General features: G+C 73.9%; 49 protein-coding genes and 1 pseudogene (2 of these 50 cut by a window edge). 21 read left to right on the top strand and 29 right to left on the bottom strand.

Going from position 1 to position 57,671, the window contains the following annotated elements; genetic code table 11:
• Positions 1-6: the 5' end (the start) of a glycoside hydrolase family 3 protein gene (locus A949_RS0112435; protein ID WP_019356339.1), read on the bottom strand. 2,604 nt of this gene lie to the left of the window's left edge; 6 of the gene's 2,610 nt are visible here — the first part of the coding sequence; the start codon lies at positions 4-6; its stop codon lies off the left edge, out of view.
• Between the two features lie 358 nt (positions 7-364).
• On the opposite strand from A949_RS0112435, the gene A949_RS0112430 reads away from it, so the two are divergent.
• A complete protein-coding gene (locus A949_RS0112430) occupies positions 365-1,414 on the top strand; it encodes a cation diffusion facilitator family transporter (protein WP_019356338.1) in 1,050 nt (349 codons plus the stop codon).
• Positions 1,415-1,638: 224 nt separating this feature from the next.
• Here A949_RS0112430 and A949_RS0112425 read toward each other — a convergent pair whose 3' ends face one another.
• From A949_RS0112425 to A949_RS0112350, 16 genes are all read right to left on the bottom strand, one after another.
• Positions 1,639-2,931: a lytic transglycosylase domain-containing protein gene (locus A949_RS0112425; protein ID WP_019356337.1), complete on the bottom strand. Its 1,293-nt coding sequence runs from the start codon at positions 2,929-2,931 to the stop codon at positions 1,639-1,641.
• A gap of 72 nt (positions 2,932-3,003) precedes the next feature.
• A complete protein-coding gene (locus A949_RS0112420) occupies positions 3,004-4,116 on the bottom strand; it encodes a hypothetical protein (RefSeq protein WP_019356336.1) in 1,113 nt (370 codons plus the stop codon).
• A 21-nt stretch (positions 4,117-4,137) separates the two neighbouring features.
• On the bottom strand, positions 4,138-4,722 hold the full coding sequence (locus tag A949_RS0112415) for a hypothetical protein (protein WP_019356335.1): 585 nt from the start codon (positions 4,720-4,722) through the stop codon (positions 4,138-4,140).
• A 67-nt stretch (positions 4,723-4,789) separates the two neighbouring features.
• Complete coding sequence (locus tag A949_RS0112410) at positions 4,790-5,380, bottom strand: hypothetical protein (RefSeq protein ID WP_237735810.1); 591 nt, start codon at positions 5,378-5,380, stop codon at positions 4,790-4,792.
• 1 nt (position 5,381) lies between these two features.
• On the bottom strand, positions 5,382-6,182 hold the full coding sequence (locus A949_RS39615; RefSeq protein WP_019356333.1) for a hypothetical protein: 801 nt from the start codon (positions 6,180-6,182) through the stop codon (positions 5,382-5,384).
• Positions 6,179-7,411, bottom strand: a complete 1,233-nt coding sequence (locus tag A949_RS0112400) for an MCE family protein (RefSeq protein ID WP_019356332.1) — start codon at positions 7,409-7,411, stop codon at positions 6,179-6,181. The genes A949_RS39615 and A949_RS0112400 overlap by 4 nt, the downstream gene beginning before the upstream one ends.
• Positions 7,411-8,604, bottom strand: a complete 1,194-nt coding sequence (locus A949_RS0112395) for an MCE family protein (RefSeq protein WP_019356331.1) — start codon at positions 8,602-8,604, stop codon at positions 7,411-7,413. The genes A949_RS0112400 and A949_RS0112395 overlap by 1 nt, the downstream gene beginning before the upstream one ends.
• Positions 8,601-9,764 carry an MCE family protein gene (locus tag A949_RS0112390; protein WP_019356330.1) on the bottom strand — a complete coding sequence of 388 codons (1,164 nt, stop codon included), beginning with the start codon at positions 9,762-9,764 and terminating at the stop codon, positions 8,601-8,603. Before A949_RS0112390 ends, A949_RS0112395 begins: the two co-directional genes overlap by 4 nt.
• The gene (locus tag A949_RS0112385) at positions 9,764-10,810 is read right to left on the bottom strand and encodes an MCE family protein (protein WP_019356329.1); all 1,047 of its coding nucleotides are present in this window, start codon (positions 10,808-10,810) and stop codon (positions 9,764-9,766) included. Before A949_RS0112385 ends, A949_RS0112390 begins: the two co-directional genes overlap by 1 nt.
• Positions 10,807-11,838 carry an MCE family protein gene (locus tag A949_RS0112380; protein ID WP_019356328.1) on the bottom strand — a complete coding sequence of 344 codons (1,032 nt, stop codon included), beginning with the start codon at positions 11,836-11,838 and terminating at the stop codon, positions 10,807-10,809. Before A949_RS0112380 ends, A949_RS0112385 begins: the two co-directional genes overlap by 4 nt.
• Positions 11,835-13,103 (bottom strand): MCE family protein, encoded by a 1,269-nt coding sequence (locus A949_RS0112375; protein WP_019356327.1) that lies wholly within the window; start codon positions 13,101-13,103, stop codon positions 11,835-11,837. The genes A949_RS0112380 and A949_RS0112375 overlap by 4 nt, the downstream gene beginning before the upstream one ends.
• On the bottom strand, positions 13,100-13,921 hold the full coding sequence (locus A949_RS0112370) for an MlaE family ABC transporter permease (protein ID WP_019356326.1): 822 nt from the start codon (positions 13,919-13,921) through the stop codon (positions 13,100-13,102). Before A949_RS0112370 ends, A949_RS0112375 begins: the two co-directional genes overlap by 4 nt.
• A gap of 3 nt (positions 13,922-13,924) precedes the next feature.
• Positions 13,925-14,779, bottom strand: coding sequence for an MlaE family ABC transporter permease (locus A949_RS0112365; RefSeq protein WP_019356325.1), 855 nt, complete (start codon positions 14,777-14,779; stop codon positions 13,925-13,927).
• Positions 14,776-15,870, bottom strand: a complete 1,095-nt coding sequence (locus A949_RS33220; protein ID WP_019356324.1) for an ABC transporter ATP-binding protein — start codon at positions 15,868-15,870, stop codon at positions 14,776-14,778. The genes A949_RS0112365 and A949_RS33220 overlap by 4 nt, the downstream gene beginning before the upstream one ends.
• Before the next feature lie 37 nt (positions 15,871-15,907).
• Positions 15,908-17,461, bottom strand: a complete 1,554-nt coding sequence (locus A949_RS0112355; protein ID WP_019356323.1) for a DUF6801 domain-containing protein — start codon at positions 17,459-17,461, stop codon at positions 15,908-15,910.
• Positions 17,462-17,524: 63 nt separating this feature from the next.
• Positions 17,525-18,142, bottom strand: coding sequence for a hypothetical protein (locus A949_RS0112350; protein ID WP_026004584.1), 618 nt, complete (start codon positions 18,140-18,142; stop codon positions 17,525-17,527).
• 586 nt (positions 18,143-18,728) lie between these two features.
• Here A949_RS0112350 and A949_RS0112345 point away from each other — a divergent pair.
• Positions 18,729-20,084, top strand: coding sequence for a PucR family transcriptional regulator (locus A949_RS0112345; protein ID WP_026004583.1), 1,356 nt, complete (start codon positions 18,729-18,731; stop codon positions 20,082-20,084).
• Between the two features lie 45 nt (positions 20,085-20,129).
• On the opposite strand, the gene A949_RS0112340 is transcribed toward A949_RS0112345, so the two are convergent.
• Entirely contained in the window at positions 20,130-20,804 is a 675-nt protein-coding gene (locus A949_RS0112340) for a hypothetical protein (protein ID WP_019356320.1), read from the bottom strand.
• Between the two features lie 457 nt (positions 20,805-21,261).
• Here A949_RS0112340 and A949_RS0112335 point away from each other — a divergent pair, with 457 nt between their 5' ends.
• Complete coding sequence (locus A949_RS0112335) at positions 21,262-23,208, top strand: AMP-dependent synthetase/ligase (RefSeq protein ID WP_019356319.1); 1,947 nt, start codon at positions 21,262-21,264, stop codon at positions 23,206-23,208.
• Positions 23,209-23,376: 168 nt separating this feature from the next.
• Here A949_RS0112335 and A949_RS0112330 read toward each other — a convergent pair whose 3' ends face one another.
• Positions 23,377-24,564 (bottom strand): acyl-CoA dehydrogenase family protein, encoded by a 1,188-nt coding sequence (locus tag A949_RS0112330; protein WP_019356318.1) that lies wholly within the window; start codon positions 24,562-24,564, stop codon positions 23,377-23,379.
• A gap of 94 nt (positions 24,565-24,658) precedes the next feature.
• The gene (locus A949_RS0112325; protein ID WP_019356317.1) at positions 24,659-26,143 is read right to left on the bottom strand and encodes a 3-hydroxyacyl-CoA dehydrogenase; all 1,485 of its coding nucleotides are present in this window, start codon (positions 26,141-26,143) and stop codon (positions 24,659-24,661) included.
• Between the two features lie 193 nt (positions 26,144-26,336).
• Between A949_RS0112325 and A949_RS0112320 the strand changes: the two genes are divergently transcribed.
• Positions 26,337-27,263, top strand: a complete 927-nt coding sequence (locus tag A949_RS0112320; protein ID WP_019356316.1) for a LysR family transcriptional regulator — start codon at positions 26,337-26,339, stop codon at positions 27,261-27,263.
• 65 nt (positions 27,264-27,328) lie between these two features.
• The gene (locus A949_RS0112315; protein WP_019356315.1) at positions 27,329-28,561 is read left to right on the top strand and encodes an acetyl-CoA C-acetyltransferase; all 1,233 of its coding nucleotides are present in this window, start codon (positions 27,329-27,331) and stop codon (positions 28,559-28,561) included.
• A gap of 89 nt (positions 28,562-28,650) precedes the next feature.
• Here A949_RS0112315 and A949_RS0112310 read toward each other — a convergent pair whose 3' ends face one another.
• On the bottom strand, positions 28,651-29,532 hold the full coding sequence (locus A949_RS0112310) for a Scr1 family TA system antitoxin-like transcriptional regulator (protein ID WP_019356314.1): 882 nt from the start codon (positions 29,530-29,532) through the stop codon (positions 28,651-28,653).
• A 380-nt stretch (positions 29,533-29,912) separates the two neighbouring features.
• Here A949_RS0112310 and A949_RS0112305 point away from each other — a divergent pair, with 380 nt between their 5' ends.
• On the top strand, positions 29,913-31,370 hold the full coding sequence (locus A949_RS0112305) for a glutamine synthetase family protein (RefSeq protein ID WP_078565404.1): 1,458 nt from the start codon (positions 29,913-29,915) through the stop codon (positions 31,368-31,370).
• Entirely contained in the window at positions 31,371-32,546 is a 1,176-nt protein-coding gene (locus A949_RS0112300; protein WP_019356312.1) for an amidohydrolase family protein, read from the top strand.
• A gap of 136 nt (positions 32,547-32,682) precedes the next feature.
• Here A949_RS0112300 and A949_RS0112295 read toward each other — a convergent pair whose 3' ends face one another.
• Both A949_RS0112295 and A949_RS0112290 read right to left on the bottom strand, forming a co-directional pair.
• Positions 32,683-33,198 (bottom strand): lytic polysaccharide monooxygenase auxiliary activity family 9 protein, encoded by a 516-nt coding sequence (locus A949_RS0112295; protein ID WP_019356311.1) that lies wholly within the window; start codon positions 33,196-33,198, stop codon positions 32,683-32,685.
• A 198-nt stretch (positions 33,199-33,396) separates the two neighbouring features.
• Positions 33,397-34,437, bottom strand: a complete 1,041-nt coding sequence (locus tag A949_RS0112290) for a PP2C family protein-serine/threonine phosphatase (protein ID WP_237735809.1) — start codon at positions 34,435-34,437, stop codon at positions 33,397-33,399.
• Positions 34,438-34,904: 467 nt separating this feature from the next.
• Between A949_RS0112290 and A949_RS0112285 the strand changes: the two genes are divergently transcribed.
• The 11 genes from A949_RS0112285 to A949_RS0112235 all read left to right on the top strand — a co-directional run bounded on the left by A949_RS0112285 (position 34,905) and on the right by A949_RS0112235 (position 47,178).
• On the top strand, positions 34,905-36,635 hold the full coding sequence (locus A949_RS0112285) for an AMP-binding protein (protein ID WP_019356309.1): 1,731 nt from the start codon (positions 34,905-34,907) through the stop codon (positions 36,633-36,635).
• Positions 36,636-36,658: 23 nt separating this feature from the next.
• Entirely contained in the window at positions 36,659-37,627 is a 969-nt protein-coding gene (locus A949_RS0112280; protein WP_237735808.1) for a LuxR C-terminal-related transcriptional regulator, read from the top strand.
• Between the two features lie 237 nt (positions 37,628-37,864).
• Positions 37,865-38,470, top strand: coding sequence for a helix-turn-helix transcriptional regulator (locus tag A949_RS33215; protein WP_051019475.1), 606 nt, complete (start codon positions 37,865-37,867; stop codon positions 38,468-38,470).
• An 81-nt stretch (positions 38,471-38,551) separates the two neighbouring features.
• A complete protein-coding gene (locus tag A949_RS0112270; protein ID WP_019356307.1) occupies positions 38,552-39,181 on the top strand; it encodes a hydrogenase maturation protease in 630 nt (209 codons plus the stop codon).
• A gap of 65 nt (positions 39,182-39,246) precedes the next feature.
• The gene (hypA, locus tag A949_RS0112265) at positions 39,247-39,627 is read left to right on the top strand and encodes a hydrogenase maturation nickel metallochaperone HypA (RefSeq protein ID WP_019356306.1); all 381 of its coding nucleotides are present in this window, start codon (positions 39,247-39,249) and stop codon (positions 39,625-39,627) included.
• Positions 39,628-39,631: 4 nt separating this feature from the next.
• The gene (hypB, locus tag A949_RS0112260) at positions 39,632-40,381 is read left to right on the top strand and encodes a hydrogenase nickel incorporation protein HypB (RefSeq protein ID WP_019356305.1); all 750 of its coding nucleotides are present in this window, start codon (positions 39,632-39,634) and stop codon (positions 40,379-40,381) included.
• Complete coding sequence (gene hypF, locus A949_RS0112255) at positions 40,368-42,782, top strand: carbamoyltransferase HypF (RefSeq protein WP_019356304.1); 2,415 nt, start codon at positions 40,368-40,370, stop codon at positions 42,780-42,782. Before hypB ends, hypF begins: the two co-directional genes overlap by 14 nt.
• A gap of 23 nt (positions 42,783-42,805) precedes the next feature.
• Positions 42,806-43,159, top strand: coding sequence for a HypC/HybG/HupF family hydrogenase formation chaperone (locus tag A949_RS33210; protein WP_019356303.1), 354 nt, complete (start codon positions 42,806-42,808; stop codon positions 43,157-43,159).
• Positions 43,156-44,283, top strand: coding sequence for a hydrogenase formation protein HypD (gene hypD, locus A949_RS0112245; RefSeq protein ID WP_019356302.1), 1,128 nt, complete (start codon positions 43,156-43,158; stop codon positions 44,281-44,283). Before A949_RS33210 ends, hypD begins: the two co-directional genes overlap by 4 nt.
• A gap of 121 nt (positions 44,284-44,404) precedes the next feature.
• Positions 44,405-45,394, top strand: coding sequence for a hydrogenase expression/formation protein HypE (gene hypE / locus A949_RS0112240; protein WP_078565409.1), 990 nt, complete (start codon positions 44,405-44,407; stop codon positions 45,392-45,394).
• Between the two features lie 101 nt (positions 45,395-45,495).
• On the top strand, positions 45,496-47,178 hold the full coding sequence (locus A949_RS0112235; protein WP_019356300.1) for an enoyl-CoA hydratase-related protein: 1,683 nt from the start codon (positions 45,496-45,498) through the stop codon (positions 47,176-47,178).
• Positions 47,179-47,307: 129 nt separating this feature from the next.
• Here A949_RS0112235 and A949_RS0112230 read toward each other — a convergent pair whose 3' ends face one another.
• The gene (locus A949_RS0112230) at positions 47,308-47,544 is read right to left on the bottom strand and encodes a chaplin (protein ID WP_019356299.1); all 237 of its coding nucleotides are present in this window, start codon (positions 47,542-47,544) and stop codon (positions 47,308-47,310) included.
• A gap of 769 nt (positions 47,545-48,313) precedes the next feature.
• On the opposite strand from A949_RS0112230, the gene A949_RS0112225 reads away from it, so the two are divergent.
• Together A949_RS0112225 and A949_RS0112220 are read left to right on the top strand one after the other, a co-directional pair.
• Entirely contained in the window at positions 48,314-50,182 is a 1,869-nt protein-coding gene (locus A949_RS0112225; RefSeq protein ID WP_037706206.1) for an ABC transporter ATP-binding protein, read from the top strand.
• Positions 50,183-50,517: 335 nt separating this feature from the next.
• Positions 50,518-50,733, top strand: a complete 216-nt coding sequence (locus tag A949_RS0112220; protein ID WP_026004579.1) for a hypothetical protein — start codon at positions 50,518-50,520, stop codon at positions 50,731-50,733.
• A gap of 114 nt (positions 50,734-50,847) precedes the next feature.
• Here the strand turns inward: A949_RS0112220 and egtD are convergent, their stop codons facing one another.
• From egtD to egtA, 4 genes and pseudogenes are all read right to left on the bottom strand, one after another.
• Positions 50,848-51,846 (bottom strand): L-histidine N(alpha)-methyltransferase, encoded by a 999-nt coding sequence (gene egtD, locus A949_RS0112215; protein WP_019356296.1) that lies wholly within the window; start codon positions 51,844-51,846, stop codon positions 50,848-50,850.
• Complete coding sequence (gene egtC, locus A949_RS0112210; RefSeq protein WP_019356295.1) at positions 51,843-52,598, bottom strand: ergothioneine biosynthesis protein EgtC; 756 nt, start codon at positions 52,596-52,598, stop codon at positions 51,843-51,845. Before egtC ends, egtD begins: the two co-directional genes overlap by 4 nt.
• 40 nt (positions 52,599-52,638) lie before the next feature.
• Positions 52,639-53,973 (bottom strand): ergothioneine biosynthesis protein EgtB, encoded by a 1,335-nt coding sequence (gene egtB / locus A949_RS0112205; RefSeq protein WP_019356294.1) that lies wholly within the window; start codon positions 53,971-53,973, stop codon positions 52,639-52,641.
• Positions 53,967-55,489 (bottom strand): annotated as a pseudogene (gene egtA / locus A949_RS33205) (ergothioneine biosynthesis glutamate--cysteine ligase EgtA). The gene egtB and the pseudogene egtA overlap by 7 nt, the downstream one beginning before the upstream one ends.
• Before the next feature lie 715 nt (positions 55,490-56,204).
• Here egtA and trxA point away from each other — a divergent pair.
• Complete coding sequence (gene trxA / locus A949_RS0112190; protein WP_019356292.1) at positions 56,205-56,597, top strand: thioredoxin; 393 nt, start codon at positions 56,205-56,207, stop codon at positions 56,595-56,597.
• Positions 56,598-56,725: 128 nt separating this feature from the next.
• Here the strand turns inward: trxA and A949_RS0112185 are convergent, their stop codons facing one another.
• A protein-coding gene (locus A949_RS0112185; RefSeq protein WP_019356291.1) for a carboxypeptidase regulatory-like domain-containing protein crosses the window boundary here: on the bottom strand, positions 56,726-57,671 show its 3' portion. Its footprint extends 437 nt past the window's final position; 946 of the gene's 1,383 nt are visible here — the last part of the coding sequence; its start codon lies off the right edge, out of view; its stop codon occupies positions 56,726-56,728.

Genomic DNA, 57,671 nt, shown 5'->3' with positions numbered 1-57,671 from the left:
GTCCATCTACGACTCACACCGCCCATATCGCTCTTTGTCGATCGCCGGTTGCGGCCAGCTTCTCAGATCCGGCGGCACACGGACGCGGGAATCCGGGTGAAGTCATCACGATGCAGGACGGGCCGCCGAGCGCCCGCGGTCCATGGCCCGCGCTCGGCCCCGGGTCGGAGCGACAACGGAATTCATGAAGAAGTCGCAGGTCACAGCGGTGTTATCGGTATTGACAACGGTCACCGGTGCAGTCTTTGCAGCCACACCACGGGGTGGGTTTCACTGCCTGTGGACCCGGGGGCGCGACGGCGCCGGCCGACGGTGCGCGCAGCACGTCCGCGGGTCGCCGAGGGCAGCGATGGGGAGGACCGACGTGGGCGCGAGAGACGAGCACGGACACGGGAAGCCCGGCCACGGGCACGAGCGGGAACCGGGTCAGGGACCCGGGCGGGGAAACGGACCGGAGCACGGCCACGCGGGGCACACACACGGGGTCTCGGCCGGGGCCGACCGGCGCTGGCTCTCGGCGGCGCTGGCGCTGATCATCTTCTTCATCGTCGTCGAGACGGCCGTCGCGGTGCTGGCGGGCTCGCTGGCCCTGCTGTCGGACGCGGCGCACATGCTGACCGACGCGTTCTCGATCGTGCTGGCACTGGTGGCGATGCGGCTGTCGGCGCGGCCCGCCCGCGGTGGCTTCACCTTCGGACTCAAGCGCGCGGAGATCCTCTCGGCCCACGCCAACGGGCTCACGCTGATACTGGCCGCCCTCTGGCTCGGATACGAGGCCGTACGCAGGCTGATCGATCCGCCCGAGGTGACGGGCTGGATGGTGCTGAGCACGGCACTGGTGGGCATCGCGGTCAATCTGCTGGCCACCTGGTGCCTGTCCCGGGCGAACCGCTCCTCGCTCAACATCGAGGGCGCCTACCAGCACATCCTCAACGACCTGTTCGCCTTCATCGGCACCGCCGTGGCCGGTCTGGTCGTCCTGACCACCGGGTTCGCACGAGCCGACGCGCTGGCCACGCTGCTGGTCACCGGATTGATGCTGAAGGCGGGCTGGGGACTGCTGCGCGACTCCGGCCGCATCTTCCTCGAAGCCGCGCCGGTCGGGCTCGACCCGGACGAGGTCGGTGCCGAACTGGCCGCGACCGACGCGGTCACCGAGGTGCACGACCTGCACATCTGGACGATCACCTCGGGCGAACCCGCGCTGTCGGCCCACGTCCTGGTGGAGCCGGGCGGCGACTGCCACCGCGTCCGCCGCGCCCTGGACCGGATGCTGGCCGACCGGCACGGACTGACCCACACCACGCTGCAGATCGACCACGCGGACCGGTCGGCCGAGAGCGGCGGCCGCACCCCGGCGGGGTCGGCTGCGGGCCACTGCGAGACCCCGCACGGCCCGGTGCACCTCGGCTGAGGGCACCCGGCGGACCGGGAGGGGCCGTTCGGCCCTGCCGGGCAGTGCAGGGGCAGGGCACTCCGGAGGAAGTCCCGGGCGTCGTCCCGTCCGACGCCCGGGCCGCACCACCGCTGGTCAGCCGCCCGCGGCCGGTGGAGGGCCCGCGGGCGGCATCAGCGTCCGGAGCCCCGGGGAAGCGCTCCGGTCAGCGGGTCCCCCGCTCTCCCGCGGAACTCCCCGGGTCAGCCGCCCGCTCCGCTCCCACAGGGCGCGCCGGTACCGGTCGGAGTCGGTGTGGGCGACGGTGACGGGGACTTCGTCGGGCCGGGCGGCGGCGATCCGGAATCCTGCGGGCAGCCCGGCGACTCGCCGGAACCACCCCCCGGAGTCCCGGAGTCGTCCGGGTCGGGGGAGCCGGAAGCGGAACCGGTGGGGCGAGGGCTCGGTCCGCCGCCGGGTTCCGCACCGCCACCGCCGCCGGGGGTCCCGGAGCCGGGGTTCCCGCGGCCCGGCGTGGCGCCGCCCCTGCCCTTCTCCTTGTTCTTGTCGTTCTTGTCGTTCTTGTCGCTCCTGTTGCTCTTGTGCCTCCTGTCCTTCCCACCGCTCCCGTCCTTCGCCCTGTCCGCGCCGCCCGCGCCCGGACTGGTCGGCAGCACGCCCTCGCCGTCCGGCACGGCGTGGGCGCCCTTGCGGTAGAAGTCGAACCAGGCGAGCACGGTGCGCAGATAGGCGTCCGAGTGGTTGTAGCTCAGGACGGCCGCGCGCAGTTGGGCGGAGCCGGTCAGGTCCCGGTCCCCGGCGCACAGGTAGCGGCCCGCGGCCAGCGCCGCGTCGTGGATGTTGTGCGGGTCCTTCCTGCCGTCGCCGTTGCCGTCCGCGCCCCAGCTGCGCCAGGTCCCGGGGATGAACTGCATCGGGCCGACCGCCCGGTCGAACCGCGTGTCACCGTCCCAGGCACCGCCGTCGGTGTCCGTGATGCGCGCGAACCCGTCGCCGTCCAGCACCGGGCCCAGGATCGGCCGGCGGGTGGTGCCGTCGGACCGCAGATCGCCGCCCCGCGCCTGCCCGGACTCCACCTTCCCCAGCGCCGCCAGCAGTTCCCAGCGCAGTCCGCATCCGGGGGCCTGGACGCGCAGCCGCCGCTCGGCGTTCCGGTAGGCGCGCAGCACCGTCGCCGGTATGCCGGATTCGGCCTCGGCCCTGGACCGCAGGCCGGGGGTGCGGGCGGACCCGACGCCGTCGGGACGCGCCAGGGGCGGGAGTTCGACATGGTACGAGCCGTCGTCGGCGGCGCCCTCCGGATACGGGGTGCCCGTGCGCACCGGCTTCCACGGTTCCCGGGCCTCCGGGGGGCCGACAGCGCCGGGTGCCTGGGAGGCCGTCAGCGCGGCGACCGCCAGCGCGGCGAGCGCGGTGCCCGCCGCGCGACGGCGCAGCCGGACGCGCCTGCCGCCGCCGGTGTCCGGAGCGCTCCGGACACCGGCGGCGGTGTGACGGCCGCCCCGGCGGGCGCGGATTCCCTCCTGCTGCGTCATCTGCTCGCTCTCCTCCCGGTGCGTGCCGGCCGATGCCGGGCGGGTCCGGTGCGGGCCCGGAGCCCGAGCCGGTCAGTCGAGGGTGTCGATCGCGGCGATCCGCCACGCGCCGTCCTCGCGCACGGCGTTGACGGCGAGCATCGCCCCCGCGTAGGTGGCGTTCCCGTCCTCGGCCTTGTCCTTGTCCTGGGCCTTGGCCCCGTCCTTGGCCTTGTCCCCGTCCTTGGACTTGTCCTGGGCCCCGGCCCCGTCCTTGGACTTCGATTCGCCTCCGGACGTGCCTTTCGAACCGTCCGCCGAGCCGGCCTTCCCCGCGGTGCGGGCGCTGTGCTGGTCGGCGAAGAGGAGCACCCGGGCGCGGTCGCCCTCCAGCTCGGTGACCGCGCTGTCGGTGACCGTCGTCGTCAGGACCAGCTTCTGCGCCCGGTCCTGTGCCCGGACACGGGCCAGGAGCGCACGGTGCTGTTCGACAGCGCGTCCGGTCAGCAGCCGGTCGGCCGCGCGCTCGTTCTTCTCCGGATGCGCGTGGTCGTAGGAGAAGAGCGCGTTGACCGCGCTGGTGACCTCGCCCTTGACCTCGCTGGTGCGGGCCGCGTCGGCGAGTGCGGAGTTGCGGGCCGAGGCGGTGTCCCGCAGTTCGCGGGCCTCGCTCGCCGCCCAGCCGGCGAAGCCGCCGAAGACCAGGGTCAACACCGCGCAGACCGCCGGAAGCGTACGGGGAGCCCGCGCGAGCCGCGAGAGGATGGCAGCGGGAAACCGGCCACGCGGGGTGCGCTTGCGCTCCGCGTCCTCGGCGGCGGCCGCGGCGCCGGACGGCCCGGTCCGCGCCCTGCGCCCCGGCCGGACGGAAACGCGGGCGACGGAGCTGCTTCCGGCCCCGGCACCGGACGGCTTCCGGCCGGACTTCGCACCGGACCGGGCACCGGACTTGGCGCCGGCCCCGGAGGCGGTCCGGGCGCCGTTCCCGGCGTCGGTGCGGGCGGATCCGGAGCCGGGCTCCGGGACCGGCTGCTGTTCTTCCCCCGCGGCGGGCCCGGGGCCGGGCTGCGCGCCGCCGGCGTCGCGGTCCGGCGCGTCCGGCGTTCCGGCGCGTCCGGCTGCCGCGGGGGCGGAGCGCTCCGCCTCGGGGCGCGGCCGGGCCTCGATGCGGCGTCTGCGGTTGACGAGGTGGCGGGTGGTCGACATGGGATTCCTCCGGCTCTGCGGTCAGTCGCTCTCGTCCGGTTCGGCGGCGGTGTAGCCGACCGGCACCTGTTCGAGGGCGCTGAGCTTCCACCCCTCGCCGGTGCGGGTGAGCTCGCCCCGCATCCGGGTCTGCTTGATGGCCGGCTTCTCGTCGGGTGCCTTGACCGTGGTGCGGACGGCGATCAGCATTCCGGCCCGTCCCGCGCGCTCGTCCAGCTCCGCCACGGCGCTGGAGAGGATGCGGGCCGAGGTGACGGTCCTGGCCTCGCGGATCTGCTTCTCGAACTCCTCGCGGCCCTTCTTGAGCTGGCCACGCAGCTCGCCGGTGGTCGACTGCTCCCAGGAGTCGAGCCCGCTCTCCAGCTTGCGGTGGTCGAGCGTGTTGAGGTTCTGCACCGCCTGTTCGCCCGCAGCGCGCACCTCGTCGCGCGTGGCGGCGTAGTCGAGCGTGTCGTCGTGCGCGGCGCCGTACCAGGAGAAGCCCGTCCAGGCCGCACAGCACAGTGCCACCACCATCAGGGCCACGGCCGCCACCCGCACCGGACCGCCCGCCGGGGACCACCGGGTGCGCCGCCCCTCCCCCTCCGCCCGTGTCGCCTCTGCCACGTCTCGCCTCTCTTCCCTCTTCCCGTTTCCCTGCTGCCGGGGTGCTGCGTGATCCCGCGGTCCGGTCTCAGCGCGCCGTGATGCCGACGATCCGCCAGTCGCCGTGCTGCCGCCGGGCCGAGACGGAGAGCTGGGCGCCGGCGTGCGCCGGGTCACGGCCCGCGCGGTGGGTGGTCTGGTCGAGGAAGACGAGGAGGTGGGCGCGGTCACCGTGCAGCCGGGTCACCCCCACGCTCACCACCCGGGTGGCGAGGGTCAGCTTCTGCTTTCCCGCGCGCTTTCTGACCTGGCCGAACAGCGACTCGTACTGTCGCGCCGCCTTCCCCGCCAGCACCTGGTCGGCCGCCTTCTCCGTCCCTGACAGGTCCTCGGGGGTGTAGGAGAAGATCCGGGCGAGCGCGTCCTGAACCTCGCCGGAGACCCTGCTGGTCGCCGCCCGGTCGGTGAGGGCCGCGTTCCGTGCCGCCGGACCGCCCGTCAGCTCGGCCGCCCGCACCAGGAGTCCGGTCCCGGCGGCGAGTGCCGCGACGAGCACCACCACCGCGCACCAGCGGGCCCGGCGCCGGGTCAACAGGTCCGGCAGCCAGGCGACCGCCCGGAGCGCGGATGCCCGGCGCCCTGTCCCGGGGCTCTCCCCCGCCCCACGTCTCCAGCGCACCTCAGCTCTCCTCCCCGACCGCGACCGGCGTCACCGAGGTGAGCTTCCAGCCCTGTTCGGTCCGTTCGAGCCCCGCCCGCATCCGTTTGCGGTCCGTCGCGGGGGTGCCGGAGCGGGTGGCCGTGCGGATCCGCAGGGTCGCGATGAGCGTCGCGGTGCCCGCCGTGTCGTCCAGACCGGTCAGAGCCGCGTCGGTGACCTCGGCCCGGGCCGTGCTGCCGCGCTCCCGCAGGCTCTTCGCGCTCTTCTTCTCCGAACGGCGGAGCTCGTCCTGCAGGGGGCCGGTGACGGCCCGGCGCCACTCGCGCAGATCGGCCTCGATGTGCGCGGCGTCGACCGAGTTGAGGGTGGCCAGATGGGCGCGTCCGGCCGCCAGGGCCCGATCGCGGGCACGGGAGTAGGCGAGGTCGTCGTCGGTGTGCGCCCGCCAGTGGATCCACCCGGAGAACGCGCAGAAGAGCAGCGCCGCGACCAGCAGCGCGGCCAGCCAGACCGGTCCCTGACCGGTGGGGCCGACCGGACGGGCCGCTTCGCCGGTCCCGTCCCCGACTGCGTCCTCGGCCTTGTCCGGTGGCGTCTCCGAAGCCTCGTCCGAGGGCGTGTCCGCTGCCTTGTCCGGGGCCGCGTCCGAGGCCGCGCACGCGCCGCGGCTGGACTCCTCCCCGGTGCTGCGCGCCATCTCGGCGACGGGCTTCTCCCCGGGCCCGGTCCGGACCTCTGCGGCGGGCTCGCCGCCGGGCTCCTCCCGGGGGCCCGGTTCCGTACCGGAGACGGGCCCCCCTCCGCTCACCTCGGTCGTCATCGCTCCTCCTTCAGCCCGAGCAGTCCGGCCATGTCGCGGGGGCCCGCGTCGCCGTCGCCGAAGGGAGCGGTGGCGGCGCCGGCGGCGTAGGCACCCGGCCGGGCCGGTTCGGGCAGCGGCCCCCCGGTGGGTGCGTTGGCCGAGCCCCGGACGTTCTTGCCGCTGGAGGGCGGGGAGGCGCAGTGGGCACGGTCGTTGAGGGGCGGTGCCTTCCCCGTCTCCAGCCCGCTCCGGTAGGGGGTGTCGCCGTAGCCCGCCGTGCACGGCAGCGGGTCGAAGAAGGCCAGGGCCATGCTGAAGGACGCGCCGTCGCGGGTGACGGCCGTGGAACCGGCGGCCGCCACCCGGGGCAGCTTGACGAGCAGTTCCTCCAGGCCACGCGCCCGGGTGACGGTCAGTTCGGCGGTGGTGGTGAGGTTGGCGAGCAGCACGCTGAGGCTGGGGTCGAGGTCCCGCAGCAGGCCGGTCACCTGGGTGGCGGCACCCGGCGTCGCGGTGATGAGGCGGCGCAGGTCGGGGTCGGACTTCTTGAGCTGTCCGAGCAGTTCCTCGGCGCCGTCGGCGAAGTCGCGCAGGGCGCGGCCCTCCTCGCGCTGGGTGCGCAGCACGGTCGCGGAGTCGACGATGAGTCCGGTGGTCTCGGGCGCCGCGGCGTCGGCGGCGTCCAGGAACTCGCTGCCGGTGTCGAGCAGGACCTCCAGGTCGTCGCCCCGCCCCTCGAAGGTCTCGCCCAGTTCGTCGACGACGGTGCGCAGGGAGCTGCGCGGCAGGGCGGCGACCAGGTTGTCCACGCTGGCCAGCACCTTGGTGGGCGGTGCCGGCACGGTCGTGTCGGGCTGCGGGATGACCGATCCCTCGTGCAGGAACGGGCCCTTGCCGGTGTCGGGCCGCAGGTCGAGGTACTGCTCTCCGACCGCGGAGAGGTTGGCGACATGCGCCGTGAGTCCGGCGGGGATCCTCGGTGCCGAGTTCCTGATCCTCAGCTCGGCGGAGACCCCGCCGTCGGTCAGGTCGAGGTCGCCCACCCGGCCTACGGAGACCCCGCGGTAGGTGACGTCGGCGTGCTCGTAGAGACCGCCGGTGCGAGCCAGTTCGACGCGGACGGTGAAGTAGTCGCGCAGGCCCACGTACCGGCCCACGTCCGCGTAGCGCACTCCGATGACGCCGAGGACGAGCGCGGCGAGCGCCAGGAAGGCGATGTTCTTCAGGACGGTGGCGCGGGTCAGCATCAGCCCTCGCCTCCGGTGGCGTCGACGGCGGGGAGCGGGAGCGGAGCCGCACCGCCGCTCCCGGCTGCGCCCGGATCCTGCGGAATCGGCTCCTCCTCCAGCGGCGGGGTCAGCGTGGTGCCGGGCGGCGCCGCCACGTTCAGGTACAGGTTGAGGTAGTCGCCCTTGACGCCGCGCAGCACCTCGTCGGTGAACGGATACGTGAACAGCACCTGGAGGGAGTCGGGCAGGTCCTGGCCGGAGTCGGCGAGCCGCCGCAGAGTGGGCGCGAGGGCCTTGAGGTCGGCGACGATGTCGTCCTTGCTGCGGTCGACGGTGTCCACGGCGACCTCGGAGAGGGTGTCGAGGGAGCGGAGCATCGTCATGAGCTGGCCCCGCTGGTCCTCCAGGGTGGTCAGTCCCGGGCTGACGTCGGTCAGCACGGTGCCGATGCTCTTCTTCCGGGCGGCGAGGGTCGCGGAGAGCCGGTTGACGCCGTCCAGGGCCCGGGTGATGTCGCCCTTGTGCCGGTCGAGGTTCCCCACCAGCTTGTCGACGCGGCCGAGCACGGATCTGACCTCCTCCTCGTTGCCGTCCAGGGCCTTGTTCAGCTCGGTGGTGATGGTCTTGAGCTGGTTGACGCCGCCGCCGTTGAGCAGCATCGACAGCGCGCCGAGCACCTCTTCGACCTCGGGGTTGCGGTTGGTGCGGGAGAGCGGGATGCGGGTGTCCCGGCCGGGGCCGTGCGCCACGGCCGGGCGGGCCGCCGAGGGGGACGCGGTGTCCTTCTCCTTCTCCTCCGGCGGGGCGAGGAGCTGTACGTACTTCTCGCCGAGCAGGCTGGACTGCTCGATGCGCGCGTAGGGCTTGCGGGGGAGCTGGACGTCGCCGTTGACCCGCATGGTGACCTCGGCCGTCCAGCCCTTTCCGGAGAGGGAGATGTCGGTGACCTTCCCTACGGTGACGTCGTTGACCTTCACCGCGGACTGCGGGACCAGGCTGAGCACGTCGCCGAACTCGGCGGTCACCTCGTAGGGGTGGTCGCCCAGGTCGGCGCCGCCGGGCAGCGGCAGGTCCTCGATCCCGGTGAAGCGCGGCAGGTCGGCCCCGCCGCCCAGCAGCATGAGGCCGAGGGCTGCGGCGACGGCGGCCGCGGTGACGCCGGTGCCGACGCGTGCGGCCCGGGACCCGGGCCCGCCGCGGACAGGGCTCATTCGTCGGCCTCCTCACCGGCGGCGTCCCGCCGTTCGCCGTCCGGGGTGCCGTAGACGGTGCCGGTCGGTGGCAGTGGCACGGCGGGCAATGCCTTGCGCTCCTCGGGAGTGACGGGCACCAGTCCGGCGGTGCCGCCGGAGGCCGCACCGCCGGTCGGGGTGAGGGGGCCGCCGGTGCTGATCTCGTTGATGTCGGCGCGGTTGTCGAGGGTGCCCCGGCGCGGGTTGTAGGCCCGCAGGAAGTTGTCGGCGGCCAGCGGCGCGGTGTCGAGGGCCTCGGCGAGGGAGGCGCGCTGCTCGACGAGGGTGCGGGTGATCGGCGCGAGCTTCTTGACGTTCTTCTTCAGGTCGCCGCGGTTGTCCTTGATGAACTTCTTCACCTTGCCCAGTGCCGTGCCGAGTTGGGACAGCGCCTGGGCGAGGTTCTCCTTGTCCTCGGCCAGGAAGGTGGTGACGTCGCCCAGCTGGCGCTCGGCCTCGCGCACGCGTTTGTCGTTGCGCTTGAGCATGGAGGTGAAGGACTTCAGGTAGCTGACGGTGCTGAAGAGGTCGCCGCTGTTCCCGTTGAGCGTCTTGGCGGCCTTGCCGAACTCCTCGACGGACTTGCCGAGCGCCTTTCCGTTGCCGTCCAGGTTCTCCGCGCCCACGGTGAGGAGATCGGAGAGGGCGCCGTCGGAGTTGGCGCCGTCGGGCCCGAGCGCGTCGCTGAGTTCGGTGATGCTCGCGTACAGCTCGTCGACCTCCAGCGGTACGGAGTTGCGGCCCGAGGGCAGGACCGCGGCGTCCGCGAGCCGGGGTCCCTTCGTGTAGGCGGGGGTGAGCTGCACATAGCGGTCGGAGACCAGGCTGGGTGCGATGACGACGGCGCGCGCGTCGGCGGGCAGCCGCACGCCCTCGTCCACCAGGAGGGTGACCTCCACTCGCTTTCCGTGCGGCTCGACCGCCTCCACCCGGCCGACGCGCACGCCCAGCACCCGCAGGTCGGACCCCTCGTAGACGCCCACGGCCCGGTCGAACCAGGCGGTGACGCGCATGCCGTGCGAACCGCCGAGCACGGTCGCTCCGCCGGCCCCGGCGCCGAGCAGCAGGGTCAGGACGGTGGCCAGCACGAGTGTGCGGGCCCGCAGCGGCCTGCGGCCGCCGGTGGTGATCGCGCGCATCAGCTCTTGCCTCCCGGTTTCGGCGGCCGGCAGTCGTTCTCGGGCGGGGTGCCGGGAGGCAGGTACCGAGCGGGTACGAGACCGCACAGATAGCTGTCGAACCAGTGGCCGTTGCCGAGTGTGTTGCCGATGAGGCGGTAGTAGGGGCCCGCGACCTTCAGCGCCGCGTCGAGCCGGTTGCGGTTCTTGTGCAGGACGTCGGTGACCCGGTCCAGGGCGCGCAGGGTGGGGCCCAGCTGCTTGTTGTTGTCGTCGACCAGTCCGGTCAGTTCGGTTCCCAGGTCGCGGGTTCCGGTGAAGAGCCGGTGGATGGCGGCGCGGCGGGCGCGGACCTCGGCCAGCAGCTGGTTGCCGTCCCGCAGCAGCGTGCTGAAGTCCGCGCGGCGCTCCTTGAGGGTGCGGGTCAGCTTCTTGCTGCCGCGCAGCAGTTGGGCCAGTTCCGTGTCCCGCGACGAGATGGTGCGGGAGAGCGCGGACAGTCCCTCGGCGGCTCCGCGTACGTCCTCGGGGGTGTTCTCGAAGGTGTCGGAGACGGCCTGGAAGCTCTTGGCCAGCTTCTCGGAGTCGATCTCCTCGAAGGTGCGGCCGAGCCCGGTGAACGCCTGGGTGACGTCGTAGGGAGAGGTGGTGCGGCTGGCGGGGATGCGCCGGCCGGGATCCTGGCGGCCGGTGCCGAGCGGATCGAGGGCCAGGAACTTCTCCCCGAGCAGGGTGCGGATGCTGATGGCGGCGCGGCTGGCGTTGCCCACCCAGGTGTCCTCGACCTCGAATTCGACGGCGACCTTGGCGCCGTCGAGCGCGACGGCGGAGACCTCGCCGACCTTCACGCCCGCGACCCGTACCTCGTTCCCGGCCCGCAGCCCGGCCGCCTCGGTGAACTCGGCCGTGTAGGTGGTGCCGCCGCCGATGAGCGGCAGGTCGTCGACGCGGTAGACGGCGGTGCCCAGCAGGGCGAGGAAGAGGAACCCGACCAGGCAGACGGCGATCGGGTTGCGCTGCGACATCGGCTTGAGGCGGGGCAGCCGGCGTCCCGTGCGGCCGCTCATGACCGGCACCTCGACTGGGTGACGGCGATGCCGGTGGGTGGTTCGCTGCCGTCGGCCATGGTCAGTCCGCTCGTCCTCGCTTCGCACAGGTAGGTGTTGAACCAGGAGCCGTAGGACGCGAGCCGCGCGAGCGTCCTCATCTTCTCCGGCGACGTGCGCAGGAATGTCTCGAACTGCGGTGTGCCCTTGTCGAGTTGTCGGGAGAGCCGGCCCAACTGGCGGATGTCCTTCTTCAGCGGCGCCCGGCCTTCCTCCAGCAGTCCGGCCGTGGTGGTGGCCAGCCCGCCCATGGCGGTGACCGCGTCGCCCAGCGGCTCGCGGTCCTCGGCGAAGCCGGACACCAGGTCGCGCAGGCTGGTGATGAGCTCGTTGAAGCCCTTCTCCCTGGTGTTGACCGTCTTGAGCACCGAGTTCAGGTTCTTGATCAGTGAGCCGATGACCTTGTCGCGCCGGGCGAGGGTGGTGGTCAGCGAGCTGATGTGGCCGACCAGCGAGGTGACGGTGCCGCCCTCGCCCTGGAGGACGCTGATGATCTCTCCGGCGAGCTGGTTGGTGTCCTCGGGCGAGAGCCCCTGGAAGAGCGGTTTGAAACCGTTGAAGAGCTGGGTGAGGTCGAGCGCCGGTGTGGTGCGGCTCAGCGGAATGGTGCCGCCCGTGGCCAGGGTGCGCCCGACGGGTCCGCTGCCGCGCTTCAGGTCCACATACCGTTGCCCCACCATGTTGAGGTACTTCACGGAGGCGTGTGCCGAGGCGGGCACGGCGCGGCCCTTCTCCACGGAGAACCGCACTTCGGCGATCCGGTGGTCGACGACGCCGATCTCCTCGACCTTGCCGACCCGCACCCCGGCGATCCGTACGCTGTCGCCCTCCACCAGACCGGTCACATCGGTGAACCGGGCACGGTAGGAGTCGGTCTCGCCCACCCCCGTGTCGGAGATGCTGAGCGCGAGCACGGCGGTGGCGAGGGAGGTCACCAGGATGAAGACGAGCGACTTGACGAGCGGCCCGGCGAGGGAGGCGCGTTTCACTTGAGTCTCACCTCCGTGCCGCGCAGGGTCGGCCCGACCAGGACGCTGCTCCAGTCCGGCAGGTTCTTCGACGGCGCCAGCACCTCGTTGATGAGCTGGTTCTCCTGTGGCGAGTTGGGCATCCCGGCACCGCCCCGTGCATCGGCGATGGTGGCGCCCTCACCGGCCGGTTCGGTGCGCTTCTCCCCGGCGGCGGTGCCGTCCGCCGGACCGAGGTAGGGGGCCGAGTAGCAGCGGGGGCCCTGGCCGGCCTCCCCGCCGTAGGCGGGGGTGTCCTCGCCGGGGCGGTAGGCGCCGCGGGAGCGGGTGACCTCCAGGTCGACGTGCAGCCCCGGGCGGTCGCTGCCCTTGCCCAGCGCCTGGTCCATCACGGGCACGAAGTTGGCGAGGGTGCGCAGCGTGCAGGGGAAGGACGGGGACCGGGCGGCCAGGATCCGCAGCGTGGGGCGGCTCGCTCCGGCCAGCCGGATGATGTTCTCCCGGTTCGCCCGCAGGAACCCGGTCAGTTCGCGGGCGGTACCGGTGGTGGTGCCGTAGGCGGTGGCCAGGTCGTCGGCCTTCTCCACCAGGGTGCTGCTGGTGGTGGCGAAGTCGGAGAGCGCGTCGAGCACCCCGGGCGCGGTGTCGGCGTACAGGTGGCTGACCTTCACCAGCTCCTTGATGTCCTGGTTGAGGGCCGGGAGGTGGGGGTTGAGCTTCTTCAGATAGCGGTCCAGCGCGACGAGGTTGTCCCCGAGCCTGCTGCCGCGGCCCTCCAGCGCCTGGGAGACGGCGGTCAGGGTGGCCGCGAGCTTCTGCGGCTGCACGGCGGTGAGGGTGGGCAGCAGGTGGTCCAGGACCTGCTCCAGTTCGATGGCGTTGCGGCTGCGGTCCTGCGGGACGGTGGCCCCGGCCTCGATCGGCCGGGGCGCCGGGTTCCGGGGCGGGACGAGGGCGACGTAGCGCTGCCCGAAGACGGTGGTGGGCAGCATCTGGGCGCGCACGTCGGCGGGGATGTGCGCGAGCTTGTCGGGCTGCAGCGCTACCCGCAGCCGGGCGCCCTTGCCGTCCGAGGTGATCTCCCGTACCTGTCCGACCACCACGCCGCGCAGCTTCACATCGGTGTTGACGTGCATCTCGTGCCCCGCCTGCGAGGTCTCCACGGTGATCTCGGCCGCGTCCGTGAACTGCTTGTCGTAGACGGCCACCGAGAGCCAGATCAGCAGCGCGGGGACGAGCAGCAGGGCCACCCCTGCCAGTCTGCGGCGCGGTGCGGCGGCGCTCATCCGGCCACCTTCACGGTGGTGGTGGCGCCCCACAGGGCGAGGCTGAGGAAGAAGTCGGTGACGCTGATCAGCACGATCGCGTTGCGCACCGAGCGGCCCACCGCGATGCCGACACCCGCGGGACCGCCGGTGGCGCGGTAGCCGTAGTAGCAGTGGGTGAGGATCACCATGACGCTGAAGACGAAGACCTTCAGGAACGAGAGCAGCACGTCGGTCGGGGAGAGGAACAGCCCGAAGTAGTGGTCGTAGGTGCCCGCCGACTGGCCGTTGTAGAAGACGGTGATGAACCTGGAGGAGAGATAGGAGCTGAGCAGGCCGATGCCGTAGAGCGGGATGATGCCGACGACTCCGGCGATGATGCGGGTGGTGACGAGGTAGGGCATGGAGCGGATGCCCATGCTGTCGAGTGCGTCGATCTCCTCGTTGATCCGCATGGCGCCCAGTTGCGCGGTGAACCCGGCTCCCAGGGTGGCCGACAGCGCCAGGCCCGCGACCAGGGGCGCGATCTCCCGGGTGTTGAAGTAGGCGGAGATGAAGCCGGTGAAGGCTTCGGTGCCGATCTGGTTGAGTGCCGCGTAGCCCTGCAGGCCGACCACGGTGCCGGTGAAGAGGGTCATCGCGATCATCACGCCGACGGTGCCGCCGATCACGCCCAGCCCTCCGCTGCCGAACGCCACCTGGGCGAGCAGGCGCTGGACCTCGCGCAGATACCGCAGGAGGGTCTTGGGGACCCACAGCAGCGCGCGGAGGTAGAAGAGCAGTTGGTCGCCGGGCTCGTCGAGCCAGCCGAAGAGGCGTCCGGTGACGGTGCGGGCCATGGCTCACACCCCCTTCGGCGGGACGAGCTGGAGGTAGATGCCGGTGAGAACCATGTTGACGAAGAAGAGGAGGAGGAAGGTGATGACGACGGACTGGTTGACGGCGTCCCCCACTCCCTTGGGCCCGCCGCGCGGGTTGAGCCCTCGGTAGGAGGCGACGATCCCGGCGATGAACCCGAAGACCAGGGCCTTGATCTCGCTGATGTAGAGATCCGGCAGCTGGGCGAGCGCCGAGAAGCTGGCGAGGTAGGCGCCCGGAGTGCCGTCCTGGAGGACGACGTTGAAGAAGTAGCCGCCGAGGGTGCCGACCACCGAGACCATGCCGTTGAGCAGGACCGCCACGCAGACGGTGGCCAGCACGCGGGGCACCACCAGCCGCTGGATGGGCGAGACGCCCATCACCTCCATCGCGTCCAGTTCCTCGCGGATGGTGCGGGAGCCGAGGTCGGCGCAGATCGCCGAGCCGGCCGCCCCGGAGATCAGCAGGGCGACGATCAGCGGGCTGGCCTGCTGGATGTTGACGAGCACGCTGGCCGCGCCGGTGAAGGACTGCGCGCTGATCTGACTGGTCAGCGAGCCGACCTGGAGGGCGATGACGGCGCCGAACGGGATCGAGACCAGTGCGGCGGGCAGAATGGTGACGCTCGCGATGAACCAGAACTGCTCGACGAACTCCCGGAACTGGAAGGGCCGCCGGAAGACCGCGCGAAGCACCGTGAGCGACAGCGCGAACAGCTTGCCCGGCTCCCGCAGGAATCCGAGGCCCGGCGCGGGTGTCCCGGCAGCGGGCGGAGCCGCGGACGGCGGCTCCCCGGGTCTCTCGCCGGGGGGCTGCGGAGTGTGCTCGGTCGCCGTCATGACCGCTCCTTCGGCTCCGGCTCGGCCCCCGCCGGATGCGCCAGGCCGGCGGAAAGGGTCGGCGCGTGCGGATCGGCGGCGTCCCGGCGCACGGTGCTGGTGCGCTGCGGCAGCGGCGCCAGGTCCTGCGCCAGGTCGGCCTCGATCGCGTGGCGCGCGGCCGGCGGCAGTTCGTCGAGCAGGTCCCGCACCCGCTCCCGGCGGCGCCGCACGGCCTGCCGCTCGGGCAGCCCGGGGGTGGGTTCGAGCTGCGGGACGAGCTTCCGCGGCACTGCGTTCAGCGGTCCGGGGGCCGGCGCGTCGGCCTCCCGGGCGAGGGCGGCCGCGTCCTTCTCCTCGGACATCCCGATGGGGCCGCTCCGGCTGCCGCTGAGGAACTGCGCGACGACCGGTTCCTCGCTGGTCAGCAACACCTCCCGGGGTCCGAAGGTGACCAGGCGGCGGCGGAAGAGCATCCCCATGTTGTCGGGGACCGTCGCCGCGATGTCGAGGTTGTGGGTGACGATCAGCATCGTCGCGTCGATCTGCGCGTTGAGGTCGATCAGCAGCTGCGAGGTGAAGGCGGTGCGCACGGGGTCGAGCCCGGAATCGGGCTCGTCGCACAGGATGATCTGCGGGTCGAGCACCAGGGCCCGGGCGAGACCGGCGCGTTTGCGCATCCCGCCGGATATCTCGCCGGGCAGCTTGCCCTCGTCGCCGATCAGCCCCACCATGTCCAGCCGCTCCATGACGATGCGGCGGATCTCGGACTCCTTCTTCCTGGTGTGCTCGCGCAGCGGGAAGGCGATGTTGTCGAACAGGTTCATCGAGCCGAACAGCGCCCCGTCCTGGAACATCAGCCCGAATGTCTTGCGCGCCTCGTACACATCGCGCTCCCGGCTGCGCACCATGTCGACGCCGTCGACCAGTACGCTGCCCTGCTCGGGTTCCACCAGTCCGATCAGCGACTTGAGGAAGACGGTCTTGCCCGTGCCGGAGGGCCCCAGCATGACGCTGACCTCCCCGGCGGGCAGGGTCAGCGTGATGTCCTGCCAGATGTTCTTGGTGCCGTAGGACTTGGTCAGCCCCCGGACGGCTACTTCGATGCCCATCCCCGTGCCCCCTCCCGGTGCGGTGTTCTGCGCGGCGTCACTTCGGCAGCTCCGGGACCTTGGGCGGGGCGACACAGCCCAGGCCGCCGGGCCGCATCAGGCAGGGGGGTCCCTGGACCAGCTTGAGATAGTTGCCGCCGCCGGAGAGGGAGGCGGTGAAGAGCGGATCGAGGTCCTCGCCGCCGGTTCCGCAGCCGGTGAAGGGCGGGATCTCGAACTTCGCCCGCAGGATGCCGCCCTTGAGCACCTCGTACTCGGGCTGCTTGCCCTTGAGTTCCAGCTCGACGGGCCGGGCGGTGCGGCAGCGCGGCCCCACGTCCAGCGGCACCCCGTTGACCTTCACGTCGTGCATCCGCAGGGTCTGGCTCAGGTAGATGGTGGCGTAGTTCGGCGCGGAGGAGCCGCGCTGCACCGTGACGATGGTCATCGGCGAGCTGGTGAACTCGATCCCGGCGGAAACCGGCATGAAGTCGAAGTCCAGGAAGGTCGCCCTGGCGTCCGGCAGGTCGAGCTCGCCCAGGTGGCGTAGCTGGTTGTAGCCCGGACCGACCGCCCACTCCTTCTGGATGAGCAGGTTCGCCGTGGTCGCACCGTCCCGCGGGTCGTTGATCACCATGGCGCCCCGCAGTTTGTACACGTTGGACACGGCCACCGGGACGGCACACCAATGGATTCCTCCGATCGGACTCTCCCGTACGGGGATGCCGGGGGGAGGCTCCGGCAGCTTGGAGCGGTCCAGTTCGCCGGCCGGCCGCTCCTGTTCACAGGGCTTGGCGGGCGGGAGCTGCGCCGTGCCGACGTCGAGGCCGTTTCCGCGGCGCGCGGTGTCCTGCTCGTCCTCGGGCCGCTCGTGCGAGGCGGAGGGGTCGGGCGACTCCGACGGGGCGGGCGGCGCCGAGGTGTCGGCCCCGTCGGTCGGACCGCCGATCCGCACCGCGGCCAGCAGCAGTTCCTGCCCCTCGGCGGGGCGGCAGCCGATCCGCACCGGCGCGGTGGCCGGCGGCGTGGTGGCGGGCTTCTCCCCGGGACCGTCCCCGGTCTTCTCCCCGGTGGGCTGCTCGCCGTCGGGCTGCTGCGCGGCGGGCGTGACGTCGAGCGCGAGGGCTCCGGCGGTGAAGCCGAGTTCTCCCCCGCGGGCCGCCGTCACCGGCGGCACGGTGCCGCGGTGGGCGAGGGTGAGGTCCTGCCCGGCGGGGACGGGGGTGGTGTCGGCCCGCAGCGCGTCCCACCGCGCGTCGGCGGAACGGCCGCCCTGCGCCACCTGCACGGTCAGCTCCGCCTCCGAGGTCACCGACTCGGTCCCGGCGGGCAGCAGCTTCTCCAGGGCCTGCCGCGGAAGGACGACATCGGCGTGGAACTCACCGATCCGGACGGGCTGCCCGGCGGTGGCCGATGCGGGGAACCGCCCGGAGAGTTCGACCTCGATCTGCCGGGTGCCGGAGGGAAAGGCGCATGCGTAGTCTGCCGTGAGCCGCGTCCGCTGTTCCTGCGCCTGCGATCCGGCACCGGGCAGCACCCCGGCGACCAGCGCGAGGGCCCCCACGGCTGAGGCCCGCACGGTGCGGCGGCGGGATGTCGCGCTGGGCTTCACGGGACTCCTCGGAGAGGGCAGCACCCGCCCCTTGCCGGGGCGGGTGCGGCGGACGGCGAGCGGTCAGTCGGCGGTGATCGTCTGCGCCGGGTCGGTGTCGTAGGCGGCGTTGAAGGTGGCGGAGTCGCCGGTGTTGATCAGTCCGAGGCAGTTGGCACTGGTGGCCTCGAGGTTGCCGCCGTTGATCACGAGTTGGTGTGTGGAGTTGTCGAAGTAGCCGGTCACGGTCGCGTCGGCGCCGCCCGGGCCCGCGAAGGAGGCGGTGCACAGCCCGTCCGGGTCCGAGATGGAGGCGGTGATGCCCGAGATCGAGCCGACCACCCGGTCCGGGTCGGCGGAGTCGACGGACTCCGCGTTGATGCTCAGCGGGCTGGAGACGGTGACGTCGAAGCTGATACCGGCCAGGGAGCAGCCGGAGAAGGTCAGCGAGTCGATGCTGCCGAGTCCGGCGCCGGCGTTGCCGGATCCGGTCTTCAGGCTCCCCGACGCGTCGGACGAGTCGCAGAAGAGGTCGGCGTTGGGTACGGACAGGGTGGGGTTGGCGGCGTTCGCCGAGAACGACCCGCCCGGTGTCACCGTCCAGGTCGCCGCGGATGTGGCGGCGGCGGAGGCGGCGGAGAATCCGAGGGCGGCGGTTGCGGCGACGGCCGCCACCGCTACTCGTCTGGTGAATTTGCGCACGTGACATTCCCTCCGTTGGATATGGGATTCTGAAGAGCTGTACTCCCGCACCGGGGCGACATTCTCAGCACAGCAATTACTCATCGCACGTAGCGCTGCGCCCGCCAATTCCGTATGCCCTGCTGGGCGGCGGCAGAACAGGACGTTACGCACTGGTAACGCGGCGGTGCAATAGTTCGGTCCAAGATGCGGCAGGGCGATTTCCGGCCGCTGGTTTTCTTGTCAACAACAGAGCATCCGGGCCGTTGCGGATGCCCGGGATTCATCAACAGGTGCGCGTCGTCGGCCCCGGCCGGTGACGCGCGCCCCGCACGGTGGCAGCGTGGTGACGCCCGCGTGCACCCCGCGATCTTCCCCGTTGCGAGGGGGCTGCGCCCACGCGTCGGCTGGTCTATGGTCTGCGGTGCGCGAGCGCCGATGCCGTACCCCCCACCGGCTCGGGTCACGGCCCGCGCGGCTCCGGAAGGCGGTACGCATCCCGTCGGAGCGCCCGCCGGCCGCACCGGCCGTGTGCACACCCGGACTCGCCCCACCTTGGCCGGTTGGCTTTCGTCCCGCTCCGAGGCCGACAGTGGAAGGTACGTCCATGGTGCAGTCAGCAGCAGCCTCTCGGGCCCGCACGCAGGCGCCGGGAGCGCTCCCCCAGGAACTGGCCTCCGTGATGTGGCCCGAACTCCCCGTCGTGGCCGAGGAGATGATGCAGGAGATCGGCCGCGCCGTACCCGAGTACCGGCCGCTGCTGGAGGGTTCGTACCGGACGGTGCTGCTGCACTGCGTGCGGCAGAACCTCACCAGCTTCGTCGAGCTGGTCGCCGACCCGACGGCCTCCACCGCCGAGCGGGACCAGCTCTGCCGCAGATTAGGCGCGTTCGAGGCACACGAGGGCCGGGGGCTGCACTGCCTCCAGTCGGCGCTGCGGATCGGGGCCCGGGTGGGGCTGCGCCGCGCGACGACCGTGGGGACCCGCTACAACCTGCCCGCATCCCTGATCGTCGCCTTCGCCGACGCGGTGTTCGCCTACACGGACGTGATCGAGTCGCTGTGCCGCGAGGGCTATGTGGCCGCGAAGGGCGGCGGGGAGGATGCGTGGGAGTCGCAGCGGGGCCGGCTGCTGCGGCTGATCCTGGCCGGGGTCGCCGATGCCGTCGGCACCCGCCGCGGCTCCGGGCCCGCCGACGGGCAGCGCGCTCCGGCCGATTCGGGTCCCGCGCCGCCCTCCCCGCTGGCCGAACTGGCCCGCCGGGTCGGCTGGCGCATTCCGGAGCGGGTGACCCTGGTGGCGCTGAGCCCGGATGCCGGACGCAACGGGTTACGGCTGCCGGGGCGGCTGGACGAGGACGTACTGGCCGAACTGGGCGACCAGCGGCCGCACCTGCTGGTGCCCGGCGAGATCGACGGGCCGCGCACGGCCATGCTGGAGACCGCACTGGCGGGCCGCCGCGCGGTGCTCGGGGTGACGGTGGAGCTGGGCGGCGCGGCCGACTCGCTGCGCTGGGCGCGGCAGGCGCTCTCCCTCGTGGAGTCGGGTGCCCTTCCGCAGGCGGGGCTGACCCGGTGCGAGGACCATCTGGTGACGCTGTGGCTGATGGGCGACCCGGCGCTGGCCGAGCGGCTGGCCGTACGGCAGTTGGCTCCGCTCTCCGGGCTGACCCCGGGGCAGCGGGAGCGGCTGGTCGACACGTTGCGCACCTGGCTGACGACGCGGGGGACGGCGGCTCAGATGGCGGAGATCCTGCATGTGCACCCGCAGACGGTGCGCTACCGGATGCGGGCGCTCAAGCGCGTCATGGGCGCCCAGCTCGGCGATCCCGACCAGCGGTTCGCGACCGAACTGGCGCTGCGTGCCCAGCATCTGCGGCGCCGGGCGGGCACGCGGCCCCCGGGGGCCGTGCACGCACAGGGCCGGGAGCCGGAACTGCCCCGGGGGCACGAGGGCGGCTGACGCCCCGGGGCAGCGGCGGACGCGGATCCCGCGCGAGGCGTGGGATCAGGAGGTGGCGGGGTCGGTGGGCGCGGACGCCTGGTCCAGGTCGAGCGTGAGGGTGTTGCCGTCGCCCGGCACCATGCTGTTGATGACCGGGGTGGCCAGCAGGCAGTGCTCGAACTTGGGGATGGTGTAGGTCCCGCTCAGCTTGCCGCCCTTGAAGACGTTGAATCCGGGCTCGGAGTCCAGGTCGATGACCGCCGGGGTCTTCGTCTTGCAGTACGGCCCGACCGGGGTGGGGATGCCGCCGATCTTGAGGTGCTTCAGCCGGAGGGTGAGATGCGAGGTGGTGCTGACCTCGCCGGTCCGCACGTCCAGCGTTCCGGTGGTGGGCTCCTCCTCGATGAACTCGGTGGTGACGGTGACCGGGATGCCCAGCGCCTTGAAGGAACCGGGCGCGTCCGGGAGCAGGGTCTGCGCGGTGAGCGCGCCGGTGGTCAGGTTCGTCGAGGTCTTCAGGGTGCCGGGGCCCAGGGCAAGGTCGCTGTCGGTGCCGGCGAGATGGGTGGTGCCGGTGATCGGGTAGTCGAGGCGGACGGGTGCCGCGGCGGCTCCGGACTCCGCGTGCGCGGCACCGGCGGCCAGGACCGGGGCGACACAGCCGAGGACGGCCGCGACGGCCACGGTCGCGCGGCGCGCGGCCGGGCGGCGGGAGGATCCGGACAGCGTGCGTCTCATATCAGCTCCTGAAGGTCGAGGAACGCACTTACGCGCATGGGTGGACCCCGTGGCCGACTCGGGACGGACCACGGGGTCCGGGCCGCGGAATGCGGCCGAATATGACTCGCGAGCCATGGCGCCGACGGAATGGCGGCGCCCCGGTGGAATTGAACGTTACGAGCGGGTAACTGAGCATGCAACAGCCATTCCTTGATTTCTTTCGAAGCCGGGCGGCAAGGGACGTTTCTTGTCTGTGCCGACGCAATGCTGCGACGGCCTTCATCGGTGACTGAGCAGCGGGACGGCCCGACGTCCGGTCCGCGGCACCCTGACGGCCGGGCGCTCGCGGACCGGGCGGGGGCTCGGGGTGTCCGGGGCATTGCATTCTCCTTACGCATGAGTAAGTTGACAGTCCTGTCACCAAGCGCGCACCGGCCCAGGCACCACCCCGCCCCCGCGAACAGGAGCCGAACAGATGGGCGTCCGGAAGAACCTCAAGGCCGCGAAACGCCGCAGCGACCTGGCAAACCGCGGCCCCGTGGAGGTGATCGAGGAGGACGGCCGGATCCGGTCGGCCCGGGCCGAGGCGCTGGCCCCGCCACCGGCCACCGGCAGCCTCGCCGACCTGCCTTTCACCAACGCCGCCGAGGCGCCCGACGCGACCGTCATACGCCGCAGGACCGCGGACGGGTGGCTGCCCGTCTCCGCGGCCGCCTTCGCACGTGAGGTCACCGACGCGGCCAGGGGTCTGGTCGCGGCGGGACTGGAGCCCGGGGCGCGGGTGGGCGTGATGTGCCGCACCCGCTACGAGTGGTGCGTCCTGGACTTCGCCGTCTGGGCCGCCGGCGGCCAGACCGTCCCCGTCTACCCCACCTCCTCCGCCGAGCAGGTCGAGTGGATCCTGCGCGACTCGGGCGCGGCCCACCTGTTCGTCGAGACCGCCGACCACGCGGCCACGGTCGCCCCCGCGCTCGCCGCACAGGAATCCCCGCCCCGGCTGTGGCGGATCGACCCGGCGGCGGACGGCCGCCCGGCGCTGGACCTGCTCGCCGAGCTCGGCCGCCGGACCCCCGACGAGGAACTCACCCGCCGCCGCGCCGCGCTCGGCCCCGGCACCGTCGCGACCCTCTGCTACACCTCGGGCACCACCGGCAGGCCCAAGGGCTGCATGCTCAGCCACGGCAACCTGCACGCCGAGGCGGCCAACACCGTCGAACTGCTGCACCCGATCTTCAAGGAGGTCACCGGGCAGACCGCGGCCACCCTGCTCTTCCTGCCCCTCGCCCACATCCTCGGCCGGACCCTGCAGATCGCGTGCCTGACCGCACGGATCGAGTTCGGGCACTGGCCCAGCATCAAGCCCGCGGAGCTGCGCCCCGAGATGCGCTCCTTCCGCCCGACGTTCATCGTCGGCGTGCCCTACCTCTTCGAGAAGATCCACGACACCGGGCGCGAGACGGCCGAGCGGCTGGGCCGCGGTTCCTCCTTCGAGCGCGCGGACCGGATCGCGGTGCGCTTCGGCGAGGCGGACCTGGCCCGCTTCCTGGGCACCGGCAGCGGCCCGGGACCGGGCCTGCGGCTGGCCCGGGGCGTGTACGACCTGCTGGTCTACCGGCGGATCCGCAAGGAGCTGGGCGGCAGGCTCCGGCACGCCATCAGCGGCGGCTCCCCCCTGGACCGCCGGCTGAACCTGTTCTTCCGGGCCGCCGGCATCACCGTCTACGAGGGATACGGACTCACGGAGACCTCGGCGGCCGCCACCCTCACCCCGCCGCTCGCCCCGCGTCCCGGGACCGTCGGCCGCCCGGTGCCCGGCACCGCCGTGCGCATCGCGGACGACGGAGAGATCCTCGTCAAGGGCGGCATCGTCTTCGGCGGGTACCGCAACCGCCCCCGGGAGACCGCCGAGGTGCTCGACGACGGCTGGTTCGCCACCGGCGACCTGGGAACCCTGGACGCGGAGGGCTATCTGACCATCGTCGGCCGCAAGAAGGACATCCTCATCACCAGCGGCGGCAAGAACGTCTCCCCCGCTCCGCTGGAGGACCGGCTGCGCAGCCGGCCGCCGGTCGCGCAGTGCATGGTCGTCGGCGACGGCCGCCGCTACGTGGGGGCGCTGGTCACCCTCGACCCGGAAGCGGTCGCCCACTGGCTCCGGGTGCGCAAGCGGCCGTCCGGCACTCCGCTCGCCGCACTGCGCGAGGATCCCGAACTGGTCGCCGCCGTGCAGCGGGCCGTCGACCACGCGAACGAAGCCGTCTCGACGGCCGAGTCCATCCGCCGGTTCCGGATCGTCGAGGGCGAGTTCACCGAGGAGAACGGCCTGTTGACCCCGTCGCTGAAGGTCAAGCGCGCCGCCGTGGCCGAGGCGTACGCGGCCGACATCGAAGCCCTCTACGCCCAGGACGGTCCGGGCCGCTGACGGCGGACAGCTGAGGTCAACCGCGCCCGGAGCGGCCCCCCCCGGGGGGGCACCGGCGGCCCGGCCCCGGTCGGCCCCCGGACCACCCGGGGCCCCGGCTGCCCGGCTGCCCGGCTGCCCGGCTGCCCGGCTGCCCGGCTGCCCGGCTGCCCGGCTGCCCGGCACACGTCACACCATGGCGTCGATCCCGGTCAACGCGCGGCCGATGAGCAGCTTCTGCACCTGGCTGGTGCCCTCGTACAGCGTGAGCACCCGGGCGTCCCGCAGATATCTGCCGGCGGGGTACTCGTCGATGAAGCCGTAACCGCCGAAGGTCTGCAGGCAGTCGCCGCTGACCCGCACGGCCGTCTCGGAGGCGTGGTACTTGGCCACCGACGCCTCGGTCGCGTACTGCTTGGGCGTGGCGCCCGCGTCCGCCATCTGCGCCACCTGCCGGGTGAGCAACCGGGCGGCACGGACCGCCACCTCCGAATCGGCCAGCAGCTCCTGCACCAGTTGGAAGGCGGCGACCGGCCTGCCGAACTGCTCCCGCTCGGTGGCGTAACCGACGGCCGCGTCCAGCGCTCCCTGCGCCAGGCCGACCGCACCGGCCGCCACCGAGATCCGCCCCCGGGAGAGCGCGCCGAGCGCGATACCGAGCCCCCTGCCGACCCCGCCCAGGCGCGCGGAGTCCGGCACCCGCACCCCCTCGTAGGAGAGTTCGGCCGTGGCCTGGCCCCGCAGGCCGAGCTTGCCGTGGACCGCGGTCGCGGAGAAGCCCGCCGCGTCGGTGGGGACGAGGAAGGCGGTGATGCCGTCCTCGGCGGTCCGCGCGAAGGTGAGGGCCACGTCGGCGACGGTGCCGTTGGTGATGAACATCTTGGCGCCGTCGATGATCCAGTCGCCGCCCTGCCCGGTACCGGCCGGGCCGCCGGGGGCCCGCCGGGCGCGGGTGCGCAGCGACCCGGCGTCCGAGCCGGTCTCCGGCTCGGTGAGTCCGAAGCAGCCGAGCGCCGTCCCGGCGGCCAGCCGCGGCAGCCACTCCTGCTTCTGCTCCTCGCTGCCGTGGGCGGCGATCGTCTTGGCGACGAGGCCGAGCGAGACGGAGACGATGCCGCGCACCGAGGAGTCACCGCGGCCCAGTTCCTCGGTCACCACCGTGTAGGACAGCATGTCGGCCGGCACTCCGCCGTACGCCTCGGGCAGGGTGAGGCCGAGGAATCCGAGTTCGCCCAGCCGCCGCGGTATGCCGGGGTCCACCGCCTCCGCCCGGTCCCACTCCCGTGCGTGCGGTACGACCTCCCGGTCGACGAAGTCACGTGCCAGTGCGCGGAAGTCCCGCTGCTCCGCGCTCAGCCCGAAGTCCCGCTGGTCCATGCTCTCCCTCTCTGCTGCGAACACCGCTGCGAACCGGTTCCCCGAAGCGCCCGGCCGGTCCGGCCCGCCCGCGACCCCGCCCACCGTGGGCCGGTCATTCCGGCAGATCCGGCATCGGGGTGCGCAGCGGCAGCCCCAGGTTCGCCCGGTGGGTGAGCCAGGGGGTGGGGCGGTAGCGGGGGTCGCCGGTCTCCTGCGCCAGCGCCCGGAGCAGGGAGAGGATCCGCGCCGAGCCCACGGTGTCGGCCCAGGCCAACGGCCCGTGCGGATAGCCGAGCCCGAGGGTGACGGCGGTGTCGATGTCGTCCGGGGCGGCGATGCCGCGCTCGGCGATCCCGGTGGCGACGTTCACGATCGAGGCGAACAGCCGCTGCGCGACCGAGCCGGCGGTGTCCCGTACGACGCTCACCGCGTGCCCGTCCCGGGCCAGTACGGCCACCGCGTCGCGTACCGCCTGGCCGTCGGTCGCGGGCGTCACGGCCAGCACCCGGCGCGGGGTGCCCAGCGAGAGCGGGTCGACGCCCAGGGTGCGCCCGGCGGGCAGTCCGTCGGCGGCGACCGCGGCCGACACCGAGGTGCCCCAGGTCGGCACCAGCACCAGCGCGTCGGCCGCGGGTTCCCGCGGCGTGCCCAGTCCGGCGAGTCCGTCCCCGACCAGCCGTACGGCCCGCGCGGGGTCGCCGCCCCCGATCCGGGGCTCGGGCAGTCCGGGCCCGGGATCGCCCTCGCCGTAGGAGTAGAAGCCCCGCGCCGACTTGCGCCCGTGGAGCCCGGCGGCGACCCGGTTGGCCGGGAGGTAGGAGGGCCGCAGCCGGTCGGCGTGCCGGAAGCCGTCCCAGACGGTGTCCATCACCGCGGCGGTGACGTCCAGCCCCGTCAGATCCATGAGTTCGAACGGGCCCATCCGCAGTCCGAGCACGTCGCGGGCGATGCGGTCGATCGCCGGATGGCCCGCGACGGACTCCTCCAGCAGCGCGAACGCCTCGGTCACCAGCCCCCGCCCGGCGTGGTTGACCAGGAAGCCCGGGGTGTCGGCCACGGTCACCGGGTGGTGCCCGGACTCGGCCACCAGTGCCGCGAGGAACTCCGGCACCTCCTCGCGGGTGGCGGCCCCGGGCACCACCTCGACGAGCCGCATCAGCGGGACCGGGTTGAAGAAGTGCAGCCCGGCGAGCCGGCCCGGGTCGCCGAGCCGCGCACCGATCCGGGTGACGGAGAGCGAGGAGGTGTTGGTGGCGAAGACCGTCGCGGCGGGCAGCGCCCGCTCCAGTCCGGTGAACAGCTCGGCCTTGGTGTCGAGGTCCTCCAGCACCGCCTCGATCACCAGCCCCGGAGCCTCGGCGCCGCCCGCCGCGTACGGCGACTCCAGTTCGACCAGGGCGGCCGCGGCGCGGTCGGCGTCCGCGCGGCCCATCCGCCCCTTCTCGGCGGCGCGCTCCAGCATGGCGCGGACGAAGGACACCGCCTCGGGCACCGCCTCGGGCCGCGCGTCGGCCAGTTCGACGGTGTGGCCGGCCATGACGGCCCACTGGGCGATCCCCCGCCCCATGGTGCCGGCTCCCACAATCCTGATCCGCATGAACGCTCCCTCTGCGCACCTCGCGGGGCTACGCTGTCAGCGACCATTGATCCGAGTCCAATACCAAATTAGAGTCTTTTTAAGACGAGCAACAGATCAGTGGCCCCGCCACGGGGCCGATCCGACCCCGCCCGGCGGGCTCTCCGACGCCGCACCTCGGAACTCCCGCCGGTCTACCGGAAGTGAGCCCGCCGTGGAACTGCGGTACCTCGCCGCGTTCGTGGCCGTGGCCGAGGAACTGCACTTCGGCCGGGCGGCCAAGCGGCTGCACATGGCCCAGCCGCCGCTGAGCCAGCAGATCCGCCAGTTGGAGCGGGAACTCGGAGTGCGGCTGTTCGAGCGCAGCACCCGGTCGGTGCGGCTGACCGGCGCGGGCGAGTCCTTCCTGGAGCCGGTCCGCGGGGTGCTGGCCGATCTGGAGGCCGCCACCCGCTTCGCCCGGGCCGCCGGGCGCGGTGAACACGGCCGGGTGAGCGTGGGGTTCGCGGGCGCTTCCAGCCACACCGCACTGCCCCTGCTCACCCGCGGGGTCCGCACCGCGCACCCCGGTATCGAGCTGGTGATGCAGGGGCAGAACTACGCGAACCGGGCTCTCGCCCGGGTCGCCGAGGGCTCCCTCGACCTCGGCTTCGTACGGCTGCCCGTGGACCGGCCCGGCGTGGAGACCCGGATGATCGCCGAGGAGGAGCTGGTGTGCGCCCTCGCCTCGGACCATCCGCTGGCACGCCGGGAGCGGGTCGACGTCGCGGAGCTGGCCGGGGAACCGTTCGTCAGCTTTCCCGCCGACACCGGCTCCAGCCTCCGCGACGCCACGTTCCGGACCTGCGAGCGAGCGGGCCACATCCCCCGCGTCGTCCAGGAGGCCCCGGACTCGTACACGATCCTCGCGCTGGTGGCGATGGGTGTCGGGGTCACCCTCACGCTCACCTCCTGCACCCACATCCAGCAGACCGGACTGGTCTACCGCCCGCTCGACGGACCGCCGGTGGTGCTCCGCTCGGCGCTCGCCTGGCGTGCGGACAACCCCTCCCCGGCCCTGCGCAGCGTGCTGGAGGTGGCCCGCGAGGTGCTGCCCGCCCCGCCGCCGGACCCCGCACCGGGGACCGAGCGACCGATGTGACCGAGACCGGCACCCGAGACGCCCAGACCGCCCCTCGACCGGACCGCTCCTGGAAAGGCCACCGCATGTCCGAGCGCACCGACATCGTCATCTGCGAACCCCTGCGCACCCCGATCGGCCGGTTCGGCGGGGCACTGGCCGGGCAGCGGCCCCAGTCACTGGCCGCGCTGCTGATCTCGGAGATCGTGTCGCGCACCGGTGTCGCCCCGGAGCGGATCGACGAGGTGATCCTCGGACAGGCCTACCCCAGTGCGGAGGCGCCGGCGCTGGGACGGGTCGCCGCACTGGACGCGGGGCTGCCCGCCTCGGTGACCGGCACCCAGATCGACCGGCGCTGCGGCTCGGGCCTGCAGGCGGTGCTGGACGCCGCGATGCAGATCCGGGCCGGGTTCAGCCAGGTCGTGCTCGCGGGCGGGGCCGAGGTGATGAGCGCCGCGCCGCACTACACCCACGAGGGCCGCTGGGGCATCAAGGGGCCGGGCCTGACCCTGCACGACGCCCTGGCCCGCGGCCGGGTCACGGCGGGCGGCGCCCGCCACCCGGTGCCCGGCGGGATGATCGAGACGGCCGAGAACCTGCGCCGTGAGTACGCCGTCAGCCGGGCGGACCAGGACGCGCTGGCGCTGCGCTCCCAGCAGCGCGCCGGAGCGGCCCTGGCCGAGGGCCGGTTCGCGGCCGAGACGGTGCCGGTGACGGTGCGCACCCGCAAGGGCGAGACCGAGATCGGCACCGACGAGCACCCCCGCCCCGAGACCACCGCCGACCAGCTCGCCGCGCTGCGGCCGGTGCGGCTCGCGGAGGACCCGGCGGCGACGGTGACGGCGGGCAACGCCAGCGGGCAGAACGACGCGGCGGCGGCCTGCCTGGTCACCTCCGCGCAGACCGCGGAACGGCTGGGGCTGCGGCCCCTGGTCCGGCTGGTCTCCTTCGCGCGGGCCGGAGTGCCTGCCGAGACGATGGGCCTGGGACCCGTCGGGGCCACCCGGGAGGCGCTGGCCAAGGCCCGGCTCGACCTGGCCGACATCGATCTGATCGAGCTGAACGAGGCGTTCGCGGCGCAGGTGCTGGCCTGCACCCGCGCGCTCGGCCTGACCGAGCGCGACCACGAAACGCGGATCAACGTGAACGGCTCGGGCATCTCGCTGGGCCACCCGGTGGGTGCCACGGGCGCTCGCGTCCTGGCGACCCTGGCGCACGAGATGCGGCGCGGCGGCGCCCGCTACGGCCTGGAGACGATGTGCATCGGCGGCGGCCAGGGGCTCGCCGCGGTCCTCGAACGCGTACCGGACGCGGGCTGAGCGGCCTCCCGGGGGCGGGCCGCTCCCGGACGGCGGCGCCGAGCGCGCGTGCCGGGGCCGACGGGCGGACCGTACCGTGCGGGGGCGGCCTAGCCGCGGGAGAGGGGCCGCGTGAGCGGCTCGGCGGGCTCCCCGTCCGGCAGTTCGTCGGCGATCCGCCGGAGCATGTCGCGGGTCTCGGACGGCGGCATCGAGCAGGTCACCAGGCGGTCGGTGACGCGGCGGTAGGCCTCGATGTCGACGTCGTCCTCGAGGTAGCGGGCGCTGTGCAGCTGCTCCAGGTACACGATGTCGGGCAGCTCGCTCTCGGGCAGCCGCAGCAGCGTGACCGGGCCGCCGGCCGCCGCGTGCCCGCCCGCGCTGAAGGGCATGATCTGCACCGTGACGTGCGGCAGTTCGCTCATCGCGCACAGGTGCCGCAGCTGGGCGCGCATGGTGGCCGCGCCGCCGACCGGGCGGCGCAGCGCCGCCTCGTCGATGACGGCCCACACGTGCGGGGCCCGCGGGCCGTAGAGGATCTGCTGGCGGCGCATCCGCAGGTCCACCCGCCGCTGGATGCCCGCCTCGGGCTCCTCGTCGTGGAGGAGTTCGACGACGGCGCGTGCGTAGCGGCTGGTCTGGAGGAGACCGGGCACGAACTGCACCTCGTAGGTGCGGATCACGCTGGCCGCCTGCTCCAGCCCCAGGTAGGTGTGCAGCCAGTGCGGGACGACGCCCTGGAAGGACTGCCACCAGCCGGGGGTGTTGGCCTGTTCGGCGAGCGCGGTCAGTACCGCGCGCTCGCTCTCGTCGCAGACACCGTAGATCGTCAGCAGGTCCGCGACGTCCCGCAGCGCGCAGCCGGTGCGGCCCTGCTCCAGGTCGAGGATGCGCTGATGGGTGACCCGGATCGCCTCCGCGGCCTCCCGCCGGGATATGTACTGCGCCTCCCGCAGCCTCCGCAGCCTGGTGCCCAGCACCAGCCGGGGCACTGCCGGGGACGCTCCGCCTCCTTCCGTCGGACTGTCCGACACGGCGTCTCTGGCGGCCGCTTCACCGCCAGTGACGTCAGTGATGCGCATACCGCTGCTCCCGTACCGTAGCCGCATGGGTCTCGCCACCTTCCAAGTTTCCCTCCCCGCTCCGATGTGGCCTCATGGGGGTACCTGCCCAACTACCCGTGCAGTCAGGCACACCGTGTCAAGGCTTCTTGCCCTTGGCACATCCCACCGCGCCGCCCGCACGGTTTCGAAACGGAACCGAACCGGAAGCGGTCCGGGTCCGGTGCGGCCCCGAACGAGCGGCGCCCGATCCGGTGGCCCGGCGCACGGCGCCTTGCTCTGATCGCCGAGGGAGAGTAAACGCTGCGGGCATGGGAACGACACGGCGGACGCCGGTATCCGAGGCCGCAGCGGGGACGACGACAGGCACGGCACAGCCCGCAGGCGGGTGTCACGCACCCGGCCACGGGCGGGAGCGGGCCCGCGCCGCGGCCGCGCGGCTCGCCCACGCCGGAGTGCACGGCACCGCCCTCACCTGGGTCGACAACGCGGGCCTCACCCGGGTCAAGGCCGTACCCGCCGACAAGCTGGCGCAGGCGGCCGCGACCGGCGTCGGCATGTCCCCGTGCTTCGACGTCTACCTCGTCGACGACTCGATGACCGCGAGCGAGTACATCGGCGGCCCCGACGGGGATCTGCGCCTGGTGCCGGATCTGGACCGGCTCACCGTGCTCTTCGCCCAACCCGGCTGGTCGTGGGCCCCGGTGGACCGCCACGAGCAGGACGGGACGCCCTATGCGGCCTGCCAGCGCGGCTTCGCCCGCCGGATGGCCGCGCGTGCGGCGGCCGAGCACGGCATCGAGCTGCGGATGGGCTTCGAGACGGAGTGGGTGGCGGTGCGCGGCCCGCTGCCGGAGGCGGAGAGCGAGCCCGCGTACCCGACGACCGGTCCCGCCTACGGCATGGCACGGCTGGTGGAGAACACGGACTATCTGCGCGACGTCCTGGCGGCGCTGTCCGCGCAGGGCGTCGAGGTGCTGCAAATCCATCCCGAGTACGCGGCGGGCCAGTTCGAGGTCTCGGTCGCGCCGTCGGACCCGGTGGGCGCGGCCGATCTGGCGGTGCTGGTCCGGGAGACGGTGCGGGCGGTCTCGCTGCGGCACGGGCTGACGGCCTCGTTCGCCCCCGTCGTGGATCCGGCCGGGGTGGGCAACGGCGGGCATCTGCATCTGAGCCTGTGGCGGGACGGGCGCAACCTGTGTGCGGGCGGCGAGGGGCCGTTCGGCATGACGCGGGAGTGCGAGGCGTTCCTGGCCGGGGTGCTGCGCGAGCTGCCCGCGCTGCTCGCGCTCGGCGCCCCCTCCCCCGCCAGCTATCTGCGGCTGCGCCCGTCCCGCTGGGCGGGTGCCTTCCGGTGCTGGGGCCTGGAGAACCGGGAGGCGGCGCTCCGGTTCGTCGCGGGCCGGGCCGCCGCACCGGGCGGCGCCAACGCGGAGCTCAAGTGCGTGGACGCGGCGGCCAATCCGTATCTGCTGGTGGGCGGCGTCCTCGCGGCGGGGCTGGCGGGACTGGCCGGCCTGGCCGCCGGTGACCGGGACACCCGGCTGCCCGCGCCCGTCTCCGGGGACCCGGCGCTGGGCCGCGACCAGCCCGGGCTGCCGGGCTCGCTGGACGCCGCGCTGGAGCGGTTCGAGCGGTCCGGGGTGCTGCGCGAGGCCCTGGGCGGGCCGCTCTTCGACGCCGTCCGCGCGGTGCGGGCGGGTGAGATCGCGCTGTTCGAGGGGGCGAGCGAGCGGGAGATCGCCGCCGCGACCCGGGGGAGGTACTGAATGGCTGCTCTTGCGGCGCCACCGGACCCCGGCCCCGGGGCGTTCCCGGCACTGGTCGACCAGCACTGCCACGGAGTGCTGCGCAGCGGACCCGAACCGGACGCGTTCGAGAACTGGCTGACGGAGGCCCATCCCGCACCCCGCGGCACGCCCAGGTCCGGCTCTTCGCCACCGGAGGCCGGCGTCCCGTTCGGCTACTTCGACACCCAACTCGGCTTCGCGGTACGGCGCTGGTGCGCTCCCGTGCTCGGCCTCGAGCCGCACTGCCCGCCCGAACGCTATCTCGCGCGGCGTGCCGAGCTGGGTACCGCGGAGGTGACCGGCCGCATGCTGCGGGCCAGCGGGATCACCGCCTTCCTCGTCGACACCGGGCTGCCCGGCCAGTTGCTGACGCCGGGTGAGCTGGCCGAGTCCGCGGACGCCGAGGCCCATGAGATCGTCCGGCTCGAACGGCTGGCCGAGCGGGCCGCCGACGCCGCGCGGGACACGCACAGCTTCCTGGCGGAGGTCTCCGAGGCGGTCCGCGAATCGTCCCGCACCGCCCGGGGCTTCAAGTCCGTGGCCGCCTACCGTTGCGGGCTGGAGCTGGCGCCCGCTCCGCCCGGCACCTCGGAGATCTACGCGGCGGCCGACCGCTGGCTGGCCTCCCGGGTGCCCGGCGGCCGGCTCTCGGATCCGGTCCTGGAGCGGCACCTGCTGTGGTCCGCCGTGCGGACGGGGCTGCCGCTGCAACTGCACACCGGCTTCGGCGATCCGGACCTGCGCCTGGACCGCTGCGACCCGCTGCTGCTGACCGACTTCATCCGCGCGGTGGCCCCCTACGGCGCTCCGCTGGTCCTGTTGCACTGCTACCCCTACCAGCGTGGCGCGGGCTATCTGGCGGCCGTCTTCCCGCATGTGTACGCCGACTTCGGGCTCGCGTTGAGCCATACCGGGGCTCGCGCCCGCGAGGTGCTGGCCCAGCTGCTGGAGCTCACCCCGTTCGGCAAGCTCCTCTTCTCCACCGACGCCCACGGCATCCCGGAGCTCTTCCTGGTCGGCGCCCGGCTCTTCCGCGAGGCGATGACGGAGCTGACGCGGGAGTGGGTGCGCCGGGGCGCGTGGGCGCCGTCCGACGCGGAGCGGGTGGTCCTCATGGTCGCCGGTGGTACGGCCCGGCGGCTCTACGGTCTGTGAGCGACGGGCGCGGCGCGGCCTTTCGTGCGCCGCCGGGAAGGTCGGCGGGCGCACCGGCCGGTGCGGGACCGGGGCGGAGGCGGGGAGCCTCCCACGGCCGCGGAGCGGCGGCGGAAGGCTCCCCGTGGGCATCTGCTCAGCCGATGTTCACGTCGACGCAGGCGTAGAACGCGTTGGCGGTGTCGGCGACGTTCCAGACCGCGAGCACGGTCTGCCTGCCGGTGAACCCGCCGAAGTCGACGTCGTGCGAGAGCTGGGAGGGTGGCTGCTCCCCGCCCTGGTCGAACTCGGCGATCTGCCGGCCGTCGATGAAGTACTGCCAGGTGGTCGTGCGGTGCGCCGCGGTCAGCGTCCAGTTGAAGGTCGCGGAGCTGCCGACGTCGGCCACGTTCCAGCCGTGGTCGTCGTCGCGCAGCTCGGCCCACTCGTCGTGGCCGCCGGCGCAGTCCTGGAGCCCCTTGGGGCCTTCGACGCTCTGCGGCTCGTACTTGATGGAGCCGCACTCCACGACTCCGGCGGCACACTGCGCCTGCCGGCTGGCGGGGTCGCTGATGTAGCCGTGGGCGCTGGCGGGGGTCACGGACAGACCGAGGACGAGCAGGGGCGAGAGCCCGGCACCGACGAGCGCGGCCAGCTTCCTCTTTTTGTGCATGTCAACTCCTTCGGCAACGGTACCGGCGAGCCGCCGCCCGCACCCGGCGGTACTGCCGAGCGCGGCACGGAGTGCGGCACCCCGGATCCCGGTGGGGGGTCATCCGATTGGTCTAGACTTAAGCAAGTGACCGCACACGGTCAAGACATCGGACACCACGCGGTCACAGCAGTAACAGCACCGCGCCGCCCGGCGGCCTCACGCGCCGCGGGTGAGCACCAGCAGTGCCATGTCGTCCTGCCGTCGGCCGTCCGTCCACTCCGTGACCGCCTTGACCAGCGCATCGGCCAGTTCGTCAGCGCGGCTCAGCCCCGCTGAGCACAGCCCCCACCGGACGTCGAAGAAGTCGCCCTGCGCGTTGCGCGCCTCGGTGACCCCGTCGGTCACCAGCACCAGGGAGTCGTTCGGCGCCAGCGGGAAGGTCTCCTCCACCGGCGCACCGGTCGCGGAGCCGAGCCCGGTGGAGAGCGGCAGCTCCGGATGGGTGGGCTCCAGGCAGACGGCGTTGCCGTCGTGCAGCAGATAGGGCGGCGGATGCCCCCGGTTGAGCACGGTGACCGTGTCGCCGCTGGGCGGGATCTGGACGAGGAGCGCCGTGACGAACCCCTCGACGTCGTCCTCCGAACCCCGGCGGCGCTCCCCCTCCCGGTCCAGGGCCCGATCGAGCCGGTCGGCCAGCTCGTGCAGGGTCGGCGCGTGCTCGGCGGCCTCCCGGAAGGCCCCGACGGCCACCGAGACCGCGGAGACGGCGGGCAGGCCCTTGCCCCGCACATCGCCGATCACGGCCCGGATGCCGAACGGCGTCTCCTGCAGGGCGTAGAGGTCGCCGCCGATCGCCGCCCCCCGCTGGGCCGCCACATAGCGGTCGGCGACGGCGAGCGGACCCACGTCGGCGGGCGGCGCCGGCAGCACGGCCCGCTGCGCGGCCTCGGCGACCGTCAGCGCGACGGCCAGATTGCGGCCCTGCCGGTCGACGAGCCACTTGATCCAGAGCCCCACCAGGCTGACGAACAGCACCGCCGCCACGTCGATGAGCAGCGCCGAACCCGCACGGCCCGCGGATCCCGCCGACCCTGCCGCCGCCACGCCGGCCGCGAGCGCGAACAGCGCGCTGGCCCGGAAGGAGTAGCTCAGACCGGCCACCATCGAGGTGCAGGCCAGCAGCGGCAGCCCGTAGTACGGCTCGGGTGAGAACACGTCGGCCGCCACGCCTCCGAGCAGCAGCAGCGGCGGTGCCACGTACGGCACCCTGCCCAGTCCATCCGCGGGCCCGCCCACCCGGCCCTCCCTGTTCCTGTCGGTCCGACGCGCGGACAGAGCCGATTCCTTGTCCCGGCGATTCTCCCATTTGCGTATATTTCTGCATGGTCTTCGCGCCCGGGACCCGCCGAAGAGAGCCGTGGAACCGCCGACGGCCCGGCCCGCGCGGGCCGTCCGGCGACCCGATTCACCCGTTCGGCCCGCGAGCCGCGCCCGGTCGCGGAACGGCTCGTCCACCCGCGGGTCCCGCCCCGCCGGGTGGCGGGGGCGGTTCGCCGGCGGCCGGCGGGAAGGGGCGCCGAGCCGGGACCGCGCGCCCCCGCGCGTCCCGGCTGCCGACGCATCGCGCGGCCGGCGGCCACTACCCCCGACAAGGGGTAGCGGACCGCTCCGCGGGGCAGGTAAGTGTGACGCACGACACCCGATGTGCTTCTGTGGAGGCTGCCGTGCCCGCGCCCGTACCCCACCCCGCGCACCCGGCCGCGCGCAGCTACGCCTCCGGGCCCTCGACGACTCCGCTGCTGGGCGACACCATCGGGGAGAACCTGGACCGGACCGTCGCCGCCCACGGGGAGCGGGACGCGCTGGTGGACGTCGGCAGCGGACGGCGCTGGAGCTACCGAGAGTTCGGTGCCGAGGTCGAGGCCCTCGCACTGGGGCTGCACGAGCTGGGCGTGCGCAAGGGCGACCGGGTGGGCATCTGGGCACCCAACTGCCCGGAGTGGACGCTGACGCAGTACGCGACGGCCAAACTGGGCGCCGTCCTCGTCAACATCAACCCCGCCTACCGGGCACACGAACTGGCGTACGTGCTCGCCCGGGCGGGGATCCGCACCCTGCTGGCCGCCCGCAGCCACAAGGAGTCCGACTACGCGGCGATGATCGGACAGGTGCGCGGCGAGTGCCCCGCGCTGGAGGACGTCGTCCTGCTCGGCGAGGAGGAGTGGACCGGGCTGCTGGAGAGCGGCCGGGCGCGGCAGCCCGAGCAGGCCCGGGAACTGCTGGACGGCATCGCCGCCACGCTCTCGGCCGACGAGCCGGTCAACATCCAGTACACCTCCGGCACCACCGGCTTCCCCAAGGGCGCCACCCTCTCCCACCACAACATCCTCAACAACGGCTACTTCGTCGGCGAGCTGTGCCGCTACACCGAAGCCGACCGGATCTGCCTGCCGGTGCCCTTCTACCACTGCTTCGGCATGGTGATGGGCAACCTGGCGGCCACCAGCCACGGCGCGTGCATGGTGATCCCGTCCGCCGCCTTCGAGCCGGCGGCGGCACTGCGGGCGGTCCAGCAGGAGCGCTGCACCGCGCTGTACGGGGTGCCGACGATGTTCATCGCCGAGCTGGCCGAACCGGGCTTCGACTCCTTCGACCTGACCAGCCTGCGCACCGGCATCATGGCCGGCTCGCCGTGCCCGGTGGAGGTGATGAAGCAGGTCATCGAGCGCATGGGGATGGCCGAGGTGTCGATCTGCTACGGCATGACCGAGACGTCGCCGGTCTCCACCCAGACCCGGGCCGACGACTCGGTCGAGCGCCGGGTGTCGACGGTGGGCCGGGTCGGCCCGCACCTGGAGGTCAAGGTGGTCGACCCGGACACCGGCCGCTGCCTGCCCCGCGGCGAGCCGGGCGAACTGTGCACCCGCGGCTACTCGGTGATGCTCGGCTACTGGGAGCAGCCGGCGGCGACCGCGGCCGCCGTCGACGCCGCCCGCTGGATGCACACCGGGGACCTGGCGGTGATGGACGAGGAGGGGTACGTCAGCGTCACGGGACGGATCAAGGACATGGTCATCCGCGGCGGCGAGAACATCTATCCGCGGGAGGTCGAGGAGTTCCTGCACACCCATCCGGATGTCCTCGACGCGCAGCTCGTCGGAGTGCCCGACGAACGCTACGGTGAGGAACTGATGGCGTGGATACGGATGCGGGACGGCGCGGCGCCGCTCACGGCGGACGACATCCGCGCGTTCTGCTCCGGCAGGCTCGCGCACTACAAGATCCCGCGCTACGTCCATGTGGTCGACGCCTTCCCGATGACCGTGACGGGCAAGATCCGCAAGGTCGAGATGCGCGAGCGGTCGATCGAGCTGCTGGAGGCGGCCCGGCAGCCCGGCTCCGTCGCCGGAGCCGGGGACCGGACCGCCCCACAGTCGAACACCCCGTCGAACTGACCAGCGCAGCGGAGGAGTCGAGGTTGCCTTCACCCGACCGTTCCCGTTCCCACCCCCGCGTTCCCGGGGGCGCGGTGCCCTTCTCCCGCGCCCCGCTGCGGCAGGGGGACACCGACGCCTACCGGCACGCCCTCCGGCTGGCGCGGCAGCGCACCGGGGTGCGCACGGTCTTCGGCGGGGAGGTCGCCGACGGGGCACTGCGGCTGACGGAGTTCAACGGCACCCTGACCGACTCCATGCGCGGCCTGCGGGTGGTCCCCGGCCGGGGGCTGGGCGGTTACGTCCTGACGCACCAGCGCCCCTACGCGGTCAACGACTACGTGCCGGCGACCACCATCACGCACGACTACGACAGCCCTGTGCGCCGCGAGGGCATCCGCGCGATAGTGGCGGCCCCGGTCACCGTGCAGGGCGGGGTGCGCGGCGTGCTCTACGCCGCGGCCCGCGACACGGCGCCGCTGGGGGACCGCGCGACCGCGGCACTCATGGACGCGGCGCGGCGCCTGGCGAGCGAGCTGGCCGTGCGCGACGAGGTGGACCGGCGCGTCCGGCTGCTGGAGGCCGCGGCCGAAGCCCCCGCTCCGGCCGCGGAGCCGGCCGCGCCCGGGCTCGACGCGCTGCGCGACCTGCACGCGGAACTGCGCGGCATCGCCCAGGAGATCGAGGACACGGCGCTGCGGGACAGACTGCGCCAGGCGTGCGACCGCTTCCTGCGGGCCGGGGTCGAGTCCGGCTCCGGCGACGGCGCCCCGGACGGCGACCCCGCCGGCCGGCCCGACGCCCCCGCCACGGACCGGCCGCGGCTCTCCCCGCGCGAGCTCGACGTGCTCTCCTACGTGGCGCTGGGCTGCACCAACGCCGAAGCGGCCCAGTATCTGGGGCTGGAGGCGGAGACGGTCAAGGCCTACCTGCGCAGCGCGACCCGCAAACTGGGCGTCCACAGCCGCCACCACGCGGTGGCGGCCGCCCGCCGGCACGGCCTGCTGCCCTGACGGCCGCGTTCCGCGGGCCCCTCGCGGCCCGGGCCAGGAGGCGCCCGGCCGGGGCGCGGGACGTCCGCCGGGGCGGGCCGGGCGGCCGCTCCGGGAGCACCGCGCGGCCCGGGTGCCCCGATCGGCCGATCCACGCGGAGCGCAGTCGGTCGTTAACCCCCACATGATCACTGCACAACGACACCCCCTTCCGTCCCCGGAGACACCGCCGCAGCACGGAGGAGAGGCGGGCGCACGATGAGCAAGCGGCAGAAGGGACGCAAGCACCGCACGGTCAACCGCACCCCGCGCCCGGTGGGCTCCGCCGTCCGGGCGAGGTCCGTCCGGGCGACAGCGACGGAGCGGACAGCCCCGGCAGCGGCGGCTCCGGACCGGACAGCGGCGGACCGGACAGCGGCGCACGGCCCGGCACCCCGTACCGAAGCTCCTGCGGCCCGGCCCGTGCCCGCACCCGGCGGCACCCCGCACGGCACCTCCGAGGCAGCGTCGAGGACCGGGCCCGGCCAGGGGCCGCAGCGCGCTCCGCGGCCGGCGTCCGGATCGGAGGCGGCGGACGAGCTCTTCCGCACCCCCGCCCGCGACGGAGGGCTCGGGCAGAGCGCGGGCCGTACGTGGGACCGGGTGCGGGCCGCGGGCGCGTCGGGCACGACAGTCGAGGAGCTGTCGGCCAGCGTGGGATACCAGGAACGCACCGTGCTCAAGCACCTGCTGGGCCTGGCCGAGCACGGGCTCGCCGAGCAGCACGGCCCCGGCCGCTGGCGCCCCGTCTGCGAGGGCGACACGGAGCCGGGCGACGAGCTCCCCGGCGTACCGGACCGGTCCCGGGTGCCGCAGGACGCCTGAGGTTCCCGACCGGGTCCCCCACCACGCGGTCCGGTACGGCGCAGAGGCGTACCGGACCGCTCCCCCACCTGCGGAGTCCGTATGACCGAACCGACCGGCCGCACCCTCGTCGCGGGGATCGGCAACATCTTCCTGGGCGACGACGGCTTCGGTGTCGAGGTCGTGCAGCGGCTGGCCCGGCGCCCGCTGCCTGGCCGGGTGCAGGTCCTCGACATCGGCGTACGCGGCGTGCACCTGGCCTACCAGGTGCTGGACAGCTGCGACACGCTGATCCTGGTGGATGCCGTGCACCGCGGGGGCGCCCCGGGGACGGTGCGGCTGATCGAGGTGGCCGAGGAGGACCGCGCCTGCCCGGCCGGGGTGCCGGCCGTCGACGGGCACCACATGTCACCGGATGCCGTGCTCGCCCTGCTGGAGACGCTGCGGGAGGGTACCGGAGGCAGCACACCGCGGCGGGTGTTCGTCGTCGGCTGCGAGCCCGCCGACCTGGCGGAGGGCATCGGTCTGAGCACTCCGGTGGCCGCCGCCGTGGACGAGGCGGTGGCGCTGGTGGAGCGGCTGCTGGCGGACGAACCCGGGTGCGTGCCCCCGAAGGCCCCGGCGCGGGCCGACGATCCCGCCACGACCGGGCAGCGGGGCTCGGCCGGGCGGGCACAAGCCGCCGAACGGCGGACGGCCGCCCCGGAAAGCGGCGTGGCGGCCCCGGGGTGACCGGCGGTGCCCCCTGTAATGGTGCGGGCCGCAGCCTGGTCCGTACCGCGCAGGGGAAGTGACCGATGCACGAGATGTCCATCGCCATGGCAGTGGTCTGCCAGGTCGAGGAGGCGGCGCGCACCCACGGCGCAGCGGGCGTCGAGACGGTGACCCTGCGGGTGGGCGAACTCGCCGGGGTCGTCCCCGACGCACTGCGCTTCTCCTTCGCGCTCGCCTGCGAGGGCACCGTGCTGTCCGGCGCCGAGCTGGTGACCGACCAGGTGCCGGGACGCGCCCGTTGCACATCCTGCGCAGGCGAGTGGGAGACGGGGCAGCCCCCGCGGTTGGGCTGCCCGCGGTGTGCGGACGCGCGCACCGAGCTGCTGTCCGGCCGAGAGCTACAGATCGCCACCGTGCGGTGGGCCGAGGACCCGCGGCGCACCCGAGCCCTTGAGGAGCTGTGAAGCCATGTGCCGTGTCTCCGATCTGCGACAGGCCGTACTGGAGCGCAACGACACCCGGGCCGAACGGCTGCGCGCCGAACTGACGGCGCGCGGCACGGTCGTCGTCAATCTGCTCTCCAGCCCTGGCAGCGGCAAGACGGCGCTGCTGGAGACCGAGCTGCGGCTGGCCCGGGAGCGCGGCGTCACCGCGGCGGCGCTGACGGCGGATCTGGCCACCGAGAACGACGCCCGACGGCTGGCCCGGTCCGGAGTGCCGGTCAAGCAGGTACTGACCGACGGTCTGTGCCACCTGGAGGCCGACATGCTCGCCGGGCACCTGACCGGGTGGCTGCCCGAGGCCACCCGGCTGCTGTTCGTCGAGAACGTGGGCAACCTGGTCTGCCCCGCCTCCTACGACCTGGGCGAGTCGCTGCGTGTGGTGCTCGCCTCGGTCACCGAGGGCGAGGACAAGCCGCTGAAGTACCCCACCGCCTTCGGGCTCGCGCAGCTCGTGGTCGTCACCAAGCAGGACCTGGCGCAGGCGGCCGGGTTCGACCGGGAGGCGTTCCTGGCCAACGTCCGGCAGGTCAATCCCGGCGTGGAGGTCGTCGACACCTCGGTGCGCGACGGGCTGAACCCCGGTGTGCTGCTGGAGCGCGCACTGGCGGTGGGCGCCGGAGCCCCCGCGCACCGGCCGGTGATGGCGCGCCCCGCCGGCCACTCGCACGGCGGACCGCACACCCACGACGGACCGCACTCCCATGTCGGAGGCTGACCTCTCCGGGGCCGAGCGCAGCCGCGTGCTGATCCGCGGCGTGGTCCAGGGCGTGGGCTTCCGCCCGCACGTGTACGCGCTCGCCGGCCGGCTGGGGCTCTCCGGCCACGTCAGCAACACGGGCGAGGGCGTGGTGGCCGAGGTGGAGGGCGCCGGAGAGGCGGTCGCCGCCTTCCGGGAGCGGATCCGCGCCGAGGCTCCGCCGCTGGCCGTGATCGAATCGGTCAGCCACCAGCAGTTGCCCCCCGCGGGCGGTTCCGGCTTCCGCATCCTCGCCTCCCGTCCGGCCGCAGGGCGCCGCACCCTGGTGGCCCCGGACACCGCGACCTGCGACGCCTGTCTGCGCGAGCTGACCGACCCGGCGGACCGCCGCTACCGGCACCCGTTCATCACCTGCACGGACTGCGGACCGCGCTTCACCATCGTCACCGGGCTGCCCTACGACCGGGCCAACACCACGATGGCGCGGTTCCCGATGTGCGAGCGGTGCGCCCGCGAGTACCGGGACCCGGGCGACCGGCGCTTCCACGCGCAGCCCGTCGCCTGCCACGACTGCGGACCCCGCGTCCGGCTGCTGGGGCCCGCCACCTCGGCGTCGGGCCCGGCCGAACTCCCCGGCGAGCCGGTGGCCGCGGCCCGGCGGCTGCTGGCCGAGGGCGCGGTCGTCGCGGTGAAGGGACTGGGCGGCTACCACCTGGCCTGCGACGCGGCCGACGAACAGACGGTGGCGCTGCTGCGCCGCCGCAAGGCGCGCGGGGACAAGCCGTTCGCGGTGCTGGCCCGCGACGTGTCCGACATCGAACACCTCACCCACGTCGGTCCCGTCGAACGGGCGCTGCTGACCGGCGGACGCCGCCCCATCGTGCTGCTGCGCCGCCGCGCCGCCGCCGCGGCGGCCGGTCCGGCTCCGGCCCCCTCGGTCGCACCCGGCAGTCCCGACCTGGGGGTGCTGCTGGCCTACACCCCGCTGCACCACCTGCTCCTGGGCCTGCCGGGCGACCCGCCCGGGCCGCGGCTGCTGGTCCTGACCAGCGGCAACCTCGGCGGGGAGCCGATCGCCACCGGCGAGGAGGAGGCGCTGGAGCGGCTGGCGCACCTCGCCGACGCCTTTCTGACCCACGACCGGCCCATCCATGTGCCCTGCGAGGACTCGGTGGTGCGGGTGTGCGGCGGCGAGGAGCTGCCGGTGCGCCGCTCCCGCGGGTACGCGCCGCTGCCGCTGAGCCTGCCGGTGCCGGTCCGGCCCGCGCTGGCGGTCGGCGGCGACCTGAAGAACACCTGCTGCCTGGGCACGGGACGGCAGGCCTGGCTCTCGGCCCACGTCGGGGACATGGACGACCTCGCGACGCTGCGCGCGTTCGCCCGCGCCGAGCAGCAGCTCGAGGAGATCACGGGCGTCACCCCCGAGGTGCTGGCCGCCGACCGCCACCCCGGGTACCGGTCGACGGGGTGGGCCGGGCGGAACGCCGCGGGCCGGCCGCTGCGCCACGTCCAGCACCACCACGCCCATGTGGCCTCCGCGTTGGCCGAGCACGGGCTGGACGGCTCCACGCCGGTCCTGGGCGTCGCCTTCGACGGAACCGGGTACGGCGACGACGGGGCCGTGTGGGGCGGCGAGTTCCTGCTGGCCGACTACGACGGATTCATCCGGTACGCGCATCTGCGGTACACCCCGCTGCCCGGCGGCGACGCGGCGATCCGGCGTCCCTCCCGGACAGCCCTCGCCCACCTGTGGGCCGCCGGACTGCCCTGGGACGCCGGGCTGCCGCCCGTCGCGGCCTGCACGGACGCCGAGCTGCGGGTGCTGGAGCGGCAGTTGGAGCAGAACCTGGGCTGTGTGCCGACCTCCAGCATGGGGCGGCTCTTCGACGCGGTGTCCTCGCTGGCCGGGATGTGCCAGCGGGCCGGATACGAGGCACAGGCGGCCATCGAGCTGGAGGCGGCCGCGGCGGCCTGCCCGGAACCGGATCCGGGCGGCTACGACTTCCCGTTGCGCCCGGCCGCGGGGGACGGCGGCAGCGGCGCCGCCGACCCGCCCCGGCTCGCCGACCCGGCGCCGCTGCTGGCGGCCGTGGTCCAGGACCTGCGGTCGGGGGTGCCGCGCGAGGTGATCGCCGCGCGGTTCCACACGGCCGTCGCCGCCCTGGTCCGGAGCACCTGCGCGGCGGCACGCGAGCGGTACGGCGTGGCGACCGTGGCGCTGACCGGCGGGGTGTTCGCCAACGCGGTGCTCTCCCGCGCCTGCGCCGGCGCGCTGCGCGCCGACGGATTCACGGTGCTGCGGCACCGTCTCGTCCCGCCCGGGGACGGCGGGCTGGCGCTGGGCCAGCTCGTGGTCGCGGCCCGCGCAGGGGCGGGCGAGCCGACCATCCCGCCGCTGACCGGTTCCGCGGCGCACTGACCACCGTCGAACGAGGAGAGGCCATGTGTCTGGCGGTACCCGGAAAGGTCCTGCGGATCGAGGAGCGTGACGGCACCCGGATGGCGTCCGTCGACTTCGGCGGGGTGGTCAAGGAGGTGTGTCTGGAGTACGTGCCGGATCTGCGGGTCGGTGAGTACACGATCGTCCACGTCGGCTTCGCACTGCAGCGGCTGGACGAGGACTCGGCGCGCAGGACCCTCGAGCTGTTCGAGAATCTCGGACTGCTGGAGGAGGAGTTCGGCGACCCCTGGCAGGCCGCGGAGGCGGAGCAGCGCGCCGACGGCGTCCCGCAGCCCGGCGACGCGCAGCTCGGCGACGCGCAGCTCGGCGACGCGCAGCGGGAGGTGCGGCTGTGAAGTACATCGAGGAGTTCCAGGACCCGGAGCTGGCCGGGAAGCTGCTGGAGGACATCCACGCGACCGTCACCCGGCCCTGGGCGCTGATGGAGGTGTGCGGCGGGCAGACGCACTCCATCATCCGGCACGGCATCGACCAGTTGCTGCCCGAGGAGGTCGAGCTGATCCACGGGCCCGGCTGCCCGGTGTGCGTGACCCCGCTCGAACTGATCGACAAGGCGCTGGAGATCGCCTCCCGGCCGGGGGTGATCTTCTGCTCGTTCGGCGACATGCTGCGGGTGCCGGGCACCGGCCGGGACCTGTTCCAGGTCCGCGCGGAGGGCGGCGACGTCCGGGTCGTCTACTCGCCACTGGACGCGCTCGCGCTGGCCCGCGAGAACCCGGACCGCGAGGTGGTCTTCTTCGGCATCGGCTTCGAGACGACGGCCCCGCCCAACGCCATGGCCGTGCATCTGGCGGCGCGGGAGGGGCTGCGCAACTTCAGCCTGCTCGTCTCCCACGTGCGGGTACCGCCCGCGATCGAGGCCATCATGAACGCGCCGCACTGCCGGGTGCGCGCGTTCTTGGCGGCCGGGCACGTGTGCAGCGTCATGGGCACCGAGGAGTACCCGGAGCTGGCCGAGCGCCATCGGGTGCCGATCGTCGTCACCGGGTTCGAACCGCTGGACATCCTGGAGGGCATCCGCCGGGCGGTGCGGCAACTCGAGGCGGGCCGGGCGACGGTGGAGAACGCGTACCAACGCGCGGTCGTGCCGCAGGGCAACCCGGCTGCACGGGCGATGCTGGACGAGGTGTTCACGACGACCGACCGCGGCTGGCGCGGCATCGGCGTCATCCCGGACAGCGGCTGGCGGCTGGCGCCGCGCTTCGGGGAATTCGACGCGGAGCACCGGTTCAGCGTGACGGGCATCACGACCCGGGAGCCCGCGGCCTGCCGCAGCGGCGAGGTGCTGCAGGGGCTGCTGAAGCCGCACGAGTGCGAGGCGTTCGGCACCACCTGCACCCCCCGCACCCCGCTGGGCGCCACGATGGTCTCCAGCGAGGGTGCCTGCGCCGCCTACTACCTCTACCGCCGGCTCGGCGGGACCACGAGCGCACCCCTGGAGGCGAGCACCGTTGACTAGCATCGAGGCCGTCGGACCGACGGCCGGCCCGGGCCCCGGGGCCCCCGACGGCGACCGCGCCGCGCCGGACCCGTCCGGCTGGACGTGCCCGGCACCGCTGCGCGGCCACGAGCGGATCGTGATGGGCCACGGCGGGGGCGGTGCGCTCTCGGCGGAGTTGGTGGAGCAGGTCTTCGCGCCCGCGTTCGGCGGCCCCGCGCTCTCGTCGCTCGCCGACTCCGCGGCGCTGGAGATCGGCGGAGCCCGGCTGGCGTTCTCCACCGACTCCTTCGTGGTGCGGCCGCTGTTCTTCCCCGGCGGCAGCATCGGCGACCTGGCCGTCAACGGCACGGTCAACGATCTGGCGATGAGCGGCGCCCGGCCCGCCTACCTCTCCTGCGGGTTCATCCTGGAGGAGGGGGTGGAGCTGGAGCTGGTGGGGCGGATCGCGGAGGCGCTGGGGGCGGCGGCCCGGACGGCCGGTGTCGAGGTGGCCACCGGGGACACCAAGGTGGTGGAGGCGGGGCGCGGGGACGGGGTCTACCTCAACACCGCCGGGATCGGGCTGATCCCGGACGGGGTGGACATCCGCCCGCAGCGGGCGGCACCCGGCGACGTGGTCATCGTCAGCGGCGCGGTCGGCGCGCACGGGGTCGCGGTGCTGAGCCGGCGTGCGGGGCTGGGGTTCGAGGTCGGCATCGAGAGCGACTGCGCGGCCCTGAACTCCCTGGTGGCGGACATGCTGGCGGTCACCTCCGACCTGCACGTCCTCCGCGACCCGACCCGTGGCGGCGTCGCCGCCGCGCTCAACGAGATCGCGGCGGCCGCCTCGGTGGGTGTCGTCCTGAGGGAGCGGGCGGTCCCGGTGCCCGAACCGGTCGCCGCCGCCTGCTCCATGCTGGGTCTGGACCCGCTGTACGTGGCGAACGAGGGCAAGCTGCTGGCGTTCGTGCCCCGCGCGGAGGCGGACGCGGTACTCGCCGCGATGCGCGCGCATCCGCTGGGGGCGCAGGCCGCCGTGATCGGCGAGTGCGTCGAGGACCACGCCGGGATGGTCGTCGCCCGCACCGGGCTGGGCGGCACCCGGGTGGTCGATCCGCCGCTGGGCGAACAACTCCCGCGTATCTGCTGAGCCGTGTCCGCTCAGCCCCGCTGTGCTCGGCGCATCCGCCGCGACGGATCCGCCGGGCCGGACCCCGAAGCACCCCAACGAGCCATCACCAGGAGGTCGTGGTGCGGATCCTGCTCATCGCGAGCGCCTTCAACAGTCTGACCCAGCGTGTTCAGGCCGAACTGCGGGACGCCCGCCACACCGTCGCGACCGAGGTGGTCGGCGACGGCGACGACGTGCGGCGCGCGGTGGACCGGCACAGCCCCGAGCTGGTGGTCGCACCGATGCTGCGCACCGCGGTGCCCGCGGACGTGTGGTCCCGACTCACCTGTCTGATCGTGCATCCCGGCCCGCCCGGCGACCGCGGGCCCTCCTCGCTGGACCGGGCGGTCCACGCGGGCCGCACCCGCTGGGGGGTGACGGTGCTGCAGGCCGAGGCGGAACTGGACGCGGGCCCCGTCTGGGCCTCGGCGGAGTGCACCCTGCCGGAGGGGACCGGCAAGAGCGACCTGTACCGGGGGGAGGTGGCCGACGCCGCACTCGAAGCGCTCCGGAGCGCGGTGGCCCGGTTCGCCTCCGGCAGCCACCGACCGCATCCCCAGGACGGGGTGGAGCCGTCGGCGAGTCCGCGGATGCGGCAGACCGAGCGGCGGATCGACTGGCGGACCTTCCGGACGCTCGATGTGCTGCGCACCCTGCGGGCCGCCGACTCGCAGCCCGGGGTGCTGGACGAACTGCTGGGCGCGGAGTGGTTCCTGCACGGCGGACACGCCGAGGACCAGCTGTACGGCACCCCGGGCGAGATCCTCGCCACCCGGGCCGGCGCGATCTGCCGCGCGACGGTCGACGGCGCGGTGTGGATCCCGCAGCTGAGGCCGCGACGCGCCGCGGGCGGGCCGCGGACCTTCCGACTGCCCGCGACTCTGGCGCTGGGCGAGCGGCTGCCGGACGTACCGGAGCGTCCGGCGCCCCTGGAACTCGCGCCCGAACGGCACACCCACACGGAGATCCGCTACCGGGAACGGAACGGTGTCGGGTTCGTCCGCTTCTCCTTCCCGGGCGGGGCGATGAGCACGGTGCAGTGCCGGCGGCTGCTGGCCGCCTACCGGTACGCGTGCACCCGGCCGACCCGGGTGGTGGTGCTGGGCGGTACCCGGGACTTCTTCTCCAACGGCATCCATCTGGGGGTCATCGAGGCCGCCGCCGATCCGGCGGCGGAGGGCTGGGCGAACATCCAGGCTCTCGACGACGTGGTCGAGGCGGTGCTGACCACCACCGACCGGCTGGTCGTCGCCGCGCTGGGCGGCAACGCGGCGGCCGGGGGCGCGATGCTGGCCGCCGCCGCCGACGAGGTGTGGTGCAGGGCGGGCGCGGTGCTCAACCCGCACTACCGGCTGATGGGCCTGCCCGGCTCGGAGTTCTGGACGTACACCCTGCCGCGGCGCGTCGGGCCGGAGATCACCGAGGCGCTGATGCGGGACGCCGAACCGATGAGCGCCGCCACGGCGCGCCGGATCGGGCTGGTGGACCGGGTGCTGCCGACCTCGCCGAGCGGTTTCGCACCGCGGGTGGCGGAGCTCGCGGCGGCGCTGGCCGAGGATCCGGCCACCCACCAGCGGCTCGCGGTGAAGAAGACCAACCGGGCACGGGACGAGGCCACCGAGCCGCTGGCCGCCTACCGCGACCGGGAACTGGCGGCGATGCACCGGGTGCTGTTCGATCCGGCGGCCCCGCACCACGCGCTGCGCCGGGCCTTCCTGCGCAAGGAGTTCCCGCCCGGCGCCGGCCCGGCACTGCGCGAGTAGCGCGTCCGCGCCGATGCGCGCCCCGCGCCCTCGCACACCGGAACGCCCCGCCGTCGGCGGGGCGTTCCGGTGTGCTGGGAAACCGCGCGGGAACGGGAAGGCCCCGGCCGCGCGCCGGGCGGTGCCGCGTCAGTCGCTGACGCAGGCGTTGCCGAAGGCGGGGTTGAGCAGCGCGAGGATGTCGACGGTGTTGCCGCACAGTTGGACCGGAATGTGCACCGGGATCTGCACGACGTTGCCGGACAGCACTCCCGGCGAGTTCGCCGCGCCGCCCTGGGCGCCCGCGTCGGCGGACGCGGCCGTGGCCCCGCCGAGCACGGCGGTGGCGGCGAGACCGAAGGCGACAGCCGCGGTACGGATGCGCATGGTGATCCTCCCTGTGTTCGATGTGCCGGACGCGGACAAGAGTGCACCCGTGTGCGAACCGGGCATTCGTCGCCACGCCCACGCGACAGGCGCCCACTCGATCGGACGAGCTCACGGGCCAACGGCGCACCACCGCACCAGCCGTGGGCCCGGCAGCGGACGACCCGCCCTTCCGGCACGGCCTGCCGCACACCCGGCCCACCGTCGTCCGGCGGCCCGGCCCGCAATCCCCCGGAAGGGCGATCCAGCCTCGTTCGAATGACATCCGCACCCGGCGGCGGCCGCAGCAGGCGCCATCGCCGCGGATCAGAACATCTGTGCAGCGACTACCCGTTACAGCGGCCTGTTCAGGACCGTTTCTAGAGCACGTGTACCCCTCGCCCATCCGTCCGGAGGATGCCGTGTCATCTGTGCCTGTTCAGCCTTCCGAGCGACCCGTCGTCGAACAGCTCTCCCGTGTCGGTCCACCGACTCCAGCGGGGCGGCGCCGTGTTGACGGCGTCCTCGCGCCCTTCGCGCCCTTCGCGTGCCGCGGGGAGTGGTCGGCATGACCGGAAGCACTCAGCACCCCGGCGGCGACGGCACCGGCGACGGCGACAGCTCGGACACCGGCCGCGACCCGGCCGGCGGCGCATCCGGGCCGGACGGCACACCCGCCGAACGGACCGCGGCGCGGGCCGAGTCGCAGACCGCGGCCCCGCGCGCGTCCCCGGAGCCGCCACACGTGCCGCGGCAGGCACCGGGTGCGCAGCACTCCGCGGATCCGGAGATGCGGTACGTCGACCTGACCGGGAGCCGGGAGGCGGCCGGCCGGTCGATCAGGCTGCTCGACATGGCGCGGCGGCTGCCCCGGCTGGTGCACCGCTCGTTGGCCCTGGCCTGGCGGGTGGACCGGCCCACCACCGCCGGGCTCCTGGCCTGCCAGACCGTCTCGGGCCTACTCCAGGCGCTGGGACTGCTCGCGATCAGCGGGACGTTGACGGCGCTGCTGGCCGACGGCGACGTCTACCAACGGCTGCTGCACGCCTGGCCGTCCGTGGCGCTCCTCGCGGGCGCCGCCGGCGCACGGGCCGTGCTGGGGATCACCGTCAACTGGCTTTCTTCGCGGCTGGGTCCGCTGATGACCCGCGAGGCGGAGCGGATGCTGCTCGACGGCTGCACGGAAGTCGAACTGGCCGCGTACGACGAGCCGGACTTCAACCGCGACCGGGAAGCGGCCGAGCGGGGCGCTCAGGTCACCGGCGACCTCGTCGACGAGGGGCAGGACCTGATCGCCTCGTCCGCCTCGTTCGCGGCCGGAGCCGTGGTGCTGGCCGGGGTGCACCCGGTGCTGCTGCCGCTGCTGGTGGCCGCGAGCCTGCCGCAGGCCGTCTCGCAGGTCAGCGCAGCGCGGGTGCGCTATCTCGCCAACCTGCGCTCCAACGGCGACAACCGGATGCTCGCGGTGCTGCGCTGGCACATCTACACCCGGGACGCCGCCGACCAGATCCGGGCGGGAACCATGGCCCCCTTCCTCTCCGACCGGTACCGGCGCACGGTCGCGCGGATCAACCGCGAGGACCGCTCGGCAGCCGACCGCGGGGCGCGGTTCTCCCTCGTGGGCGCGGTGTGCGGAGGTGCGGGGTCGGCGCTGGTGTGGGCGGCGGTGGTGTGGCTGCTGGCGACCGGCCGCATCAGCGTGGGCAGCGCGGGAGCCGCGGTGTTCGCGCTGCAGACGGCGGGCCGGTCGGTCCGCGGACTGGTGGCCGTCGGCTCCCGGGCCGTGCGCACCGGACTGTACATGGACGACTGGACGCGGTTCCTCGACCGCGCCGGTGGGCACCGGGTGCGCCGCGGCAGCCATCGCCCCGGACCGCCGGGAACCATCGAGATCAGTTCGGTGACCCACCGCTACGCGGGCCAGGAGCGCGACGCGCTCAGCGGCGTCTCCCTCACGCTGCACCGCGGCGAGGTGACCGCGCTGGTGGGATTCAACGGCTCCGGCAAGACGACGCTCTCGAAGCTGGTAGCCGGCCTGTACCTGCCCACCGAGGGGCAGGTGCGGTGGGACGGAACCGCCACCGCGGACGCCGACGCGCAGGCGCTGTGGTCGCATGTGGCCCTCGTGCCGCAGGACTACGCGCACTGGCCGCTGACGGTGCGGGAGAACATCACGCTCGGGCAGCCCACGGTGCGCGGTGACGCGGCGGTGCTGGAGGCGTGCGAGGCCGCCGGTGCGGACGAGGTCGTCACCCGGTTGGGCTCCGGCCTGGACACCCTCCTCGCCCGGGAGTGGCTGGGCGGGGAGGAGTTGAGCGGCGGCCAGTGGCAGCGCATCGCTCTCGGCAGGGCCTTCTTCCGCCGGGCGGGGCTGCTGGTGCTGGACGAGCCGACCGCCAACCTGGATCCGCGGGCCGAGTACCGCATCTTCCAGCGGCTGCGGGGCCTGGCCCGGGAACGGGTCGTGCTGCTGGTGACCCACCGCCTCGCCAATCTGGCCGTCGCCGACCGCATCGTCGTCCTGGACGGCGGTCGGGTCGTCCAGGACGGCACCTACCAGGACCTCGCGGCACAGCCCGGCCTGTTCCGGGAGCTGCTGTCCTACCAGGTCACCTCGGAGACGGCCACGGCCCCCGGCCGGCCGGGGGCGCACCCATGACCTCGCCCGGTGCCTGCACCGGCGCCACCGGGCCGCGGCTGCCGCTCGCGTACCGGGGACCGGCCCCGCCGGCCGTCTCGTGGACCGGTCCGTCTCCGCCATCGGACACCGGTGGCGGGGGACGGTCGCCGTGCACGGCTTCCGCGGCTGTGGCCACAGAGGGGTGGCCACTGCGACGTGTCCCCTGCCGTGGCCCGCGCGGAGCGGCGGCCGCGGCGTCGCCCTGAGCCATTCGGGTCGGTTGTGCCGTGTCTTTCATATATTGCGCTGTAATGCACGGGGGTGTGGCGACGATGGACCGGTACTTGTTCTTTCGGACCTTCTCGGAGGTTTTCATGCGCACGCGCACCCTCACGCGTTCCCTCGCCGTCGGCCTGGCCACCCTCGGCCTGGCCGCTGCCGGCACCGCCTCGGCGGTGGCCGGGGGCCACGGGCACAACTGGGTTCACAAGGAGATCCACTGCAAGAAGGTCCACGTCAACATCTCGGACGACGACCACATCGTCAGCAACTCCGTGGGCTTCGTCTTCGGCCCGATGCAGAACGGCTGACGGCTGAGGGCCGGTCCGCAGCAGACCGGCCGTACCCGTGACGGGCGTGGAGAGGCCCACCCGCGAACCTCCAAGGACCGGGCCCCTCCACGCCTTTCGTCGTGCCCGGCCCGCTCAGCCGTCGGGGTGCCGCACACCCGCGTCCGGCTCCGGCACGGCGAGGCCGAGCGCGAAGCGGTCCGCGGAATCGGTCCACCACTGGCACAGCCGCATCCCGGCAGCGGCCAGCTCGGCACGGACGGACGCCCGGCGGAACTTCGCCGAGATCTCGGTACGCAGCTCCTCCCCCGGCCGGAAGTCGACGCTCAGGTCGACGGCGGGGAGCTTGGCGCTGAGCGCTCTGCGGGCCCGCAGCCGCATCTCGATCCACTCGTTCTCGCCGTCCCAGGCAGCCACGTGGGTGAAGTCGCCGGGATCGAAGTCCGCGCCCAGTTCGCGGTTGAGGACATGCAGCACGTTCTTGTTGAACTCCGCGGTGATCCCCTCCGCGTCGTCGTAGGCGGCGACGAGTACGGCGGGGTCCTTGACCAGGTCGGTCCCCAGCAGCAGGGCGTCCCGCGGTCCGAGCCGGGACCGCAGGGAGGCCAGGAAACGGGCCCGGTCGGCGGGCAGCAGATTGCCGACCGTGCCGCCGAGGAAGGCCACGACCTTCGGCTCCGGGCACTCGGGCAGCGGCAGCTCCTGCTGGAAGTCCGCGACCAACGCGTGCACGGTCACCCCGGGGTGGTCGGCGAGCAGCGCGTGTCCGGCCTCGGCCAGCGCGGACTCGCTGACGTCGACGGGCACGTAGGTCAGCGGGGCGCCGAGCGCGGTCAGCAGCAGCCGGGTCTTGTACGAGGAGCCGGAGCCGAGTTCGACCAGTGTGCGGGCCCCGGTGAGCCGGGCGATCCGCGGTGCCGCGTCCCGCAGGATCTCGGCCTCGGCGCGGGTGGGGTAGTAGGCGGACAGCTTGGTGATCTGCTCGAAGAGCTCGCTGCCCCGGGCGTCGTAGAACCACTTGGGCGGCAGGCTCTTCGGGGTGCGGGCCAGCCCCCGGGTGACGTCCGCCGCCAGCGCGGCCGCGGTCGCGTTCGCGGGCAGGGTACGGGTGAGGGTGAACCGGGACGGGGTCACGTGCGGAACTCCTTCAGGGCGGTCAGCTCGATGCCGCCCGGGTCGCCGGTGAGCAGATGGGTGTCGGGAACCGCCCGCCACCCCGGATCCGCGTCGTGCGGTTCGGAGGCGACGGTGAGGGACGTACCGGGGTCCAGCAGGTACCAGAGGGTGTCGCCGGAGGCGGTGGCGGCCAGGGTGCGGCCGTCGGTCAGCAGGAAGTTGAGCCGCGAGCCGGGCGCGGCGCCGGCGAGTTCGACCGCGGTGGCGGCCAGCGCGGCGCCGGGTGCCGTGCCCGCCCGCAGCCGGTGCCCCACCAGCGCCCAGGCCAGCGCCGAGTCGCAGCGGGCCTCCAGGCCCAGCAGTTCCTCCGGTGGCAGCCCGGCCGCCAGCGGCGCCAGGGAGCCGGGCCAGCCGGTCAGCGCGCCGTTGTGGCTGAAGAGCCACGGCCCGGCGGCGTAGGGTGCCGCGGCCGCCTCGCCCGCTGAGCAGCCACTGGTCGCGTCGCGTACCGCGGCGAGCAGCGCGCGGGTGCGCACGACCCGGCACAGGTCGGGGAAGAAGCCGTCCGCCCAGATCGGCCCGGATCTGCGGTAGCGGGCCGGCACCGGGTCGCCGTCGGCGTACCAGCCCACGCCGAAGCCGTCGGCGTTGACCGTGCCGTGCTCCTGGCGGCGCGGTGCCCACGACTGGCGGTGCAGCGAGTGGGGCGGCGCCAGCAGCAGCTCACCCACCGTGCGGGCGGGGCCCAGGTGGGCCAAGTGCCGGCACATCAGCGGTGCTCCGAGGGGTGGCCCGGCCGGCCTGCGGCGCTCACGCCGTCTCCTCCGGGGCCGGGGTGCGGGCGGTGCGGAACCCGGCGAAGATCTGCCGGCGCACCGGATGGTCCCAGTTGCGGAAGGTCGCGCGCGCCACCACCGGGTCGGTGCCGAAGCACCCGCCGCGCAGCACCTTGTAGGCGGGACCGAAGAAGACCTCCGAGTACTCCCGGTACGGGAACGCGGTGAAACCCGGGTAGGGGGCGAAGTCGCTGGAGGTCCACTCCCAGACGTCGCCCATGAGCTGCCGCACCCCGAGCGGAGAGGCCCCCCGGGGGTAGGCGCCGGCCGGCGCCGGGCCCAGGTGCCGCTGGCCCAGGTTCGCGCGGTCGGCTCCGGCCTCCGCCTCGCCCCAGGGGAACCGCAGGTCGCCACCGGTGCGGGGGTCGTGGCGGGCCGCTTTCTCCCACTCGGCCTCGGTGGGCAGCCGCCGCCCCGCCCAACGGGCGTAGGCGTCGGCCTCGTACCAGCTGACGTGCATCACCGGCTCCGCTTCCGGCACGGGTTCGCGCACCCCGAAGCGGCGCCGCCACCAGCCGCCGTGCTCCCGCTTCCAGAACAGCGGCGCCCGCAGCCCGTTGCGCCGTACATGGTCCCAGCCGGCCGCCGACCACCAGCGCCGGTCGGCGTAGCCGCCGTCCTCGACGAACCGCAGGTAGGCGGCGTTGCCGACCGGGACGGTGTCGATGCAGAAGGCCGGGACCTCCCGCCGGTGCGCGGGCCGTTCGTTGTCCAGCGCCCAGGGGTCGTCGTCGGTGCCCATGGTGAACGCTCCGGCCGGCACCAGCACTTCGCCGCGGAGCGGTCCGGAGCCGTCGGGAGGGGCGGGCGGCGGCGGTGCGCTCAGCGCGGCCGGGCCGCGCCGGAGCTGATGGGTGATGAGCATGGTCTCGGCGTGCTGCTGCTCATGCTGGGCGATCATGCCGAACGCGAAGCCGTCCGCCTCCAGCGGGCGCCCCGCCAGTTCCGCGCGCTCCAGCACCCGGAACGCGTGCCCGCGGACCTTCGCCAGGTAGCAGCGGGCCTCGTCCGGCGGCAGCAACGGCAGCGCGGGGCGCTCGGCGCGCGGGTGCTCGAACGCGTCGTAGAGCGAGTCGATCTCGGGCCGCAGCGGTGCCTGGCCGCCCACGGCACGCAGCAGCCACTGCTCCTCCTGGTTGCCGATGTGCGCCATGTCCCACACCAGCGGGGACATCAGCGGCGAGTGCTGGGCCGTCAGTTCGGCGTCCTCGACGCAGTCGGAGAGCGCCAGGGTGCGGGTGCGGGCCCGGGTGAGGGCGTCGTGGACGTGGGCGCGCAGCTCGGCGCGCCCCTGGTGGGCGGTCACCATGGTTCTCCCTGCTGGCCGGGGGCGGTCTCGGAGGTGCCGGGCCGGTGGCGGGTGCGCGCACGGTCGTCGCTGCCCGTAAGACGCTCGGTGCGCACACGGTCGTCGCTGGCCGTACGGTCGTCGGCGGGGCAGCGGCCGGGGCGGACGTAGCGGGCTTCGAAGTCCGCCACCGCGGCCCGTACCCGCCGGCCGGCGCCGAGTCGGGGCAGTGCCAGGCGGGCGAGCGCGAAGCAGTCGCGGGCCGCGGCGTGCAGTTCGGGGTCGGCCAGTCCGTCCCTGGCAGCGCGCTCCCACAGCGCGTTGCGGGGCGCCGGCCCCTCGGCGGTGAGTTCGGCCAGCGGCTTGACCACCCGGTAGGCGCTCTCGCTCGCCTCCGCGTCGTCGAACAGGGCCGTGGTCACCGCGAGCGGGACGATCCAGCCGTCCGGGCCCGGCTGCGCGTCGATCATCCGCAGCTCCAGATGGCCCCGGGGGCGCACGGGCGGGAAGAGGGTGGTCAGGTGGTAGACGAGATCGTCGAGCAGGGGCGCTCGGAGGGCGCCGGGTCCGGTTCCGGAGCGGCTGCTGCGCCGGATCCACTGCCGGAAGGTCATCCCGTCCGCCGGGACGGTCCACGGGCCCCGCGCGGAGCGGACGCAGAGCAGGGGCGCGTCCAGCACGTACCGCGCCCAGGCCTCCCGGGGGCTGTGTGCGCCCCCGGGAGGGGCGAGGTTGCGGTATCCGTCGAGCGCGGCCCAGACACCCTGCCGCGCGGAGCACCACCCGGCCCAGGGCCCCTCGGTGGCCGGGGAGTTGGCGAACGCCGCGGTGAGCACGGCACCCAGCAAATGTGCGAGCAGCCAGCGGCGGCCCATCCCGAACGGTCCCGGCTCGGCCGTACCGGCGTCCAGGCAGACCTGCACGGACGCGGTGGAGCACATCATCGCCCGACCGGCGGGGCCGGTGCGGTCGAAGTACGCCTCCATGGCACGGTACCGCCGGTCCTCCAGCAGCCGGAGCGGCGGGCGGGGGTCGAGTCCGTGGCCCACCAGCGCGATGCCGTGCCGGTGCAGCCGGGCACGGGCGGCGGTCAGATCCGCCGAGACCGTGCGGACGCAGGCGGCCAGTGAGGGCGCGGGCTGGGAGCTGAACTCCAGCTGTCCGCCGGGCTCGACGGAGATAGCGGAGGAGAGCGGCACCTCGCGCAGCGCGGTGGCGGCGGCGCGGAGGGCGGTTGCCCCCGACGCGGGCGGGGGCAGGTGGGGGGACCCGGCCTGCGGGGGCCGGTGGGGGTGCGGGGGCTGCGGCGCCCCGGGCCGATGGGCCGGGGCGGGGCCTGCGCCCCGGCCGGTGCGGAGTGCGGTGCGCGGGGCCCGGGGTCGCCGCCGGAAGCGGGCGGCAGCGGGCGGACGAGCCATTCGAGTTCGACCCCGACGCGGCGCGGCGGTCCGGTCTTGAAGCAGATGCCGTGCACATAGGCGAGCGCCGCCGCCTCACTGAGCGGTTCGGCCCGGTACGCGTGCCCCTCGCCGGTCATCCGCCACCCCTCGTCGAGCCGATGGTCTGCCGGGCGGAACGCGAGCAGCCCGCCTCCATCAGAGCCGGTCCCCATTCCCGTCCGGGGAAACACCTGCGCGGCCGCCGCACCGCACGAATCCGGCCGGGCCGCAACCGGTCGTGCCCGCACCGCCGGCGGTGCGGCCCGTCGGCGGAGTGCGAGGGTGCGGGGCCCGGCGGGGCCCGCGGCGCCGAACTCGGTGCGGGTGCGCAGAGTTGGCGGAAAGTCCCGCTCCCCCGGCCACCGCTCCCGCGGCGCCGCTGCGGCGGACGTACCCGGGCTCGCCCGTCCGGGCACCGGGCGCGGCACGGACAGCCCGTCGGGGCGGGGCGGGGTGTCCCGTGCGGAGCGGGTTTCCCCGGTGCGCGCGGGCCGGTCCGGCCGACGGGGCCCGGTCCGGCCGACGGCACCCTCCCGGCCGCGGCCGGGAGGGTGCGGTGCCGCTTCGCGCTGCATATGCCCTGCCACACTCCGCTGCGGTGCGAAGATCCGGGCCGCCGGGGCGCCCTCCCGGTCGCGCGGGCCCCCGGGAGGGGAATCTCCGCCGGTCACACACCCGGCCGCGCCGCCACGCGCCCAGGTGTGGTGCGATGTGCTGTACCGGAGACGGTCTCGGGGAATGTGGACCCCGGCACAGACCGTTGTCCGGTGCCAGGGCGCGGCCCGCCCTGACGCCCCCACCGCAGGAGACAGCATGAGCACCATCGAGCTGACCAAGGAAAACTTCGAGGAGACGGTCTCCGGGAACGACTTCGTCCTGATCGACTTCTGGGCGTCCTGGTGCGGCCCGTGCCGCAGCTTCGCGCCGGTCTACGAGGCCGCCGCGGAGCGGCACTCGGACCTGACGTTCGCCAAGGTGGACACGGAGGCCCAGCAGGAGATCGCCGCCGCCTTCGAGGTGCAGTCGATCCCGACCCTCGCGATCATCCGGGACCGCACCCTGGTGTTCTCGCAGCCCGGCGCGCTGCCCGAGGCCGCGCTGGAGGACCTGATCGGCCAGGCACGTGAGCTGGACATGGAAGAGGTGCGGCGCGCCGCCGAGGCCGAGGCCCAGACCGCGGAGGGCGGGGAGAGCCCCGGCGCCTGAGCCGCCGCGGAGCGCTTGAGGACGGCCGTCCGGTGATCGCCGGGCGGCCGTCCGCATGCGGTTCCTCCCCCGGTCGCTCACCGCCCGGACGGTGGCATCCGACGGCCGGACGGGCACCGGCCGGGGCGTCAGGCGGGCACGTGCCGGGAGGCCAGCCGGACGTCGTGGCGGACCGGGTGGCCGTCGCGGACGTGTATCCGGGCGACGGCGGCGAGCCGGTCGGGGCTGCTGGCGATGACGTTCACGTACTGGTCGGCGAGGCCGGCCGCCGCGTACTCGCCGCGGCCGTCGGTGATCGCGCGCATCAGCTCCCTGCCGTGGGCTCCGGTGACCGTGATGGCGACCCCGGCCAGTGGCCGCCCGTCCTCGTCGGTGACCTGCCCCGTCAGCCCGGGGTCCGGCAGGCCCAGCCGGTGGTGGTGCGGGGCGACGGCGCTGGGCTGCGGCAGTTCGAAGGCCGGGTCCTCGACCGGCGGCTCGGCGGGCTCGGTCTCCTCGGCGGCCTCCCGCGCCTCCTTGCGGGCCGCGCGGCGTTCCTTCCACGCGCCGAGGGCGATGAGGGCGGCCCCGGCGGCGACCCAGGCGCAGATGACCAGGGTGTGCCGCCAGATGTCCTTCCCGTCGAAGTAGAACAGGCCGCGGAGCGCCTCGATCAGGTTGCCCATCGGCATGACCGGATGCAGGGCCCGGAAGAAGCCGGGCACCATCTGGACGGGGATCGCGCCGCCGCTGGAGGGCATGCTGAGCAGGACGAACAGGCCCATCGCCACGCCGGGGAAGAACTGCTTGCAGAACGGGACGAGGCCGTAGGAGGTGAGGGCGACGGCCTGGGTCATCAGGAAGACCAGCGGAATGGCGAGCAGGTCGTCCGGTATCACGTCCATGGAGCGCGCCACGAGGAAGGCGACGACGCTCTCCACCACTCCGACGGTCACCAGGGTGAGGATCTTCTTGCCGCGCCCCAGCGTGGTGGCGCGCAGCAGCATCATGACGCTGATGTAGGACGGGATGGTGCAGGCGAGGACGAGGTAGAAGAGTCCGGTGCCCATTCCGTCGCCGGGTGCGGTGGGGGCC

Source organism: Streptomyces sp. AA1529, assembly GCF_000280905.1.
Lineage (GTDB): Bacteria > Actinomycetota > Actinomycetes > Streptomycetales > Streptomycetaceae > Streptomyces.
Note: the sequence above shows the minus strand (reverse complement) of the source record. Positions and strands in the feature narration are given on the sequence as shown.

Coding starts and splice junctions, on each gene's coding strand:
- A949_RS0112300 (WP_019356312.1), top strand. CDS start 31,371: ATGGCTGCTCTTGCGGCGCCACCGGACCCCGGCCCCGGGGCGTTCCCG.
- A949_RS0112325 (WP_019356317.1), bottom strand. CDS start 26,143: ATGCGGATCAGGATTGTGGGAGCCGGCACCATGGGGCGGGGGATCGCC.
- A949_RS0112330 (WP_019356318.1), bottom strand. CDS start 24,564: ATGGACCAGCGGGACTTCGGGCTGAGCGCGGAGCAGCGGGACTTCCGC.
- hypA (WP_019356306.1), top strand. CDS start 39,247: ATGCACGAGATGTCCATCGCCATGGCAGTGGTCTGCCAGGTCGAGGAG.
- hypB (WP_019356305.1), top strand. CDS start 39,632: ATGTGCCGTGTCTCCGATCTGCGACAGGCCGTACTGGAGCGCAACGAC.
- A949_RS0112375 (WP_019356327.1), bottom strand. CDS start 13,103: ATGAGCGCCGCCGCACCGCGCCGCAGACTGGCAGGGGTGGCCCTGCTG.
- A949_RS33210 (WP_019356303.1), top strand. CDS start 42,806: ATGTGTCTGGCGGTACCCGGAAAGGTCCTGCGGATCGAGGAGCGTGAC.
- A949_RS0112345 (WP_026004583.1), top strand. CDS start 18,729: ATGGTGCAGTCAGCAGCAGCCTCTCGGGCCCGCACGCAGGCGCCGGGA.
- A949_RS0112225 (WP_037706206.1), top strand. CDS start 48,314: ATGCGGTACGTCGACCTGACCGGGAGCCGGGAGGCGGCCGGCCGGTCG.
- A949_RS0112425 (WP_019356337.1), bottom strand. CDS start 2,931: ATGACGCAGCAGGAGGGAATCCGCGCCCGCCGGGGCGGCCGTCACACC.
- A949_RS0112295 (WP_019356311.1), bottom strand. CDS start 33,198: ATGCACAAAAAGAGGAAGCTGGCCGCGCTCGTCGGTGCCGGGCTCTCG.
- A949_RS0112315 (WP_019356315.1), top strand. CDS start 27,329: ATGTCCGAGCGCACCGACATCGTCATCTGCGAACCCCTGCGCACCCCG.
- egtC (WP_019356295.1), bottom strand. CDS start 52,598: ATGTGCCGGCACTTGGCCCACCTGGGCCCCGCCCGCACGGTGGGTGAG.
- A949_RS0112365 (WP_019356325.1), bottom strand. CDS start 14,779: ATGACGGCGACCGAGCACACTCCGCAGCCCCCCGGCGAGAGACCCGGG.
- A949_RS33220 (WP_019356324.1), bottom strand. CDS start 15,870: ATGGGCATCGAAGTAGCCGTCCGGGGGCTGACCAAGTCCTACGGCACC.
- A949_RS0112230 (WP_019356299.1), bottom strand. CDS start 47,544: ATGCGCATCCGTACCGCGGCTGTCGCCTTCGGTCTCGCCGCCACCGCC.
- A949_RS0112270 (WP_019356307.1), top strand. CDS start 38,552: ATGACCGAACCGACCGGCCGCACCCTCGTCGCGGGGATCGGCAACATC.
- A949_RS0112220 (WP_026004579.1), top strand. CDS start 50,518: ATGCGCACGCGCACCCTCACGCGTTCCCTCGCCGTCGGCCTGGCCACC.
- A949_RS0112340 (WP_019356320.1), bottom strand. CDS start 20,804: ATGAGACGCACGCTGTCCGGATCCTCCCGCCGCCCGGCCGCGCGCCGC.
- A949_RS0112400 (WP_019356332.1), bottom strand. CDS start 7,411: ATGCTGACCCGCGCCACCGTCCTGAAGAACATCGCCTTCCTGGCGCTC.
- A949_RS39615 (WP_019356333.1), bottom strand. CDS start 6,182: ATGACGACCGAGGTGAGCGGAGGGGGGCCCGTCTCCGGTACGGAACCG.
- trxA (WP_019356292.1), top strand. CDS start 56,205: ATGAGCACCATCGAGCTGACCAAGGAAAACTTCGAGGAGACGGTCTCC.
- hypF (WP_019356304.1), top strand. CDS start 40,368: ATGTCGGAGGCTGACCTCTCCGGGGCCGAGCGCAGCCGCGTGCTGATC.
- A949_RS33215 (WP_051019475.1), top strand. CDS start 37,865: ATGAGCAAGCGGCAGAAGGGACGCAAGCACCGCACGGTCAACCGCACC.
- A949_RS0112335 (WP_019356319.1), top strand. CDS start 21,262: ATGGGCGTCCGGAAGAACCTCAAGGCCGCGAAACGCCGCAGCGACCTG.
- A949_RS0112385 (WP_019356329.1), bottom strand. CDS start 10,810: ATGAGCGGCCGCACGGGACGCCGGCTGCCCCGCCTCAAGCCGATGTCG.
- A949_RS0112305 (WP_078565404.1), top strand. CDS start 29,913: ATGGGAACGACACGGCGGACGCCGGTATCCGAGGCCGCAGCGGGGACG.
- A949_RS0112395 (WP_019356331.1), bottom strand. CDS start 8,604: ATGAGCCCTGTCCGCGGCGGGCCCGGGTCCCGGGCCGCACGCGTCGGC.
- hypE (WP_078565409.1), top strand. CDS start 44,405: ATGGGCCACGGCGGGGGCGGTGCGCTCTCGGCGGAGTTGGTGGAGCAG.
- egtB (WP_019356294.1), bottom strand. CDS start 53,973: ATGGTGACCGCCCACCAGGGGCGCGCCGAGCTGCGCGCCCACGTCCAC.
- A949_RS0112420 (WP_019356336.1), bottom strand. CDS start 4,116: ATGTCGACCACCCGCCACCTCGTCAACCGCAGACGCCGCATCGAGGCC.
- A949_RS0112390 (WP_019356330.1), bottom strand. CDS start 9,764: ATGCGCGCGATCACCACCGGCGGCCGCAGGCCGCTGCGGGCCCGCACA.
- A949_RS0112370 (WP_019356326.1), bottom strand. CDS start 13,921: ATGGCCCGCACCGTCACCGGACGCCTCTTCGGCTGGCTCGACGAGCCC.